This window comes from Endozoicomonas sp. SCSIO W0465, from assembly GCF_023716865.1.
Lineage (GTDB): Bacteria > Pseudomonadota > Gammaproteobacteria > Pseudomonadales > Endozoicomonadaceae > Endozoicomonas.
The window spans coordinates 4,356,899-4,414,569 of sequence record NZ_CP092417.1 but is presented as its reverse complement, the minus strand read 5'-3'; the positions used below and the strand labels follow the sequence as shown (position 1 = coordinate 4,414,569).

Sequence of the window (57,671 nt, the reverse complement as noted above, 5' to 3'; positions counted from 1 at the left end):
GCGGGATGAACAATGGACGCTCTACTACTTGTCTGAAAAGCGAGGTCGTGAGGCCATGGACACGATGGGCATACTGCTAACATTTGCAGGCGTTCTGGTTCATGATCATTGGAAATCCTATTTTGCATATGCGGCAACTCACGTACTTTGCAATGCCCATCACCTGAGGGAGCTTTTGGGTGTTGTTGATAGGGACAGCAATCAACTGGCGTTGCGATTGATGAAGCTACTGAGGCTTTCCTGGCATTACTGCAAGGGCTTTAAGACCATAGGTATGCTACAGATGCCAAGTGTTGTCTGTGAACGAATCGAGAAGATTTATGACCGGTTGCTTCAGCGGGCTCTAATGAAAGAAGTCGTCTATATGGAGAAGCAACGAGAGGAGCTTAAGCGCAAGAAAGTCAAGAATACTAAAGCTTACAATCTCTTCAAACGACTCACTGAGTTCAAGGCTGAGACACTGCGCTTCATGTCAGATTTTACCATTCCCTTCGATAACAATGGCAGTGAGCGGGATGTTCGAATGGCCAAGTTAAAGCAGAAAATCTCAGGCTGCTTCAGGAGTGCAGACGGTGGTTCTATGTTTGCACGGATTCGCAGCTATTTGTCGTCTGCCAGAAAACAGGGAATGGACATATATCAATCACTTCATAGAGCTGTTCGGAATTACTGTAATATGCCTTTGCTCAGTGCTGAATAGTTACGATTTTCTTTGAGCCCTGCCATCAAGGTGAATTCCACGCTGTCCGCTACCAGCGTCTGCAATGATGGCAGTGACGTGGTTGGACTAATAGCAGTGGTCGATGGCGATGTTATTACCGGGCTTGATGTGGCTATTGACTCCCTGGTCGTTATCGATGTTGATGCCGATGGTAGGGGAGCAGTAGTGGGCAGTTCAACATTGTTGATGCTGCCGTCCTTTGTTGTTGGGTCAGGGATTCCGGTATCTGATTTATTATTGTCCGTCGAATTAGTCGACATAGGATTGTTACTAATTTCACCAAAATTCTTCCTGATTACCACTGATCGTACGTCATGACACAGGGAAAGATAATTTAAGAATATACGTGCAGCTTTTCATTCTTTATGTCTATAACCCGGTAAAGAAATAAGGCTCTTTTCGGGTTACAGACTGCTCTGCAATGAAAATTGGCCAAAGGCCTTGATATACAATGCCTTCAGGAAACTGCTGGCTAAATATTGCCAAGCCCTGCCACAGGAGGATTCCAGCCTGATTTATGAAATCAGCAGTCTGCAATACGAAAAGAGCCAGAAATAATAGAACCTCTCCAGTATTACCGGTGGAGCAGGCATCATGACGGCTTGTTCTCCAGATTATCAACTAAATTCGGTTTCATAACCGCTCCGAACAAGCAAAGACCCACATCATCATTCGAAATAATGATATTAATACGTCAACTGACTTTCAATTATCGGTTGATGGCTAACCCGGTTTCCACTGGACGTCTGGCAGTTTGAGAAGTCGATCCGGCATCGGTGCTGTATTGACTGCAGCCCGACCTAGCCTTGAGATCATTGAAGGCATATCAAAACGCCGGTTAAACCGATAGTTGAACTCTGATAGATAACGGCCCAGATGCTTGGGGTCGAGCTTATGGTAAGTACCGGTAATCGCTGTTTTCACGTTTCCCAGCATGGTATTTACCCAGGTGAACAACTCATTCTCCATGGATGCATGCCCACCACCGGTAATGATGGCTGTGTGCTGGCATCCGGCATCTTCAATACCCCGGAAACAGGACAAGCCATCGCTGACGGCCCGGACACCCTTTTTCAGGGCATGTTCTGCCCACTCCTGAATGGTTTTTCGCCGGAAGTTATCAACGGCATTGAACTTCATGTAGATAGGGTGGTTATCAGCATCTGTCTGAACTGCGGCCACGAAGGGGGCTTTGTTCTCTGAGCCTCTGCCCCGGCGGCCTCTGTGGCGCTCTCCGCCCCAATAGGCGTCATCAATCTGAACAAAACCACTCAACTGCCAGCTGTTATCTCTTTCCATCATGACCTGCATGAGTTTGTGTTTCATGCGCAATGCGGCATTGTAGGAAATGCCAAGTTGTCGATGAAGCGTCAGGCAAGAAATCCCCGCTTTATTCTGGGTGACGAGATAGATACCCAGAAACCAGGTAGCTAGAGGCAGCTTTGTTGAGTCAAAGATAGTGTTACTGGTAAGCGAGGTTTGGCAACGGCAGCAATTGCACTGGAATTCAGCTTTCCGGTGAAGCTTGCAGAAACTGCGGGAGCCACACTTCGGGCATTGGAAGCCATCTGGCCAGCGCCAAGAGGACAGCGCGTTCTCACACTGCTCTTCACTGCCGTAATTAGCCAGAAATTGCATAATGCCAAGGCCTTTTTGGAACTGAATGGTGTTTTTACACATCAGTTTTACCTCCAAAACACATGACTATCGACGTTTATTATAGCAGCTGGCTCACGACGTAGGGTCGGTGGTAATCAGGAAATTCTTTACTGGCTGATTAGATGGAATCATTTTAAAGGTCACATTCCCATGAGGCTCTGTGGTCGTATCCGGAACATGACGTTCAGTGACTTCGGGATGTTTCGTTGTCCCGGCGGATGTATTGGTTTGATCAGCGGGTTCTGCATTACTGGTAGCGGCGTGTTCCGGGGGATTTGTTCTCGGTCCGGTGTTTTGAGGTTTTAGGGTATGCGGGGTTGAGATCTCGTTAGCAGGGCGACCTTCAGGAAAATGTTCTAAATATTGATGGATTTTTTTTAATTCTTTGGCAAATTCAATCACTCTGATTTCACCGTCAGATAATTTTTCCCCCTTTGATTTTCGTTCCATCAATTCTTTGAGTGTGTGAGAGAATCCATGCTTTTCAATATTGACTGGGCTTTCATGGTCTGGTGATGGTGACGTGTTAATCTTTTTAGTTGTTTTATCGTGCAAACTGATATCTACGCGGTGAAACTTGAAATTGCTCTTTGTTTCCTGGCTTTTTGGAGGCAGAGTTAATCGATCAGACGATTGAGCCTGGGTCGTGTTGTTGATCATGGGGGAAGGTATTGATGGATAGGATTGAGTGTCCATTGGGTTTTCCGTTGGTGCGGGTTAATAACGGTTAATGATGATTAAAGGGCATTAAGAGCAGCTGTGAACCACTATGATTGAGAGTATAATTGCCGGTCCCGGAATAACAGCCGAGCTGCTGCCTCAAAAACAGCATGTTGGTCTTCCGGGTCAGGTAGCTGGCCTCTTGCCTCCGTAAAATCAGCTGTATTGTTCATAAGGTAATGGGCAAGATTGTTATAGCCGTCATTCAGCACTCAATCTGAGAATTTCCCTACACCGGCTAAAATGTAAAAAATTCTCAGAATGAACATGTCCAATGCATCCTCATCAGTTCCACATTCAACGTATCGATCATATGGGTTTGGTTGCCGGTATGTGCAAAGAACTCGGTATCTCTAATCATCTGGATTCCCTGGTTCCTAACCAATCTGAACACCGGAATATTTCCTTTGGCGAAACCGTAGTATCAATGCTGCTTAACGGCCTTGGGTTCACTGCCCGCACGCTTCATATGTTCCCGGAGTTTCATGCTGATAAACCGCTGGATAAACTCATCAGGCCCGGTATTAAACCCGAACACATTAACGACAGTGTACTCGGCAGAGCCCTGGATCAGCTTTTTGAACTGGATGTAAGTGAGGTCTATTTATCGCTGGCTGTCAAGGCAGTGAATGTCTTAAAACTGCCGTGCAAGGCTCTGAACCTTGACTCAACAAGCTTGCATGTGGACGGCGTTTATAACAGCGAATCTGACGTCGACGAAGAAGATATGCACTGTATCAAACTCTGTCGTGGATACAGCAGGGATCATCGACCCGAGCTCAACCAGGCAATACTGCTGATGATGACGGAAAATCAGGCCGGTATTCCCGTTTTTATGAAAGCGTCCAGTGGCAACGTAAACGACAATAAAAACTTTAAAAAAGTCATCAGCAGCCATTTGAAATCCTACCGGGAAGCCCTGAATAATCGCTACCTGATTGGTGATGCAGCACTTTATACAACAGATAACGTACAGATACTTCATCAGCAGGGCCAGCAATTTATCACCCGGGTTCCGTCAAAAATCAAAGAAGCCAGAGAACTGATTGACAGTGTCGCTTCTTGTGAAATGACACCAGTGGAGGGTGCTGAGGGCTATGAGAGTCATGAAATGCTGTCAGATCATGCGGGTGTCTCCCAGCGCTGGATTCTGGTCCGCAGCGAGCAGGCTCGAAAGAGCGAACAAAAAACACTGCTGAAAAAAATGCTAAAGAAGTCTGAGAAAGAAGCAGAATCGCTGACCAGTAAACTGGCCAAAAAAGCCTTCAAGTGTGAAACCGACGCATTGCGTGCGTTCGATGAATGGCAGTCAAAAACTATTTATTGTCAGGCGGAACCTGTCATTACTGAGAAACCCTGCTATACCAAGGTAGGTCGTCCGGAGAAAGGCTCTAAACCGGACAGTATTGAATATGGCTCTTGTAGGATTTCAGACTGCTACTGGGTTGAACATTGCTGAAGCCCTTTATCTACAAAGGTTGTCAGCATATTGTCCGGTAATGTTGCCCAATCCTTGTTTTTCGTGACCTACAGTCAGTTTTCACTGTAGAGCAGTTCGTAATCAAAATAGAGCCTTGAATATTATGTGAGCGGATATCCTTGGGTATCCGTTGACTGTCGCAAAGATGCAGAGTGTTCTCTGGGTTGCTTTGTGCTGGCGACGAATGATCTGGACGACAGTCGGCTGAGTACAGCAGAAGTGCTAAGTACTTACAAATCACAACAGTCAGTAGAGCGTGGCTTTCGGTTTTTGAAGAGCCCGGAGTTTCTGGTTTCTTCGCTGTTTTTAAAGAAACCGGAACGAATAGAAGCCTTGCTGATGGTGATGACGCTGTGTCTGTTAGTGTATGCGGCGATTCAGCATCGAATTAGGCATGAGCTAAAACGACAGAGTCGGTTTTTCCCGGACATGAAGCGGAAACCCTGCCAAAACCCGACAGCGCGTTGGGTGTTTTTCTGCTTTCAGGGTATCAACGTGCTATTGGTCGATGGACATGAAAAGCATGTGGTTGGATTACAAGAAAGGCAGTTGACTATTATTTCAATTCTTGGGCGACCGTATCAGGAAATTTATTCCTGATACGGGTGCTGAATGACGGTTATAGAGTGTTTCTGTGTGGTTCTGTCTGAGCCATTGAAAAAATGGCAGCAAGCCCGGTGTTTCCTGAACCAGAGGAGCCTGCAGTGGTTTGGCCATTGTGTTGTCGGCTTTGTGGTCGGAGGCTACATAGTGGGCGACCGGCTTGTTGCTATCCTGATGGTGATGCGTGCCAGGGGCGCAGCATATATGCCTGATGGGTCTGGTTCTTTGAACAAAAACACCCTTCATTGGCGCCACTGTCGTCTCTGCCTTATTGGCTGGAGGTTGTATAACATCGTTTTTATTGACAAATGCTGGCGCGACGCTGGATGTTGTCGTGGCGTTCATAACCCTTCCCGGGGACTGATTGATTGCAAGGTATTATTATGATCATCTGTCAATACGGCCATAATCGGCATTTTCATTGAACGTTTCTTAGCAAACATTTATTCAGATAAAAAAGCTATCAAACGTCGATCAATGGGACTGCTCTGGTTTATTGCTTTGGTTAGAATAATGATCAAGTGGAACTTTAAGGTAGTCGCTTAAAAAGGGTTTCATAAAAGAATAATAATAATTTTTTTGTGTTAATTGCTCTGTACTTATAATCATTTTTTCGACCTTTCGGTTCTGTTTATCTATTTTTAAACAGGACTTAAATTTTAATCAGTTTTGCAGTTTGTTGGTGTCAATTGGCTGTTGCAAGAAATGCTGTAAATTCTCCGGGATGGTTAATTGTTGGATACAGGCAGATATCACCCGGTCAGGACAGTTTTTTTTGATGCTCTGTTTGACGGCTCTACCGGCTAATACTTGCAGGCTCTCAGGGGGGATAAAAGCAGAGTGCTTATTGATTGCTTGCCGACTCCTGGCCAGCTGATGAATCTCAGTCAGACGTATCAGGCTGTTAACATCGTTGTTTGAATATTGACTGCTCATCATCAGTGCACCAATGATTTTGTTTTTTTCAGTTAAGACACTGTACTTAACTGGTTTCATAGTGCCATTAAATACGGGATGGTTCAGTTCAAATTTGCCAAGTAGTTTTTCTTTGTTTTTTTTCACATTGAATTCGCGAATTGGTATTTTATTAATAACCTCGCTGAGCGCTTTCCTGAAGTTCATTCGGTGTGTCAGATCAGCATTTGATTGCACCAGTTCCGAAACTACATCAACGTGATCGTTGATGATGGCAAAGCCGATGGGTGAGAGGTGGTCGGGTTCAGGTCTTTGCTCATAACATGATGCTCGCACCCTGAATCCATTCGGATCAGCGCCGCCAGTTATCAACGCTTTGACGGATTGCAAACTGCCGACAGTGGCTGCCTTGTGCAGAGGTGAACGATGCTCATCGTAAGCTAAAACGTTCGGATTAGCTCCGGCATGAAGCAACAGGCGGATAAGGTCCGGGTCGTCATGCCTGACAGCATGGTGCAAGGGGCGACAGGCATCCCAGTCGAGCCTGTTAACATCAGCACCTGCCTGTACCAGGCACCGGGCTATCTGAATATTTCCCTCCAGGCATGCTGCGTGCAGTGGTCCGGGATTGCCCTCCCCATCATGATAAGCCTCGGGATTGGCGTTATGCTCCAATAGCACTTTTGCTGCCATGGTATGACCCTTCCTGGCAGCCAGATGTAATGGGGTACACTCATTGCAGGTAATTTCAGTGTTTGCTCCCAGCCAAATCAACCTGCGGATAGTTTCCGCATGTCCGCCAACGGTAGCAGCGTGCAGAGCGGTCCCGACTCTACTTCTCACTATATTCACAATTTGCGGCCGTCGTTTGATCAGGGCAGTGCAGGCTTCGGTATTGCCTGAGCTGGCAGCCTCATGCAGTTGAACCAAAAGAGGATCATTTTCTCTTGGATGTGGTGGTGGATAATGAGGGGCATAAGTCGTTTGGTAAAAGTTATACATGGCTATAAAAAATTCTGGCTCTTTTCGTATTGCAGACTGCTGATTTCATAAATCAGGCTGGAATCCTCCTGTGGCAGGGCTTGGCAATATTTAGCCAGCAGTTTCCTGAAGGCATTGTATATCAAGGCCTTTGGCCAATTTTCATTGCAGAGCAGTCTGTAACCCGAAAAGAGCCAAAATTCTATGAGATAAAAAATTTACGGATTCTTGGCTAACCGGATATGCATAAATCGAAGTATTATAGCGGAGAAAAATAATAGCCGAGAAGACGGTTTTGTCATTAGTGAATGTTCTGATTAATTCGACCCTCAGCGATTTACGATTACGATTTCCGATTAACAGATGCTTTGTATTTATATGATTTGTTAATCAATATGATCAATTGAAAAATGAATCTATACTGGCCTCTTAGGGTAGACATTAAGCTCAAAAAAGGGTAATTTCTCAAAAACTGCTGGCAGCACCACACGGAAGATGACGTGAAGCCTCCTCAATCAGGTTACTCAATCTCGGAAATAACCCATCGCCCATTAGTCGGCTTTTCAGATAATCCCAAAAAGAGAGACCATACAGGCGACACGTTTTTTTCAGGCTGGCAAAGGTGTCGCGACATTGCCGCCCCAAATCGCTTCGCGTCCCACTACTGATCTTTCGTCGTTTAACATATTCTCGTATCTGACTCTCGCTCAGGTTGTTGTGCAGCGGTAAGCTCGGGTCATCCAGAACCAGTAATAGCTCTTCCTTGATTACAGCCAACCCTGACAGAGCATCCTGAAGAAGCCCACTGCACGTTTGGGTTTGGATCAGCGCCTGGAACCCCTGTCGTACTTTTATTGCCTTTTTTTCAGTTGGCTCTGTCTTGAAGTCTTTAAGGTCATCGTAAATGGCCCAGAACATGTCCGAAGCCATTTCTGAGCCATGGCCTGCTGATCATTGACCGGATGAACTTTTGCCAGCCTCGCTCTGCATGTATCCAGCACTGGCTGTGTTTGAAAACGTCGAACTGCCTTGCCCCATCACTGAAGGTGGTAAGATGTCCTGCTCCATGCTGTATCAGGCTGCCATAAATCATGGCTTCACTGGCCTGCTGGCGCCGTCTACCAGTTAGTCTCAGGTCTTTCATACATTCTTCCCAGGCTTCATGGCTCAGGAAGGTGACGCCTCTGTATGGATTAAGAACGCGTAGCCACTTTTTGGGGTAATCCAGTTTTTCCAGATAGATCAAGGCATCGTCGGTGAACGTGTAAGTTGACCATGGGCGGTGCAGTAGGCTTACGAAATTTTCCCGGCTTTTGCTGTCTGTGCTCTCGAACCAGGCAAAGGACTCGTTATTGATGATGGTGCAGTAACCGTTCTTCCCCTTATGCCTTGTTCCCGTGTCGTCTGTCTGGATATAACTTGAACAGCGAATACCTGTAGTCAACAGCTCATCTTTCTCAGCATGGAACTGCTCGTGTCCTTTCGTCAGAAGCTGGCTGAGTTCCCCGCTGGAAATAGAGATTCCAATGTCCCATAGCCAGTCCAGCAGTTCTGGCTGGGTAACGGAGCAACCATGATACTGGTGCAGAACGTAGGCCTGCAGCATTGGCCCGTAATGATGTCCATGAAGGCTGGCTGGCGGTTTGGCCGTAATGGTTTGTCCATCGGGTGTCACCCATTGCTCTAAAAGATATTCAATACTGGATGTTTGTATTGTCAGTTCCTGAACATGAAAAGGGGTGGTTCCATTCCTGATTGATCCCTCCGGAACATCAGTGGCAGCAATGGGTATGGATTTTTCCGCCGATGGCTTTCGGGGCTGTTTACGCTGCTTTCTGGTTTTCTCGTTGGGCTTCTTAACCTTCTGCTTTGACGAGGTGTCTGGGCTGGCTCCATCGTTACCCTCAGGAGCGGATGGATCTCCATCAGGGCTGCCGGTGTCATCATCGGGAGGTTTGGTGTTTGGTTTGATGTCAGGCTTTGCGGGCAGTTTTTTTAGACGACGAATCTCTGCTTCAAGCAATTCTATCTGCTCTTTGAGCTGAATGATCTGCTCTTGCTGCTGAGTGATGAATCTCAGTAGATCTTCAGGTTGTAACTGCTGGTGTTCTAGAAAAGCCATGGTGAGAGGATAGACGACTGACCGAAATTATCCTGCTTCCAGCACTTTTTGAGAAATTACAAAAAAGGTTCGTTTCCGGCGGCAGAACCCACCTTGAACAGCCACAATAAAGCTTCGAAACCATTATCAATGGCTGAACAAGATGAGTACTGCAAATAGTAGATTAGTTGAAAAAAACTGTTGACCTGTTTCGACCGGTCAGAACTCCTAAGTATGGCGGAACAGCTTGGTTTTACTATACGACAGCGAGATATCCGTCCTTTGGATTTTATCCTCTCACTGATCGATGCCCTCGCTGGTGATGGAAACTGCGATACCCAGGCGGATCTACACCGTAAATTTAACGAGTTGACGGGGCTGAATGTCTCTTATCGTTCTTGGGCAAATCAAGCTAAAAAGGACGCGCTGCCTACTCTTATCCTGTGGCTATGGGTGCAGTGTCTGGAAATATTTTCCCGCAAAGTCATGGCGTTTGATGAAGACAGTCCATTTTCAGAGTTTGAGCACATTCTGATTCAGGACGGTTCGTCACAAGCTGTCTATGATGCCCTGAAAGAAGCATTTCCCGGCAGGTTCTCAACGGTCAGTCCTGCTGCCGTCGAGCTTCATACGACAATGGATCTTCTCACCAACAACCTGGTGCGGGTGCAGCTGACTGAAGATACCCGTTCAGAAAGAGACTGTCTGCCACCACTGCCAACATCCATGGCCTATATCCTGATGCTAATGGATGCCGGTTATTTTGAGCTGGAACTCTTTGCCGCTATTGATGACAGGGAGGGTTCTTTTATCTGCAAGGCACCTCAGAGTATCAACCCGACGATACTCAGCGCGGTACGGGAGGATGGCAAGAATCTCAATCGCTACAAAGGACAAAAACTGAAGGATGTACTGTCTGGCTTCCCCAAAGACCAGTGCCTCGACCTGGATGTAGAATGGCCGGGATTCAAAGCCTGGCCATTCCGCTTGGTTGTCCGCTGGAATGACAAAAAACAGAAGTGGGTTTTCGTTGTGACCAACCTGAACCGGGTGGAGTTCACCTTGAGTGATGTGCTCCAGGCCTATCGTCTACGGTGGCAGATAGAGCTGATTTTCAAAGAGATCAAATCCTATTCAGGGTGGCATCGTTTTAACACCAAATCAGCGACACTGGTGTTTAGCCTGATTCTGATGTCCTTTGTGGTTGTGACGTTGAAAAGGTACCTTGCCCATGCTGCACAGGCGAACCTCTGTGAAAGTGGGAGCATTGAGGAAATCTCGACGCACAAGGTGATGAAAAGTGGGACTCACCTGTTTGGTAATGTGATTTCATCGTTGATAAATGCAGGAAAGTCATTGGTCTCATGCATTAAAAAGCTACTGGACTTCTGGGGAAATAATGCGAAACGAGAACACCCTGCACGGGATGGTTGTTCAGGGCGTACAAGATTAGGCTTCTGTGCAGTGGGTGGAGCTTAATGTCTACCTTAAGATACTGGCCTTATCATGAATTTTTCGGTTTGTTGATATCAATTGGCTGTAGTAAAAAATGTTCTAAGTTATCGGGAAATAGCAATTTTTTGATTCTGGCATTCTGTTCAGGTTCAGGAAAGTTCTCTTTAATGATCTGTTTGACTGATCTGCCCGCCAATACTTGCAGGCTCTCAGGGGGAATAAAACAAGCGTACTCATTGATTGCTTGCCGACTTCTGGTCAACTCGTGAATTTCCGTCAGACGTATCAAATCATCGATATCATTGTTTGAGTATTTACTGCTCATCATGAGTCTGCCAATGATTTCGGTTTTCTCAGTGCAAACACTGTACTCGATAGGTTCCATAGTGTCATCGAATACAGGATGATTCAGTTCAAATTTGCCAAGAAGCTTTCTTCTATCGTCTGCTGTTTCCTCAATACGATCGAAAAATGATTTTTTACGATCTACCTCCTCTATAGCCTCCCTGATTTTTATCGGAGGTTTCAGATCGGCATTTGACTGTACCAGTTCCGAGACCACATCATTGTGATTATTGATGATGGCAAAACCGATGGGAGGGAAGTGATTGAATTCAGGCATCTGGGCACAGCATACTATTTTAACACGAAAGCCATCAGGGTCAGCGCCGCCAGTGAGTAACGCCTTGACGGCTCCTGAATTTCCAGCAGTTGCTGCCTTGTGCAGAGGCGTTCGATGTTCACTGTCAGCTAACCAGTTCGGTTCAGCTCCGGCATCAAGCAACAGTCGGATAAGGTCTGGGTCATTATGGCCAGCGGCGTGGTGCAAGGGGTGGAGGCCTTCATAGTCACGCCTGCCTACCTCTGCACCTGCCTGTATCAGGATTCGTGCTATCTCAATATTTCCATTTTCGCACGCTTGGTGGAGTGGTCCGGGGCAGTCCCCCCCATCTCGAAGCCCCTCGGGATTGCAGTTATTCTCCAGTAGTGCTTTTACTGCCATGGTATGTCCTCCACTGACAGCAATATTCAACGGGGTATTGCGAAAGCCGATTTCAGGGTCTGCTCCCAGTTCAATCAGTCTGTTGATCGTTTCAGCATGTCCGTTACTGGCAGCAGCATGCAGTGCAGTCCCGACGCAGGCTCTCTCGATATTGACAATTTTTTTTGGATGTCGTTCGAGTAGGGAAACGCAGGCTTCGGTATGACCAGAACTGGCCGCTTCGTGCAGTTCGGTCAGAATAGGGTCAAATGCTATTGGGTCTTCTTCCGGGGGAAGATCATCATCATATTCTTCATCTTCTTCTGGGGGGAATGGATAATAGAGGAAGGAACCAAACGAGCGAATGTTATCCATGGCAATAAAAAACCTGAGAGAAAATAGAATATGCCCTCAAATCCCTATTGAGGGTGCCCGGTCAATTGCACGACTTAAAGCTTTACAGCAACGTTAACAGCGACGTTGATAACGATGAGCCTTAACAATAGACGAGCTGACGGTTTTGACATTAGTGAATGTAATGATTTATTCGAAGCAATTGACGAATAACAGGCATCTATGGATTCAGACAAGCAGTTAATTAAATGAAGTTACATTCTCTGACTAAGTTGGCAGTCAATCTGCTGCGTTACAACCCATCTCCGGGATTTCTGTCGTATTCAGGTGGCTGGAAACATAAATTTACTTACCTTGTTGTCTATTTTTCCTATAATTGCCCCGGTTTTTTACTAAGGAAGGGTGGCCGGTTTCCGGGCAGACTGCATTAACCAGTACCGGACGGTTTGCTTTTATTCGATTGAATTTCAGGCTTTTTGGTAGAAAGAGAGCTGTGGTAAAGAGCGGGTTGACATGACGGATAAGCTTGCTTTTGTCTTTCCAGGACAAGGGTCTCAACAGGTTGGTATGCTGGCTGAATACCTTACTGAACCAGTGGTTCAGAAAACGTTTGCAGAAGCGGCAGAGGTGCTCGATTTTGACCTTTTAACCATGGTCAGTGAGGGGCCAGCCGGGCAGTTGAACCAGACTGAGAACACCCAGCCGGCATTGCTGGCTTCCAGTGTGGCTCTCTGGCGTCTCTGGTGCGATCGCCAGGGAGAAATGCCAGCCATGATGGCAGGCCACAGCCTGGGTGAATATTCTGCCCTGGTTTGTGCCGGAGTGATGAATTTTGCCGATGCCGTCCGGTTGGTTCGTCTTCGTGGCCTGTTTATGCAGGACGCAGTTGCCCCGGGTGAAGGTGCCATGGCGGCGATTATTGGCCTTGCTGATGCCGATGTGGTTGCTGCCTGTGAGAAGGCGTCAGGTGGTGAGGTCGTTGAGGCGGTCAATTTCAATGCCCCGGGACAGGTGGTGATTGCCGGTCAGGTTGCTGCGGTTAAACGTGCCATTGAGTGTGCAAAGGAAACAGGAGCCAAAAGAGCGATTGAGCTGCCCGTCAGCGTTCCTTCCCATTGTGCCTTGATGAAGCCTGCTGCAGAACGTCTTCAGAAAGAGCTGGATGGTATTGGCCTGATTGAGCCCGTGATTCCGGTGGTTCAGAATGTTTCTGCTGTCGTCTGTTCTGACCCGGTTCAGCTTAAAGCGAATCTGGTTGCTCAATTGTATAGTCCGGTACGTTGGGTTGAGTCTGTGGAAACCATGATAGCTGCTGGTGTTGGTCGGTTTGCTGAGTGTGGTCCCGGTAAGGTGCTGGCTGGACTGAATAAACGTATTGCACGACGTGCGCCCATTGCTACGCTGGAGTCTGCTGACACAATGGCTCAGATGCTGGCAGAAGCTAACCAATAAGGAACAGGCGTGAAATGACTGTTGAAAGAGAGCTGGAAGGGCTGTCTGTAGCAGGACAGGCTATTGCAGGACAGGGCCTGAAGGGGAAAGTGGCTCTGGTGACCGGTGCCAGTCGTGGTATTGGCAAGGCGATAGCGCTTTCTCTGGGTAAAGCCGGAGCGACGGTGATTGGCACGGCAACATCTGAGTCCGGTGCTGCTGCCATTACTGAAGCGTTGCAGGCGGCAGGTATTCATGGTCAGGGTATGGCGCTGAACGTGACCTCGGCGGATGAGTGCCAGGCGGTGGTCAAGGTTGTCAACACAGAATATGGCGCACCGCTGATTCTGATCAACAATGCCGGCATAACCCGTGATAATATCCTGATGCGCATGAAGGATGATGAGTGGGGTGATGTTATTGACACGAATCTCAGCTCCATCTTCCGTATGAGTAAGGCCGTCCTGCGTGGTATGACCAAAGCACGCTGGGGGCGGATAGTAAACATCAGCTCTGTTGTTGGTTCCATGGGTAACCAGGGACAGGCAAATTATGCGGCAGCAAAGTCCGGTATTGAAGGTTTCACCCGGGCAATGGCTCGTGAAGTTGGATCAAGAAGTATTACGGTGAACTCCGTTGCTCCCGGCTTCATCGCAACCGATATGACCAGGACGCTGCCTGAAGAACAGCAGGCCTTGCTGCTTGGCCAGATTCCTTTGGCCCGGTTGGGTCAGCCGGAAGAAATTGCAGCTGCTGTCGCTTTTCTTGTCAGTGAGCCTGCCGGTTATATCACTGGTGAGACTTTGCATGTCAATGGCGGCATGTACATGAATTAATCCTCCCTTGCCTGATCCTGCAGTGCTTTAACAGCAGTGAGCAGGGTGGAGAAACCCTGTGCTTATGGGTTGGGCTTTGGGGTTTTGTTAAATCTGTTGTCAATTTGCGTGGGCAGTTACTGGTTTTCCATGAACTGGCTTGAAATTCCCATAATTGACCATATACACTAGGTCACCTGTAGCCTCAGGCTGCACCGAATATCGATAGGAGCACAACAAGGTATGAGCACCATTGAAGAGCGCGTTAAGAAGATTGTTTGCGAACAGCTTGGCGTGAAAGAAGACGAAGTCACTAACAGTGCGTCATTCGTAGAGGATCTGGGCGCGGACTCTCTGGACACTGTTGAGTTGGTGATGGCGTTGGAAGAGGAATTCGAAACCGAGATTCCTGATGAAGAGGCTGAAAAGATCACCACTGTTCAGGAAGCCATTGACTACGTTGTTGCACACTCCTGATTCTGCCTTGCTTTGCACAACTGTTTTTTTGTGACACGCTTTTGTGATTCCTTTTCTTTTTTGTGGAAATATCTCAGGAGTGTGCCAATGGAAAGCCGCATGACGACTGTCAGCGGCTTTTGTTGTTTATGGTAACCTGCTGGGCTATATAAAGCTGGCTGCAGGGTGAACTTATCATCGTGTTGTTGTCGTTTTTCACAGGAACACCCCGGACAGCCTCCCGGTGCTCTGATGTGCGAATGACGGACCATTAAGTCTGTACGACAGGTCAGCAGGAGAGTCAGTCTTGTCGGAAGAAAAAATAACAGAACGATTGCAGCAGCGAGTCCGTAGAAGAGTTGTTGTAACCGGTATGGGGGCGATTACCCCGGTGGGCAATAATGTTAATGACAGCTGGTCAAGCCTGGTGGCAGGACGAAGCGGTATTGAGTCGATCTCACACCTTGACACAGAAGGCTTCAGTGTCTCTATCTGTGCCGCCGTTAAAGACTTTGACCTGACCGGTGTGGTTGATGCTGTTATTGATAAGAAGGATGCCCGCAAAATGGACGTCTTTATCCAGTACGGCGTTGCCGCTGCTGCTGAGGCAATTGCTGATTCAGGCATCATTATTGATGAAGACTGTGCTCATCGCTATGGTGTGGCGATAGGGTCGGGTATTGGTGGTTTGACGTCTATCGAACAGAACCATTCCACGCTGCTGAACAACGGCCCACGTCGTATATCCCCGTTTTTCATTCCCGCTGCGATTGTCAACATGGCGGCAGGTTGGGTGTCTATGAAATACAACCTCCAGGGACCCAACTTCGCGACGTCTACAGCCTGTGCTTCAGGAAGCCATGCCATTGCCCTGGCGGCGAGAACCATCGCTTATGGTGATGCCGATCTTATGGTGGCTGGCGGTGCTGAAAAAGGTTCGTCAGCGCTCGGTATGAGTGGTTTTGCGGCAGCTCGTGCGCTCTCTACCCGGAACCACGAACCTGAAAAAGCCAGTCGTCCCTGGGATGGGGCTCGTGATGGTTTTGTCTTGGGCGATGGCGCCGGTATTCTCGTGCTTGAAGCCTACGAGCATGCCGTTAAGCGTGGAGCCAGAATATACGCAGAGCTCAGTGGTGTCGGGATGAGCGGTGATGCCTGGCACATGACCTCGCCCCCGGAAGATGGTCGTGGTGCTGTCCGGGCCATGATTTCAGCCCTGGAGGATGCAGGACTGGAGCCTGAAGAGATCTCCTATATTAATGCCCACGGCACATCGACACCGGCAGGGGATGTGGCCGAAACCCGGGCTATTCATAGGGTGTTTGGCGCACACGCCCGGCGTCTGGCGGTCAGTTCTACGAAATCCATGACCGGCCATTTGCTTGGTGCTGCCGGGGCCGTGGAAGCGGTATTCAGTATCAAGTCACTGATTGAAGGGGTGGTTCCCCCGACTATCAATCTGGATGAGCCCGGTGAAGGCTGCGATCTTGATTATGTGCCGCATCATGCCAGAGAGATGCAGATGGACCATGTGTTGTCCAACTCATTTGGTTTTGGTGGTACCAATGTGACGTTGGCATTTTCCAAACTGGCTAAACCAGGGCGTTAGTGGCCGTTGCCAATGAGGGGTTCCGGGTGAGTGACTATCCAGTCTGGATTAACGGTGTGCCTGAAGGTTTTCTGCCGGTTTCCGATCGTGGACTGGCCTATGGCGATGGCCTGTTTGAAACCGTTCGGGTTTCATCGGGTAAGCCAACACTGGCGGACTATCACTGGCGTCGCCTGCTGCGTTCTTGTGAACAGCTGGGTATTGTGCTGGATATTGAGCGATTGCTTGAAGAGGTTGATGCCTTTCTGTTCGATAATCAGGTCGGTGCGGCTGTGCTGAAGGTGATTATCACCCGGGGTAGTGGTGGGCGGGGTTATAGTCCTGAAGATTGTCTCTCTCCGCGTCGGATTCTCTCACTCCACCCTCTGCCGTCAAGGTCCCGTGACCCTGGCCTGCATGGCGCGCGGGTAAAACTCTGTCGGATGCGCCTTGGGCGAAGTGTCCTGGCAGGACTGAAGCACCTGAACCGTCTTGAGCAGGTGCTGGCCAGCGGGGAGTGGCGGGGAGGTGCTTACGACGAAGGCCTGCTGTGCGATGTCGAAGGTAACCTGATTGAGGGTACTATGAGCAATCTGTTTATTGTGACTCATGACGGTGGGCTGGTGACACCGGATCTGTCATTCAGTGGGGTGGCGGGGGTTTGTCGCGATTTTATTATTGAATTTGCCCGTCATCGTGGGATTGCTGTCAGCGAACAGAGGGTGTCTCCCGATCTGGAAGGCTCTGAAATCTTTCTCTGTAACAGTGTAAACGGTGTCTGGCCTGTGATTGAATATGAAGGAAGGGAGTGGGGGGTTGGATCCCTGACTGCCCAAATTCGAGATTGTGTTCTGGAAGAATTAAATGCTTAGGAAGTTGCTGCTGACACTGTTCGGTGGTTTGTTGTTAGCCCTCTTGTTGGTCATGGCGGGTCTTGCAGCGGGATGGTACGGTCTGCGCTGGTACGGTGATCAGAAGGTTCCGGTGACCAGCGATGCCGGGTTTATTATTGTGACGGGTGACTCGCTGGGGCGTGTGGTACAGCGATTATCAGCAGATCAGCTGATTAACTATCCTGAAATTTTCAAGCTGTTTGCCAGGGTCAGGGGAGTGGCTGCTGACCTTCAGGCCGGTGAATACCTGATTGCTCCCGGTACGACCTATCGACAGCTGTTGAACCAGTTTGTTGAAGGTGATGTCCGTTACTTCAGTGTGACCCTGGTGGAAGGCTGGACATTAAGAGAGTTGCTTGTAGACTTGAATAGCCACCCGAAACTGAGTGCGCCTGTAGAGCTGACAAAGCTGACGGCGGTAGTGGGGGCGTTTATCAAAGATGCGCCGCAGACAGATAATCTGGAAGGGTTGTTTTATGCGGACACCTATAGCTTCGAGGCCGGAACCTCAGTGGTGTCAATTCTGAAAAGAGCCCATCAAAAGCTGCAGTCAGTCCTTGCCGAGGAATGGGATAAAAAGGCCGAAGACCTCCCGTATAAATCGCCTTATGAAGCCTTGATTATGGCTTCGATTATTGAGAAAGAGACCGGTGTGACCTCCGAGCGCCCTGATATTGCCGGTGTGTTTGTCAGGCGTCTGGAAAAAAGGATGCGACTGCAGACCGACCCGACCGTTATCTACGGCATGGGTGATCGCTATGAGGGCAAGTTGAATCGTCGTATGCTGCGTGAGCCAACAGCCTATAACACCTATGTTATTCATGGCCTGCCGCCAACCCCGATAGCGACGGTTGGGCGCGAGGCCATCCAGGCGGCCCTGAATCCCTCCGATGGGAAAACACTCTACTTCGTTGCCCGTGGCGATGGTACTCACCACTTTTCCAAAACACTGGCTGAGCATAACCGAGCCGTCAGGAAGTATCAGATTACGGAACGGCGGGAAGATTATCGCTCCACTGTGCAACCTTCCATGTAGAAAAGATGCACCGGAAATACTGATTACTGACAAAATTGAGAGATTGATGGGTTTTTTTCTGACGATTGAAGGCTGTGAAGGGGCCGGCAAAACGACCGCAAAAAAGGTTGTTTTGCAATGGCTGAGTGCTGTTGGCCGTGAGTTTATGGAAACCCGTGAGCCGGGTGGTACACCATTGGCTGAACAGCTGAGAAACCTCGTACTTTCGGAGCATGAAGAGTCGGTGACCGATACTGCCGAACTGCTAATGGTGTTTGCCGCGCGCAGCCAGAATCTCAGTCAACGGATTGAGCCTGCATTGGCTGAGGGTAAGGTGGTGGTGTGTGACCGCTTTACTGATGCAACTTATGCTTATCAGGGCGGTGGTCGTGGTATTGATGAACAGCGTATAGCGGTATTAGAGCAGCTGGTACAGGGTGATCGAAGGCCGGATATGACATTGCTTCTGGATGTTGAGCCAGAACTTGGTTTGGCAAGGGCCAAGGGGCGGGCGATTGAACAGGGAGGAGCTCTGGACCGGATTGAGCAGGAAGCGATCGAGTTTTTTCACCGGGTTCGTAATGTTTATCTGGAAAGGGCTGAGCGTTTTCCGAATCAGTACGTTGTTATTGATGGTAGTCAGCCGATTCCAGAGGTTGAGTCATGCATTATCAAGGCTTTGCAAACCCGGCTTGGGAGTCAATAGCCTCCTTGCTGTGCATAAACCACTATCGGCAAAAGTCTGAGGGTTTTTGCCTTTATTCTGGTGGCGGGCAATGTTCATTGACGAGGTTGAAGGTTGAATTAATTGAGTTCTGAATCAACTGATATGGTAAATCGTTTCGTGGCAGGGCCGCTTCAGGCAGGGCCGCTAACATGGCAGAAGGCTCAGTGGCAACCACTGATTCAGCGAATGCAGGCAGGACTGCTTTCCCATGCCCTGTTGTTGAAGGGGGTGCCCGGTGTTGGAAAAGATTATTTTGCCAGTGCTCTGGCCACCCGTGTGCTTTGTCATCAAAACAGTGGCGAGTTCGCTTGTGGTCATTGTAAGAGCTGTGAGCTGGTAAAGGCGGAAACTCATCCTGATCTGCTGTTGATTCAGCCTGAGGCGTCAGGAAAGCCGATCAAGATTGACCAGATTCGCCAGGTCAACGATTTTGCCCGTAAAACCGCTCAGCAGGGGGGGCGCAGGGTTATCGTTATCAACCCGGCCGAAGCGATGAACATTAATGCTGCCAATGCATTGCTGAAAAGTCTGGAAGAGCCGGGTGGCAACACCCTCTTTATTTTGGTCAGTGCCCGTTCCGGAGATATGTTGCCCACCATTCGCAGCCGCTGTCAGATGGTTTCTTTCACCGTGCCTGATCTTGCGCAGGCAAAAGCCTGGTTGTCTGATCATATTGCCGATCTGCTGGTTGTGGATCAGTTGTTGAGTCTTTCATCAGGCTCGCCCATGACGGCCAGGACGATGTTTGATAATGACACGCTGGCCGTTCGGGGGCGCTTGTTCAATGCCATGCCGGAACTGTTTCGGGGTAATCTCACCCCCGTAGAAATGGCAAAAGAGTGGCACACGAGTGACTTGATTGAGCTGCTGGCCTGGATGGGCAGCTGGCTGGATGATGCTGTAAAACTGAAGCTGACTGCCGATGAGAGCTGTATCATGAATCGTGATCTGATAAGAATGCTCGACTATATTGCTAAAAAAGTTGATGCTTCTGATCTGCTGGTATTGAGAGATAAAATCATGCTTCAGCGGCAGCAGTTGCTTGAGGGTGCGAACCTGAACCGTCAGATGTTGATGGAAGGGGTCTTCAGCGACTATCTTGAGCTGGTGATGTAGGTTGGTTTTTGAAGATTAGAGGTCGATTCATGACCTTTTTTATCGGTTGCTCCGGATCGTCCACTTTGGGAAGTCGGTCTGCGCTTAACCGGCGGTATTTGAATTCAGGAAAAAAGGAGAGGGTTGTCATGGGGAAAGGGATGCAGGGACTGATGTCTCTGACCATACGGGATACAGCATCACTCTATGAGGCGTATATGCCATTTATCAGCGGTGGTGGGCTGTTTGTGCCAACCCACAAACATTACAACCTTGGGGATGATGTATTTATCCGTCTGACGTTGATGGATGAGCCCGAGAAGATTCCTGTGCCGGGTAAGGTTGTATGGGTTACTCCAATGGGGGCTCAGGGTGGCCGTCAGGCGGGGATTGGTATTCAATTCAATGATCCGACTGACAGTGTACGCAGTAAAATTGAGAAGTATATCGCCGGGGCCTTGTCCTCGGACCGCCAAACCAACACAATGTGAGCGGTCTTACGCAGGCGGCCTATATGATCGCCCCCGTTTTACAAGAGCCTGTTTCGTTGAACCATTAATGCTTATGGCCGATTTACTCTCGGCCACACTTATGTATGAAAATAATTTCGGCTTTGGGATAGCATCACCAGCGAAATTAAGATAGCGACTCCTGGCAAAACCAGACCAAGATCCTGGACAATGCCAGCCAGCATCAAACCACTGCCGATGATTAGATAATACAGTAAGCCAAAAAGAGCTCCAGCGCTGCCGAGATTATCCTGATATTGCTGAAGTGCTGAGCTTATAACATTAGGCATGGCAATTCCAAAAGCCATGACGACCTGCAGCATCGGTATCAGGAACCAGATAGTGGTATTTAACAGATATACACCCAATGCACCGAATAGAAGAAAACCATTAGCCAGCCATAATAATTTATGCTGACTAATATCTCTCTCCAGCAGTCTTTTATTTAAATAGCTACCCATCAAGGTTCCAACACTCAGGATAAAACCACTGTTGCCAAATTCCTCAACACTGCGGCCAAGTTGATGAAACGTGAAGCTGCCAAGCTGGTAATAAGAAAACAGAGCAACATTGTATAGTGCTACCAGCAATGCTGAGTGCCATATATGTGAATCTGAATAGAGACGCTTGGCAAGCAACACAAGGTTTACCGATTTTATTCTTTCTGGTCGTGTTTCGGGAAGTTTCGCCCTATTCAGCACAAATAACAGGAATGCGGAGACAGACAAAGCAGCAAAAACGTACTGATAACCCCCCATTTGAGTAAGTTGCCCGCCAACCAGCATGCCGATAATCGGACTTAGTGCAATTCCCATACTGACAAGGCTGAAAACTTTACCCAGTTCGACTCCGGTGTAGAGATCCCGCAACATGGTTTGTGTGATCACCGAACCAACGGCAATGCCAAAAGCACTCATCGCTCTTGCAAACATTAATATGGTGAAGCTACCGGTTAACATTGCTGTGCAAGTTGCCAATCCATAAATCAATAGGCCGGCTAACATTGAAGGTCTTCTGCCCCATTTATCAGCAATGATACCCCAAACCGCAACACCTATTGCGAAAGAAGAAAAATAAACAGAGAGAGTCTGGGCGGCCTGGACCGTACTCACTGAAAAAGCATCGACAATAGATCCCAGCGCCGGGCTATAGATCGTTTCGACAATCTGTGGAAACATGATCATCAGCAGCAGAATCAATAATGTGGAGTTAACTTTCACAATTCAGTCTTGCCATTAAAAAACGTGGGAAAAGCAGAAGTGAGTTTATGATATTCTAATGCTCTGACGCTTTAACAGGAAAAAATGTATGCTGGGCCGTGAAGTTGCTTTTGTAATGGCTTCAGCATAGCCGCAGTCTTTTTTTGGTATTGACATAAGGCTTGACAAACTGAGGTGAATTGAAAAGTTCAAACTTGTCAGGGCTGAGCTTTCAGGAGAGAAGAATGTTTATTGACTCCCATTGTCATCTCGATCATCTCGATTTGAGTGCTTATGAAGGCAGCCTTGACCTGGCAGTAGCTGCGGCCAGGGAGGCGGGTGTGGATCGTATGCTCTGTATAGGCATCAATCTGGAAAACGGCCCGGAAGTCGTATCACTGGCGGAGCAGTATGAGGATGTCTATGCCTCGGTTGGCGTTCATCCGCTGGACTGTAAGGAGATCGTGCCGGATATTGACGTCGTGCGTTCCCTGGCCAGCCATAAAAAAGTGGTTGCTATCGGTGAGACAGGGCTTGATTACTGCTACGCCACCACCGAAGGGGCTCAGGCAGTTCAGCGGCAGTCTTTTATTAATCATCTTGAGCTTGCCGCTGAACTGGCGTTGCCGGTGGTGGTTCATACCCGCGATGCCCGGGAAGATACCCTGGATTTTCTCCGTGAATACGGCTCCAGGGAGTCTGCCGGGGTATTGCACTGCTTTACCGAGTCTCTGGCGATGGCAAAAGCTGCATTGGATCTGAATTACTATATCTCTATTTCCGGTATCGTTACTTTCAGGAATGCAGCCGCATTGAGAGAAGTGGTTGAATATCTGCCAATGGACCGGTTGTTGATTGAGACCGACTCTCCCTACCTGGCGCCGGTTCCCCATCGTGGAAAGTCGAATGAACCCCGGTTTGTTGCTGATGTGGCACGGTTTGCTGCTGGGCTAAAAGGAGTGACGGCTGAGGAGCTTGGTGCAAAAACCTCTGATAATTTCTATCGGCTTTTCCATCGGGCGGTCTGATTACTGAATAATCATCGTTTAATTTAACGTGATAAATAAAATGGCTCTTTTCGAATTCCGAACTGCTGAACTATCCTTGGTGGATATAATTAGCCATCGCCAGCATTGACCATGAATATAGGCCGAATCTCAGATCTCATCAGTAATGACACCTGCTTTGAGATGATCCGTGAGAACCGCTGGCCAGATGGCACTGTTCTCTGTCCGCACTGTGATTCTGAGAATGTCAAAAAGAATGGACACGACAATGTGCAGGTAGAGTGCCAGCACTATTACTGTAAGTCCTGTAAGCGCTACTTCGATGACCTGACAAATACGGTTTTCGCAGGACACCACCGACCACTCAAAGTCTGGATTGCCTGTCTCTATTTAATGGGGCTGAACGTCTCCAACAGCCAGATAGCTCAGGAACTTGATCTGTGTGTCAGTGATGCACACCATATGACCACAGTCTTACGAAATGGTGTTGTTGACCGAAAGCCTGAAGTGATTCTTGATGGCGAAGTTGAATTCGACGAGGTCTACATTGTAGCTGGTCACAAGGGACACCCTGAAGCATTAAAAAAATCTGGATCGTCCACCGAGAAAAAGAAGGCTTAAAGGCGCTCCGGGCCGTGGGACTCTTGAAAAAGACAAACCGCCGGTATTGGGAATGATTCAAAGGGGAGGTCAGGTCATTATCAACATGCTGTCGAACGTTAAGAAGGCGACAATCGAACCATTTATCAAGAAACACGTAGCCCCACAGAGCCAGATTTATACCGATGAATACAACATCTATGATGACCTTGAAAGCTGGGGCTTCAGACATAAAACGGTCTGTCACGGCAAAGGTGAGTATGCTCGTGATGATGACAAAGACGGTATTTACGAGGTGCATGTTAATACTATGGAGGGGTTTTGGTCACTTCTACGCTCGTGGCTAAGGCCTCACAGGGGAATATCCCACCTGATTACCACCGACCCTACGTCGTGAGCCAGCTGCTATAATAAACGTCGATAGTCATGTGTTTTGGAGGTAAAACTGATGTGTAAAAACACCATTCAGTTCCAAAAAGGCCTTGGCATTATGCAATTTCTGGCTAATTACGGCAGTGAAGAGCAGTGTGAGAACGCGCTGTCCTCTTGGCGCTGGCCAGATGGCTTCCAATGCCCGAAGTGTGGCTCCCGCAGTTTCTGCAAGCTTCACCGGAAAGCTGAATTCCAGTGCAATTGCTGCCGTTGCCAAACCTCGCTTACCAGTAACACTATCTTTGACTCAACAAAGCTGCCTCTAGCTACCTGGTTTCTGGGTATCTATCTCGTCACCCAGAATAAAGCGGGGATTTCTTGCCTGACGCTTCATCGACAACTTGGCATTTCCTACAATGCCGCATTGCGCATGAAACACAAACTCATGCAGGTCATGATGGAAAGAGATAACAGCTGGCAGTTGAGTGGTTTTGTTCAGATTGATGACGCCTATTGGGGCGGAGAGCGCCACGGAGGCCGCCGGGGCAGAGGCTCAGAGAACAAAGCCCCCTTCGTGGCCGCAGTTCAGACAGATGCTGATAACCACCCTATCTACATGAAGTTCAATGCCGTTGATAACTTCCGGCGAAAAACCATTCAGGAGTGGGCAGAACATGCCCTGAAAAAGGGTGTCCGGGCCGTCAGCGATGGCTTGTCCTGTTTCCGGGGTATTGAAGATGCCGGATGCCAGCACACAGCCATCATTACCGGTGGTGGGCATGCATCCATGGAGAATGAGTTGTTCACCTGGGTAAATACCATGCTGGGAAACGTGAAAACAGCGATTACCGGTACTTACCATAAGCTCGACCCCAAGCATCTGGGCCGTTATCTATCAGAGTTCAACTATCGGTTTAACCGGCGTTTTGATATGCCTTCAATGATCTCAAGGCTAGGTCGGGCTGCAGTCAATACAGCACCGATGCCGGATCGACTTCTCAAACTGCCAGACGTCCAGTGGAAACCGGGTTAGCCATCAACCGATAATTGAAAGTCAGTTGACGTATTAATATCATTATTTCGAATGATGATGTGGGTCTTTGCTTGTTCGGAGCGGTTATGAAACCGAATTTAGTTGATAATCTGGAGAACAAGCCGTCATGATGCCTGCTCCACCGGTAATACTGGAGAGGTTCTATTATTTCTTTACCGGGTTATAGACATAAAGAATGAAAAGCTGCACGTATATTCTTAAATTATCTTTCCCTGTGTCATGACGTACGATCAGTGGTAATCAGGATATCCCAAGAGGCTTTACCCCTTTACCTTGGCTTTTTTGAGTTTTTGCATAATATTGGCCGAAGAGGCAAAAGTCTTCTTCAGCCCTTAGTCAACTTGCTGGTTACATAGCAGTCTGGAATTGGAAAAGAGCCAATAAAATAATATGGCTCTTTTCGGGTTACAGACTGCTCTGCAATGAAAATTGGCCAAAGGCCTTGATATACAATGCCTTCAGGAAACTGCTGGCTAAATATTGCCAAGCCCTGCCACAGGAGGATTCCAGCCTGATTTATGAAATCAGCAGTCTGCAATACGAAAAGAGCCAATAATATTTGTCAGGTTTTGACTGTTTAAAGGGTGAGTTCACTACTGATTTTTCGCCTGGGGGAGGGGTGAAAAATACTCTGGCGATTAAGGTATTTGTTGGTTATTTCTAATAGATATTGATGAAAATATCCTGCCTGCCAGTATGGCATATCACCTCCAGTCTCTTTATAATTGCCCCACCATTTTCATCGGTGATGTTGCGGATTTAGGCTCAGATACGGAATTTCCGATCATGCTTCGGCTAAATATAAGGAACTTAATGTTCTCAAATTTCGACGCGTGTCTGTCTGGATGTCCTTCAGAATTTTGCTGATTTTCAGCGGAGCTTTTTCTGTGTCTGATCGGATTGCCAGACTGCTTTCCGGGGATATAACTGCGCAGCAGTAACCTTGAGAAAGGGTGTGCTACCAGCTTCTGCTGTTTGACTCTGATGCCTCTGGTTTCAGGGTTTTGCCTTGCCCGGCAGGTTTGTACCCCTTTTCAAGTTGTCTACTGACTCGAATGTGCAGTGCTCCCGGCCAGTGCTCTGGTCACCGGGCGCTTTGGCTTGTTGATTTATCAATAGAGAAAAATGTCAAGCTATAGCTTTCTTAATTCGTCAGACAGTTCCAGATCACCGGAGAGACGGGTTACTCCTGACCTCAACTTGATTGATTAGGCGAAAGGTATGATCAAAATCAAACAGGGGCTGGATCTCCCGATCTCAGGATCGCCTGAACAAAGTATATCGGAAGGTAGAGCAGCACGCTCTGTCGCCGTGATTGGCTTTGATTACGTAGGTATGAAGCCTACGATGGCGGTTGCTGTGGGAGATCGAGTTAAAAAAGGGCAACTGCTCTTTACCGATAAGAAAACACCGGGTATCCGGTACACAGCACTGGCTGGCGGTACAGTTTCAGCAATTAATCGTGGTGAAAAACGGGTTTTGCAATCCGTTGTGATTGATATTGAGTCCGATAACAGTGGCCAGGAAGAAGAAGAAACCTTCACTGCCTACCAGCCTGAAGAGCTGGCGGGTCTGACCGCTGATCAGGTTGAAGCGCAGCTGAATGAATCCGGTCTCTGGACTGCTCTGCGCACCCGTCCGTTCAGTAAGGTGCCCGCATTGGGAACCCGCCCGGCGTCAGTTTTTGTCACAGCGATTGATACTCATCCGCTGGCTGCAAATCCAGAGGTGGTGATCAGTGAGCAAGCCGAAGCGTTTGAACAGGGTATTAATATCCTGGGTAAACTCAGTGGCGGCAAAATTTTCCTGTGTAAAGCACCAGGAGCCAACATTCCTGCAGGCATTGCCAACAGTGAAGAGTTTGCTGGTCCTCATCCTGCAGGCCTGCCAAGTACCCACATTCATTTCCTGGATCCGGTTTCTGCCACCAAAACGGTTTGGCAGGTGAGTTACCAGGATGTGATTGCCGTCGGCAAGCTGTTCACTACCGGCAAGCTTTTCACCGATCGTGTTGTTGCCCTGGCAGGGCCTCAGGTTGACAAGCCTCGGCTGGTTCGTACCCGTCTGGGTGCCTCCACCGATGAAATCACGGCTGGTGAACTGAAGCCTGCGATCAATCGTATAATTTCTGGGTCGGTATTTGGTGGTCGCACTGCCTGTGGATCATTCGCATACCTTGGACGTTACCATAATCAGGTTTCCGTTCTGGAAGAGAGCGATGAACGTCTGTTCCTGGGCTGGGTTAACCCAACAGTGGACCGATTTTCCATACTGCGGGTAATGACCTCTGGCCTCAGCAAGAGCCGTCTGTTCAACTTCACCACAACGACTAACGGTGGTGAGCGTGCAATGGTTCCGGTCGGTAATTATGAGCGGATGATGCCCCTGGACATTCTGGCGACTCAGCTGCTCCGTGCCATTATTGTTGGCGATACCGATACTGCTCAGAAACTGGGTGCGCTTGAACTGGAAGAAGAAGACCTGGCTCTGTGCACATTTGTCTGCGCGGGTAAATATGAGTACGGCCCCTTGCTGCGTGACAACCTGACCCGTATTGAGCTGGAGGGGTAATCAGTGAAGCCATTAAGAAATCTCCTTGACTCGATGGAGCCCCATTTCGTCAAGGGCGGTAAATACGAAAAGTTCTATGCGCTGTATGAAGCAGCGGACACACTGTTCTATACACCGCTGGATAAAACCCATAACACCAGCCACGTTCGTGATGCCGTTGATCTGAAGCGAATGATGGGGCTGGTCTGGTTATGTACTTTTCCGGCCATGTTTTTCGGTATGTGGAACGTGGGTTATCAGGCGAACACGGCCATTGCCAATGGTTTGGGTACCCTCCCGACTGACTGGCACGGAATGCTGATTGCCATGCTGGCCGGTAACGATCCTGCCAGTATTCTGGATAACATCATCTATGGTGCCGTTTACTTCCTGCCCATCTACGCTGTGACCTTCTTTGTCGGTGGTTTCTGGGAAGTGCTGTTTGCCATCATCCGCAAGCATGAAGTGAATGAGGGTTTCTTCGTTACCTCGGTGCTGTTTGCCCTGATTGTTCCGCCATCCATCCCGCTGTGGCAGGTGGCTCTGGGTATTTCCTTCGGTGTGGTTATCGGTAAGGAAGTATTTGGTGGTACCGGCAAGAACTTCCTGAACCCGGCTCTTACTGGCCGTGCGTTCCTGTTCTTCGCTTATCCGGCGCAGATTTCCGGTGACCTGGTGTGGACGGCAGTTGACGGCTTCTCCGGTGCCACCATGTTGAGCGTTGCCCAGCAGGGCGGTATGGAAGCGCTGCAACAGTCCATCAGCTGGATGCAGGCGTTTGTTGGGGTGATGCAGGGATCTGTTGGTGAGACCTCCACACTGGCCATCTTCATCGGCGGTGCAATTCTGCTGTTCTCCGGCATTGCTTCCTGGAGAATTGTAGCCGGTACCATGATTGGTATGATTGCCCTGTCTACACTGTTCAACGTGATCGGTTCTGACACCAATTACATGTTCCAGGTGCCATGGTATTGGCATATGGTACTGGGTGGATTTGCCTTTGGTCTGATCTTTATGACCACGGATCCGGTATCCGCCTCCATGACCAACAACGGTCGCTGGTTCTACGGTGCACTGATTGGTTTCATGGTTGTCCTGATTCGAGTGGTGAACCCTGCGTATCCCGAAGGGATGATGCTGGCCATTCTGTTTGCCAACCTGTTTGCGCCGTTGATTGACCACTTTGTGGTAGAGGCCAATATCAAGCGTCGGGAGGCTCGGGCCTGATGGGAAACGATACGATTAAAAAGACGCTGCTGGTCACCGTGGTCCTGTCACTGATCTGCTCGGTGCTGGTATCCATGGCGGCAGTATTCCTGAAGCCGGTTCAGGATCAGAATATCAAGCTGGACGTTCAGCGAAACATTCTGGATATCGCCGGTCTGAGCAGTGATGCCAGGGCTTTGAATGCCTCTGAAGTTGCCGAGCTTTACAAGCAGATCCAGCCACGTCTGGTTGACCTGAAAACCGGTAAGTTTGTTGACGAAGCCAATGGCCAGACGGTTGACCAGTACGATCAGCGCACTGCAGCAAAAGATACCAAGGCATCCAGAGCCCTGGGCAGTGCTGATATCGCCGGTATTTCCCGTCAGGCTGATGTTGCCAAGGTTTATCTGGTTGAAGAAAATGGCGAAATGCAGACCTTGATCCTGCCTGTTCACGGCCGTGGCCTGTGGTCTACCATGTATGGCTTCCTGGCGCTGGAAAACAACCTGAACACCGTGAAAGGTTTTGGTTTCTTTGAGCAGGCGGAAACGCCCGGACTGGGTGGAGAAGTCAGCAATCCGGTATGGAAATCCCGCTGGGTTGGCAAGGAAATTTACGGTGTTGATGGCCAGGTGGCCCTGCACGTTATCAAAGGTGGCGTTGATCCAACCAGCCCGGGTGCCGTAAACCAGATTGATGGTCTGGCTGGAGCAACGTTGACGGCCAATGGGGTCAGTAATCTGATCAAGTTTTGGTTGTCTGATGCCGGCTTTAAACTGTTTCTGAATAATTTGCAAGCGGGGAATGCCTAATGTCTGTGAAGACCAAAGAGATCCTGCTGGAACCGGTTGTCAAGAATAACCCCATTACCCTGCAGATTCTCGGTATCTGTTCGGCACTGGCGGTAACGACCAGCATGCAGGTCAGCCTGGTAATGGCACTGGCGGTCATTGGTGTAACCGCCTGCTCCAACCTGGCGGTTGCCCTGATCCGTAACCAGATTCCCAACAGTATTCGTATTATCTGCCAGATGACGGTGATTGCCTCGCTGGTAATCGTGGTTGACCAGATCCTGAAAGCTTACGCTTACGACATCTCCAAGCAGCTGTCGGTATTCGTTGGCCTGATCATTACCAACTGTATCGTCATGGGTCGTGCGGAAGCCTTCGCTATGAAAAACGGTCCCATGTTGTCAGCCCTGGACGGTTTCGGTAACGGTCTGGGCTACGGCTGTGTATTGATGATTGTTGCTTTCTTCCGTGAACTCTTTGGTGCGGGCAACCTGTTTGGTGTGGAAATCTTCGCCACCGTAAACAACGGTGGCTGGTACGTTCCCAATGGTCTGATGCTGCTGGCTCCGAGTGCCTTCTTCCTGATCGGTCTGCTGATCTGGGCGATTCGCAGCTGGAAGACAGACCAGGTTGAAGCGGTGGAATTCAAGATTGCACCTAACACCCAATTCAGTGAGGCGCACTAAGTCATGGAACATTTTATTTCGCTATTTGTGAAAGCAGTGTTCGTGGAAAACATGGCGCTGGCTTTCTTCCTGGGGATGTGTACTTTCCTGGCGGTATCCAAGCAGGTGAAAACCGCACTGGGTCTGGGGGTTGCGGTGGTTGCCGTACTGACCATTACCGTGCCCATTAACAACATCATTTACCAGAACATCCTGAAAGACGGTGCCTTGGTTCCCGGTGTTGACCTGAGCTTTCTGGGCCTGATTACCTACATCGGGGTTATTGCCGCCCTGGTACAGATTCTGGAAATGTTTCTGGATAAGTTTGTACCCGCTCTTTACAACGCGCTGGGCGTATTTTTGCCACTGATCACCGTAAACTGTGCCATTATGGGTGCGTCACTGTTCATGGTTCAGCGTGACTACAATCTTGGTGAGTCCGTGGTTTATGGTTTCGGTGCTGGTGTGGGCTGGGCTCTGGCCATTGCTGCATTGGCGGGCATTCGTGAAAAGCTCAAGTACAGCGATGTACCTGCAGGACTCAGAGGTCTGGGCATTACCTTCATCACCGTTGGTTTGATGTCCCTGGGCTTCCTGTCGTTCTCTGGCGTTCAGCTGTAAGGGGGATTGGGACGATATGGATTTAAATATTATCTATGGCGTTGCCATGTTCACCATTATCGTACTGGCGCTGGTGTTGGTCATCCTCGCCGCCCGTTCGAAACTGGTCAGTATGGGTGACGTGACCATCGGGATTAACGAAGATCCTGAGAAGGCTGTAACAACGGCTGCCGGCGGCAAGCTGCTCAACACCTTGTCCAGTGCCGGTGTATTCCTGCCATCTGCCTGTGGCGGTGGTGGTACCTGTGCGCAGTGTAAGTGTAAGGTGTTGTCTGGTGGTGGCGAAATGCTGCCAACCGAGCGCTCCCACTTCACCAAGCGTGAAGAGAAGGAAGGCTGGCGTCTCTCCTGTCAGGTGGCGGTTAAGCAGGACATGGAAATTGAGGTTGAAGAAGAACTCTTCGGTGTCAAGAAGTGGGAGTGCGAAGTTGTTTCCAATGACAACGTAGCGACCTTCATTAAGGAGCTGGTTCTGAAACTGCCAGAAGGCGAAGACGTTAACTTCCGTGCCGGTGGTTACGTTCAGCTGGAATGTCCTCCTCATACTGTTGAATACAAAAATTTTGATGTGGCTGAAGAGTACCGTGGTGACTGGGACAAGTTTAACCAGTGGCAGTACGTTTCCAGGGTGGATGAAGAAACCATCCGCGCTTACTCCATGGCCAACTATCCGGAAGAGAAAGGTCTGCTGAAGTTTAATATCCGTATTGCTTCACCACCTCCGGGTACAGACTTCCCTCCCGGCAAGATGTCTTCCTTCGTCTTTAACCTGAAGCCCGGTGACAAGATGACCGTGTACGGGCCTTTTGGTGAGTTCTTTGCCAAAGAGACGGACAACGAGATGGTCTTTGTCGGTGGTGGTGCGGGTATGGCGCCCATGCGCTCGCACATCTTTGACCAGCTGAAGCGCCTGTCTTCCACGCGGAAGATCTCTTTCTGGTACGGAGCCCGCTCCCTGCGTGAAGCGTTCTATGTGGATGAGTTCGACAAGCTGGCCGAAGAGAATGAAAATTTCAGCTGGCATCTGGCGCTGTCCGATCCGTTGCCAGAAGATAACTGGACCGGCTACACCGGCTTTATCCACCAGGTTCTGTTTGATAACTATCTGAAGGATCACCCGGCGCCGGAAGACTGCGAGTTCTACATGTGTGGACCACCCATGATGAATGCTGCAGTCATCAAGATGCTGGAAGACCAGGGCGTAGAGCCTGAGAACATCCTGCTGGATGATTTTGGTGGCTGATTCTCTGGATTAGCAATGTGGTAAAAAACATTGTGGTAAAAAAGCCGGTTCATTGTCACCGGCTTTTTTTTGCAATTCTACGGTCTACTGCCGGTGCTTCTCGTCTAATCTCTGCTGGTGTTCTTTAGTTAATTTCTGATAAATCGTCTGTTGCATCGCTTTATTATTGACTAATCCTGCAAGGCGATAGTCGTTTATTCTAATGAAGGCTCCGGCTTTGATCAGCGACTCAAAGGCTGTCTGGTTTTGGTATAAAACAGCCAGTGTTATCGGCCTCATTCCCTTACCATCGCTCCTTTTTAAACATTTACAATAGTTGTCACGTTCAGAGGTTGCGGAAAATTTCGTCTCAAGTAGTTTTATGGATTCTGTAAGATCAACGACAGCTTCATCAACCAATGGTTTTTTCCCTTTTTTGTTAACGCGATACCGAGAGATGATATCTTCTGCAGACGTTCCCGCGATAATGGCTGTTGCCAACGGGTTATTAATTTCTGTGGCCTGAGCCTCCTGACTGTGTGAAGCACCAGAGGTACAGAGGAGTTGTTGTGATGGGGGAAATATGATTAATTCTCTAATTTCTTTTATTGCAGCAAGCTTTTGATCATTTCTGGTTGCTCTGGCCCCGGCATTAATAAGTAGTTGTGCAGTCCGTGGTTTTTTGCAAAAGATGGCTAAAGTTAGAGGTCTCATGCCTGAACTATCCTCACTTTTAAAGTGGGAATAATATTCCACAAACTCTGATCTCAGCTGGTTTTGGTCATTGCAGAACAGTTCTATTGATTGCTCCCCGGTAAAAACCGGTTGGTTAATCTTTCCCCTGTTTTGGCCGTCAATCAATACACTGACAACTTCTGAGGTGTAGTGCATAATGGCGTGGGCAAAAGGAGGTATCTTACCTCTGTCAATATGTGCTCCAGCTTGTACCAGAGTTTTGACTAGCTCCATGTCCACACTGATTCCACTTCTATAGGCTTCGAAACATGCCATTATTGGAGTTTCTTCCTCGTAAGCCAGATGAATATCGGTTCCAGGGTGCTTTGCTAATACCGTGGCTACCCGGTAGTGTCCATATTGTATGGTGGCCAGCAGCATAGAGAGGCCATTGTACACGGTGACATTGGTATCCGCACCATGCTTCAGTAACGGTTGGACAACATCTAAATGGCCATTAACAGCGGCAAAATACAGGGCTGTGTGTCCATTAGATCCCTTGGCATCCACGTCGGCACCATATTTCAGCAGTGCTTTGACATTGTCTGCTGTTCCTCTGCTGGCGCAGTCCCTGAGCGGGGAGATGTCTTTCGTAACACTGCCATTGATTACTCGATGAAAGTCATCCGGGGAGCGATTTTCCCTGAGTTTTTCTAATATCCGGATGAATGTTTCAGAGCTATTGGTTTGCCGGGCTGCGCGGTAAAGATCGCTGGGGACAACATTGATATGCCTGCTAAGGAGTAAGTCAGCTATCTCCAGATGCCCCTTGTCCAGTGCAATGGCTAGTGCATCTGTTTCAATCTTACAGCGAGGAATAATGGCGTTGGGGTGATAATCCAATAGCAAACGAACCACCTCAAGCTGCTTGCTTTCAGTGGCAATCACAATCAGGGGTACCTCTTCACTATGGGTATTTGAGCAGTAGCAACGGGTAATGTCGTCAGGACTTTTAGCATAGTGCGATCTGATAAAATCAACGTTGCCATAGCGACAGGCGGCTACCAGGGGAACTTCGGTCTCAGAGTTATTTATTAGGGGTATGGTTGAGACAGTGTCTACTTTGCGTACGCATAAAGGGCATGTTTTTTTAATGTTGAGCCATTCTAAAATGGTAACTATTCAGCACTGAGCAAAGGCATATTACAGTAATTCCGAACAGCTCTATGAAGTGATTGATATATGTCCATTCCCTGTTTTCTGGCAGACGACAAATAGCTGCGAATCCGTGCAAACATAGAACCACCGTCTGCACTCCTGAAGCAGCCTGAGATTTTCTGCTTTAACTTGGCCATTCGAACATCCCGTTCACTGCCATTGTTATCGAAGGGAATGGTAAAATCTGACATGAAGCGCAGTGTCTCAGCCTTGAACTCAGTGAGTCGTTTGAAGAGATTGTAAGCTTTAGTATTCTTGACTTTCTTGCGCTTAAGCTCCTCTCGTTGCTTCTCCATATAGACGACTTCTTTCATTAGAGCCCGCTGAAGCAACCGGTCATAAATCTTCTCGATTCGTTCACAGACAACACTTGGCATCTGTAGCATACCTATGGTCTTAAAGCCCTTGCAGTAATGCCAGGAAAGCCTCAGTAGCTTCATCAATCGCAACGCCAGTTGATTGCTGTCCCTATCAACAACACCCAAAAGCTCCCTCAGGTGATGGGCATTGCAAAGTACGTGAGTTGCCGCATATGCAAAATAGGATTTCCAATGATCATGAACCAGAACGCCTGCAAATGTTAGCAGTATGCCCATCGTGTCCATGGCCTCACGACCTCGCTTTTCAGACAAGTAGTAGAGCGTCCATTGTTCATCCCGCATAACGTGTAGCCAGTGCAAAGAGCCCTCGGCCCGCATACCCGTTTCATCGGCTCCGGCAACAGACGATTCCCGCAAGGCGTCACGAATAACCTCTTCAGTAGAAGCCAGATTTTCATAGGTTCTGGCCACAAAATTGGCGACAGAGCCTGCACTTACACTCATTTTATAGAGAGTATTAAAATACTCTGACACGCGCTTAAAAGGCAGGAAATGGTATTGGTTAAGATAGACGGCCATAGCCTGTGTGGCTGAGCCATATTGTGCGGCAGCGGTAACACCTTCCGGGAATTCAGCCTGATTCCGACAACCACAAGTGCAGATTTTTACTTCAGCTCTATGGGCCGTTACTTCAAATTCACCCGGTCTCCCTGGTTCAAACACCTGTCGTTCAATATATTTGACCGGCTCACTATCAAGAAGAGACGCCTGACATTTATTGCATTCTTTAACCGGAAGGTACTCAATATAGTCAGGGATATCGACCTGTTTAAGACAAGTGCCCTGATGCCCTTTCTTTCCACCGGCTTTATTACCAGAAGACTGTCTCAGACTTTTAGGATTGGGTTTTTCATCCGATGGATCGGTACCTTTATCTGCGGAAAGGTCGTCAGAATGATCTGGAGAATTACTGTTTTTACAAGGTTTTTGATAACCATCAGACGATGGCGGCTTGCTGCTGTTTTGACTGTTCTTGCCAACCTTTTCTTCCAATTCTCGACATCGCTCTTCCAGACAGGCAACTCTCATCCGCAGCTCTGCATTCTCTTTCAAGAGAATCTCAGCCGACATAGTTGCGGGTAGTTCTGGAATCATGCTGGCGAATATTGTGGAAAAATGGTGCTTAAGAGGATGGTATAAAAATCAGAAAATTCCAGATTTATGTGGGGGTGCTGAACAGTTACCTAAAATGCAAGCTGTGTGATAGATATGCTGACATTCGGTCTTCGATACAAAAGGGGTCTCCGAGGATAAAAACGGAGAAAAACAAATTCGGCAATCCTTTCCTTCCCTGGGAATTCCATAATCTGGCTGAGGATTGGTCGGTATCTTGTTGATTGGGTGCATTGGACTCTCCTGTCAAGCGCATTCATTTTTGGTTTTTTGAGCAGACCTGCCCCAAGACTGTTGCTTGTCAGGACGCCTGACACATCAGGCACGCAGCGATAAATCAACAGTGCATGGTATTATTGGCAACTTAATTATGCTCATCACGGTTGTATCCTTCTTATGTGTTAATTAGACACGAAAGAATTAAAAAAGTTCTCTTTAATGGGATTTAAAGCAGTAATTATTGTCATAAGATGCTTGTTTTGATGTGGCAAATGTGCGGGAAACCATCCAACAGGAGTAACATAACATGGGTTTTACCACCGTTTTAGTGACCGGAGCGACCTCCGGCTTTGGTTTGGCCAGTGCCAGACTGTTTGCAGAACATGGCTATTCACTGATCATCACCGGTCGCCGCAGTGAACGGCTTAAGGCATTGGCTGAAGAGTTGTCTGTCAAAGTGCCGGTTCATTGTGTCACGCTCGATGTCCGTGATGCCCGGGCCGTATCTGATATGGTTGATGCATTGCCCGAAAGCTTTCGGAATATTGAAGTTCTGGTCAATAATGCCGGGCTTGCGCTGGGAGCGGGTCCTGCCTGGGAAGCCAGTCTGGAAGACTGGCATACCATGATCGATACCAATGTGACCGGCCTGGTGAATGTGACCCATAAATTATTGCCTATTCTCCGTGCGCAACCGAAAGCTGCCATTATTAACCTGGCTTCGGTCGCGGCCAACTGGGCCTATCCGGGTAGCCATGTCTATGGTGGCAGCAAGGCTTTTGTGGCTCAGTTTTCCCGGAACCTGCGCTGTGATCTTGCCGGTAGTGGCGTTCGGGTGACCAGTCTTGAGCCCGGAATGTGTGAAACCGAGTTTTCACTGGTGCGTTTCAAGGGAGATCAGGCGAAAAGTGACAGCATTTATCAAGGGGTTAATCCGCTTCGTCCGGAAGACATAGCCGATATTATTCTCTGGATTGCCCAGCAGCCAGCGCATATCAATATTAACAGTCTTGAAGTGATGCCAACTTCTCAGGCGTGGGATAATTTCAAAGTGGTTCGAACAGCCGACTGACGGGATGTTTTGTTGAACCAGAGAGATCACCAAGGGTAAAAAGGATAAGACAGGATCTTCGTGGTTTTTGCGATCTCTCTGGTGCAGTTGGAATAAATTCCAGGTCTTATGGTCATGCTTCTTTACCCCAGAGCTGTACATTTGTTCGAAATCGATATTATAAAAAATTATTGAATGACAGAACTGAGGTACCCAAGGCAATTTTCAATGTTTTCAGGGCATCATCATCGGATGTAACCGTCTTCAGTTGTCCAAGCAGGTGCATCATGGCTTCCTGGGTGGTAGGGTGGGGCGAACGGGACATCAGGTTATCAATGAACATTCTGACGACATTCCGGAAATCGGGGTCACTGTTTAATGCCGTTTCCCAGGATGCGATAAACGACCGGTTGCTGCCTAAATCAAGAGGCTCTTGTAGGATTTCAGACTGCTACTGGGTTGAACATTGCTGAAGCCCTTTATCTACAAAGGTTGTCAGCATATTGTCCGGTAATGTTGCTCAATCCTTGTTTTTCGTGACCTACAGTCAGTTTTCACTGTAGAGCAGTTCGTAATCAAAATAGAGCCAATCAAGATTACGGGCAACGATTGGCATCACGTTACCCTCAAGGGCGCTGACAAAATGCATTCTGCTCGGGTAGTAACGCTGCAGTGTTGATTTACTGATGTCCAGCTCTCTGGACAGGCGGTCATAGGTGATCGCCTCCCAGCTTTCTGTCATGAAAATATTCAGAATAACTGCGTCGTACGATTGTTGACGGCGGGCTCGTTCTTCACTACTGATTTTAGCCATAGTCTGTTTCTGAGAGCTCTCTCTGACACTGCGTACCGTGTTATAAAAACATTGAGGTTAGTGAAACCACTTAAGGTAGACATTAAGCTCCACCCACTGCACAGAAGCCTAATCTTGTACGCCCTGAACAACCATCCCGTGCAGGGTGTTCTCGTTTCGCATTATTTCCCCAGAAGTCCAGTAGCTTTTTAATGCATGAGACCAATGACTTTCCTGCATTTATCAACGATGAAATCACATTACCAAACAGGTGAGTCCCACTTTTCATCACCTTGTGCGTCGAGATTTCCTCAATGCTCCCACTTTCACAGAGGTTCGCCTGTGCAGCATGGGCAAGGTACCTTTTCAACGTCACAACCACAAAGGACATCAGAATCAGGCTAAACACCAGTGTCGCTGATTTGGTGTTAAAACGATGCCACCCTGAATAGGATTTGATCTCTTTGAAAATCAGCTCTATCTGCCACCGTAGACGATAGGCCTGGAGCACATCACTCAAGGTGAACTCCACCCGGTTCAGGTTGGTCACAACGAAAACCCACTTCTGTTTTTTGTCATTCCAGCGGACAACCAAGCGGAATGGCCAGGCTTTGAATCCCGGCCATTCTACATCCAGGTCGAGGCACTGGTCTTTGGGGAAGCCAGACAGTACATCCTTCAGTTTTTGTCCTTTGTAGCGATTGAGATTCTTGCCATCCTCCCGTACCGCGCTGAGTATCGTCGGGTTGATACTCTGAGGTGCCTTGCAGATAAAAGAACCCTCCCTGTCATCAATAGCGGCAAAGAGTTCCAGCTCAAAATAACCGGCATCCATTAGCATCAGGATATAGGCCATGGATGTTGGCAGTGGTGGCAGACAGTCTCTTTCTGAACGGGTATCTTCAGTCAGCTGCACCCGCACCAGGTTGTTGGTGAGAAGATCCATTGTCGTATGAAGCTCGACGGCAGCAGGACTGACCGTTGAGAACCTGCCGGGAAATGCTTCTTTCAGGGCATCATAGACAGCTTGGTACGCCCGGCATGGGCATGAACTGATGGGGTGAAAGTCCCCTGTGGGAGAACCTACATCTGACTGGCGGTAAAGACGCCTGCTGATGACAACCACTAGCTTAAGGCAAGTGCAGTCCCGCGAGGGGCTGTGCGGAGGCAGTCTGAGTGCAAAGGTGCGAGCCGACGTACAGAAATCGCATATAAGGCTGAGTCTCTGGGCGAGTGAGCCAAGGATCACAAAGCCCTATGGTTCGTGAGACACGGTAAATGCGGCGGTTGTGCACTGAAAGTTCATGTCCTTATCCGGGGAGATCTGTTCAACATGCGATTGGTAATTCCCAGTTCTCAGCCACTGGTTACAACAGGCTCGGCGAACAGGTCTCATCATCCTGTTCGAGCAAACCCGATGGCAACCAATAGCGCCAGCAGAGGTAACTCCGCGTGGTGATTGGACAGAAGTCAGCAGAGGCCATAGTAGCTGTACGACAGAAGCCATTAACGGATGGGAAGTCGTTAGCGAAGGGCCGAACATCGACGACAAAGAGGAGACTGATTCCCTCAAGGCGATGCAGCCGTCCGGCGACTCACCGTACTTGGCGACAGAATCTTTAACCAGCTTTGAACCATGATCTACTAAATTGCGTACTTGAACCGGCTAATCTGGCAAGTGCATGGAAACAGGTCAAAAGCAACAAGGGTGCTCCGGGTATTGATGGAGTCACTATTGAAGCTTATCCAGACTTTGCCAAACAGCATTGGCCTTCAGTGCGTCAAGCCTTATTGGACGGAACCTACCAGCCATCACCCGTGCGCCGACATGTTATAGAAAAGCCGGACGGCGGTGAGCGTTTGCTGGGAATCCCTACCGTGATGGATAGGGTCATACAGCAGGCCATTGTGCAGGTGCTGACCCCTGTCTTTGATCCGGGTTTCTCTCCAAACAGCTTCGGCTACCGACCGGGACGGTCAGCACACGACGGAGTCCGTCAGGTTAAGCAGTTGATCAACCGGGGGCTTCATTACGCTGTTGACGTTGATCTGAGTAAATTCTTTGATACGGTTAATCACGACGTTTTGATGTCGAGGGTCTCCCGTAAGGTCCGCGACAAACGCCTTCTGAAACTGATTGGTAGCTACCTGCGCTCCGGTGTCATGATTGAGGGCAATGTCTACCCGACCAGGGTTGGCATGCCACAGGGTGGGCCTTTATCACCCTTGCTGTCTAATGTGGTCCTCGACGAACTCGACAAGGAGCTTGAATATCGGGGTCATTGCTTTGCAAGATACTGTGATGATTTTGTGATTCTCGTCAAAAGTCAGCGTGCAGGGGATCGGGTGATGCACAGCATTACCCAATTCATTGAACGCAAATTGAAACTGAAGATTAACTCCCGGAAAAGTAAAGTTGTGAAAGCAACAGAAAGCGAATTCCTGAGTTTCACCTTCACAGGGAAGAAAGTTCGCTGGGCCCAGAAGTGTCTGGACCGATTCAAATACCGGATACTCAAGTTGACCAGTCGTCGCTGGGGTGTCTCAATGCAACATCGGTTACGCAAATTGGCACAATATATCCGGGGTTGGATGGGGTATTTCCGGTTATCGGAATATCACCGACCAATTCCCCTGCTGGATCAATGGATACGTCGGCGAATCCGTTGCTGCTTTCTGAAGCAATGGCGCAAGCCGAAAACCCGTTTTAAGAATCTGGTCAGGTTAGGCGTTGATAAAATTAACGCCGCCAAGATCGCAGCCAGCAGCAAAGGGTATTACCGTCTGAGTAAAACCTATGCGGTACAACAGGCACTGAATAACAGTTACCTCGCGAAAATTGGGCTTGTTTCATTGAAAGACTTATGGATCAGGTTTCACCATCATCGTTGAACCGCCCGGTGCGGACCCGCATGCCGGGTGCTGTGGGGAGGGCTGGAGAAAGACCGGCCCTTACCCGATTGACGAACCGTCCTGAATCAGAATGTGCTCAAACTCTGAAAATGGACTGTCTTCATCAAACGCCATGACTTTGCGGGAAAATATTTCCAGACACTGCACCCATAGCCACAGGATAAGAGTAGGCAGCGCGTCCTTTTTAGCTTGATTTGCCCAAGAACGATAAGAGACATTCAGCCCCGTCAACTCGTTAAATTTACGGTGTAGATCCGCCTGGGTATCGCAGTTTCCATCACCAGCGAGGGCATCGATCAGTGAGAGGATAAAATCCAAAGGACGGATATCTCGCTGTCGTATAGTAAAACCAAGCTGTTCCGCCATACTTAGGAGTTCTGACCGGTCGAAACAGGTCAACAGTTTTTTTCAACTAATCTACTATTTGCAGTACTCATCTTGTTCAGCCATTGATAATGGTTTCGAAGCTTTATTGTGGCTGTTCAAGGTGGGTTCTGCCGCCGGAAACGAACCTTTTTTGAGCTTAATGTCTACCCTAAGAGTGAAACCAGCACTCCATACTATTGAGCATACAACACTTGTCAATTGGGTAATGGTTGTTGACCAAATTTGCCGTCCCTATATTTGCATGCTGGTACACAATAATGCCAGTATTTTTTCCCCTTAGCTTTTGGCCACTTCTTCAGCACGGATATCAATTTGCTGCCATCCCAGCTGTTTCAAATAGGGAATTGATGTTCCGAAATAAACGTTTTCAATGCCACACCACGCAATAGCGCTCTGGCGCATTGGGCAGGGCTCTGCTGTGGTGTAGAGCGAGAGAGCTGACCAGTCTCTGGAATGGTGTACCAATGCATATTGATTGATTGCATCAATTTCACCATGAAATATCGGGTTGTCAGCGATACGGTTGAAGCCAGTTGCAACAACATTGCCGGTGGTATTTTCCACAATGATGGTACCAAATGGATACTCAGGCACCTGTTTGGCAATCGTGATAGCTATTTTCATATAATCATCGTGACAGCAGCCTTTCAGGGTTGAATATTGGGATGTTTTCATGTTTTGTGCTGCTGCATTGAATAGTTTGTTCATAAAGAGTAGAAGCCCAAAGGCGGAGAGCGTTCAATTCAGAAAATGGCTGATGCGTGATCTGAAGAGGTAGAAGTTTATAAAACAATGAGCATGAAAAATGCGCGCATGGAATTACTGTATACCAAAATGACTGAAAACAGCTTGACCTATTTTTACGATCATCGGGTTTCTTTCCTCGGGGGTAGCTTGATTCAATTCAGACTCAATGCGGTCAAGGCGTGTAACGGAATCTCCGGTAGATTGCAGAAAGTCAGTCAGTCGCTGTGGTCCACCTATGGCGCTCAGTAGTATATTGGCCGCTGTGTTGTTGATGCCGAACTGTTTTTGTAGCCGTTAGTGGTGGGTTGCGGAATAAGTAAGGAACAGAGAGCCGACCTGCAAGGCAGGCTCCCGATCCATTAAATCAAGACTGGCTTTCGATGATTCTGGCGATATCTGCAGCAGGGCGATAACCCGGAATAACCTGGCCATTTTCCAGCACCATGGCAGGTGTGCCGTTAATGCCCATCTGGATACCCAGATTATAGTGCTCATCAATGACAGCACTGCAGGCTGCCTTATCACCTTTACTATCCACACTGACGGGTTTGCCGGTTTTCAGGTCGGTCAATGCCTGCTTACGGTCTACGGAACACCAGGCATCAGTCATCTTGCCGTGCACCGGGGATTGCTGGCCACCGCGGGGGAAGGCGAGATAACGCAGTTCAATGCCCAGCTCGTTTAACTGGTTAACTTCCCGGTGCAGTTTGCGGCAGTAGCCACAGTCGACATCGGTGAAGGCATAAACCACGCCTTTGGTTTCACCTTTCGGTGCAAAGATCACCATACTTTCCTTTTTCAGAAATTTGAGTAGCCTGGCATTTTGCTGACTTTTAATCGCTTCTGTCAGGTTAACCAGCTGGGTACCACGAACTTCCATCAAATCGCCTTTAATAAAAAACTGGCCGTTTTCGCTGCTGTAGAGAACAAAGCCTCCTTTGAGCATTACCTGGTAGATGCCAGGCATCGGGCTTTTGCTGATCGACTCTATGGGGATGCTGGCATCGAGTTTTTTTAGCTGACTTTCAATAAGGGTTTCGGGACTCTGGACGGTGCCGTCCTTGCCGTCTACCTCTGCATTGACCGTCATAGACCAGCCAGCGCTGGTAGTCATCATGGCCGTTAACAGAAGAGCGGAGAATTTAGACATACTGATTCCTTAATTGATCCACAAAGACAAGCCTGGCTGCCAGCAGGGCAGTATAGCAATGGGGCTCCAGACTTCAGGGGCTATCGGCAAGCCGTTATGGCATTGGAGAGAAGTACCGGATAAAAGCGGCGAAGTTTAACCTTATTTCTCCCTGTTGTATCACTTGAACATTGTTATTAAGTAAAGAGTTCTAAAAAAGTGTATAAACGGATAGCTTATCCCCTGGGATGATGCTCCCGGTGAAGTTCTGACAGTCGATGGTTGGCGATATGGGTATATATCTGTGTGGTGGACAGATCGCTATGGCCAAGCAGCAGCTGGACTACCCGAAGATCTGCCCCATTGTTGAGAAGATGCGTTGCAAATGCATGTCGTAGGACATGGGGAGAAACTTCAGTATTGATACCGGCAACCGTATTGTAGTGCTTGATCCGATGCCAGAATGTCTGTCGGGTCATTGGACGACCCTGGCGACCCGGAAACAGAGTTCGGCTTTCATACTGATTCAACAGATCACCTCTTGCCTGTTTGATATAGTGTTCCAGCCACTCAATGGCACTCTGGCCCATGGGGACCAGCCGCTCCTTTTTGCCTTTACCAATAATGCGGATCACCCCCTGTCGTAAATTAACATTGTCCATATTCAGGTTGACCAGCTCTGAGATTCTGAGGCCACAGGCATACAGGATCTCAAGCATGGCGCGGTCACGCAGGCCAATGGCAGTATGGGCGTCGGGACTGCCCAGCAGAGCATCAACATCGTCTTCTGACAATGTTTTTGGTAACGCCTTACACTGACGGGGCATGTCAATATTAGCCGTAATATCAGCGGGGATCTGCTCTGATTGTAAAAGGTAACGGTAAAAGGCTCTCAGGCTGGAGATCTGCCGGGCAGTTGATCGTGGATGATAACCCTGCTCGTAACGCCAGCCCAGAAAACAGCGAAGATCATCCTCACTGGCTGTAAGCAGGAGATTACCCGTGTTCTGAGTATGCACTTTCAGCCACTCAGAGAATAGCAGCAGATCCCGCTGGTAGGCTTCACGGGTATTTTTGCTGAGGCCTCGTTCAAGCCAGAGGTGTTGTAAAAATGTCTGTGTTTCTGAAGAAGCGGGGCTTGGCATGACAATCGGTAAATCCAATACTGTACGATAGCGGAGATCATATCAGTTCCCTGCAGAGAGGCTAAGGGGGGAAGCCTCCGGCCACAGGAAGTAGATTCAAGATTCACGTAGATCGTAATTTCTCAAAAAGTGCTGGAAGCAGGATAATTTCGGTCAGTCGTCTATCCTCTCACCATGGCTTTTCTAGAACACCAGCAGTTACAACCTGAAGATCTACTGAGATTCATCACTCAGCAGCAAGAGCAGATCATTCAGCTCAAAGAGCAGATAGAATTGCTTGAAGCAGAGATTCGTCGTCTAAAAAAACTGCCCGCAAAGCCTGACATCAAACCAAACACCAAACCTCCCGATGATGACACCGGCAGCCCTGATGGAGATCCATCCGCTCCTGAGGGTAACGATGGAGCCAGCCCAGACACCTCGTCAAAGCAGAAGGTTAAGAAGCCCAACGAGAAAACCAGAAAGCAGCGTAAACAGCCCCGAAAGCCATCGGCGGAAAAATCCATACCCATTGCTGCCACTGATGTTCCGGAGGGATCAATCAGGAATGGAACCACCCCTTTTCATGTTCAGGAACTGACAATACAAACATCCAGTATTGAATATCTTTTAGAGCAATGGGTGACACCCGATGGACAAACCATTACGGCCAAACCGCCAGCCAGCCTTCATGGACATCATTACGGGCCAATGCTGCAGGCCTACGTTCTGCACCAGTATCATGGTTGCTCCGTTACCCAGCCAGAACTGCTGGACTGGCTATGGGACATTGGAATCTCTATTTCCAGCGGGGAACTCAGCCAGCTTCTGACGAAAGGACACGAGCAGTTCCATGCTGAGAAAGATGAGCTGTTGACTACAGGTATTCGCTGTTCAAGTTATATCCAGACAGACGACACGGGAACAAGGCATAAGGGGAAGAACGGTTACTGCACCATCATCAATAACGAGTCCTTTGCCTGGTTCGAGAGCACAGACAGCAAAAGCCGGGAAAATTTCGTAAGCCTACTGCACCGCCCATGGTCAACTTACACGTTCACCGACGATGCCTTGATCTATCTGGAAAAACTGGATTACCCCAAAAAGTGGCTACGCGTTCTTAATCCATACAGAGGCGTCACCTTCCTGAGCCATGAAGCCTGGGAAGAATGTATGAAAGACCTGAGACTAACTGGTAGACGGCGCCAGCAGGCCAGTGAAGCCATGATTTATGGCAGCCTGATACAGCATGGAGCAGGACATCTTACCACCTTCAGTGATGGGGCAAGGCAGTTCGACGTTTTCAAACACAGCCAGTGCTGGATACATGCAGAGCGAGGGCTGGCAAAAGTTCATCCGGTCAATGATCAGCAGGCCATGGCTCAGAAATGGCTTCGGACATGGTTCTGGGCCATTTACGATGACCTTAAAGACTTCAAGACAGAGCCAACTGAAAAAAAGGCAATAAAAGTACGACAGGGGTTCCAGGCGCTGATCCAAACCCAAACGTGCAGTGGGCTTCTTCAGGATGCTCTGTCAGGGTTGGCTGTAATCAAGGAAGAGCTATTACTGGTTCTGGATGACCCGAGCTTACCGCTGCACAACAACCTGAGCGAGAGTCAGATACGAGAATATGTTAAACGACGAAAGATCAGTAGTGGGACGCGAAGCGATTTGGGGCGGCAATGTCGCGACACCTTTGCCAGCCTGAAAAAAACGTGTCGCCTGTATGGTCTCTCTTTTTGGGATTATCTGAAAAGCCGACTAATGGGCGATGGGTTATTTCCGAGATTGAGTAACCTGATTGAGGAGGCTTCACGTCATCTTCCGTGTGGTGCTGCCAGCAGTTTTTGAGAAATTACCGTAGATCCAATGAACGCCATACCTGAAGATGCATTAGAAGGTTAAAAAGGAGGGGTGAACATTATGACTTTTCCGGGTATGTAATGGTCCTTTTTGTGGTCTTGTGTAAGCTGGTGTGGCGGCTCCGGGTTGATCCGGTATATCAATGAACGCTTTAGTAAGATGCTTCATTTGGGCTATGTAGAGATCATTAAAATTCAATACATCCGGGATCAGGTATTTTTTATAATCCCGGGAGCATGGGAAGAAGCAAGCTGAATTTTTCAGGTAATGTTTTGTGTATTCATCAATAACAGCCTCCGTTTCTAATACCCGGTTCTTTTTATCCATTAGTGTGAGCGAATTTTTTAATCCAATACCAATGATTTTTTTGCAAAGTGAAGTGTGGATCAAGTCAATTGAGTTTGGGTCCCTTAAAACAGGCGGTGGAAAGCCAAATTTCATAAAAATATATTGTATTAACATATAATTTGTTCTGCATGCACCATCCTTGGGCGGGTGGATCTGCTCCAGTCTGGGCCAGTATTTGGCCAGTATTTTTATCAGTTTTACCAGCAGTTCAGGCTTGGTCATTTTGCTATATTGCAGTGATTTCAGCTTTTTGTTGAGCGGGGTTATTATTTCTTTCTCAAGGAGAACCAGTAGTTGGTATTTAAACAACATATCATTACCTGCCGTGCTTTCCGGTCCTGAATCATTAGGACCTACTGCCCTGAAATGAATGGTTATGCCTTCCAGGTTGATATAATTTGTAATTAAATTTCTATCAGGAATTATGTTGCCGTTCGGGCAAACAGCAATTGTAGCGTTTCTGGTACCACGACAAAACTCGTAGTTTTCTTCCAGTTGTTGCTTGTATATCAGGGCCTGGATAATGCCTTTGTGGGTATGGTCCTGGCTGGCATAAAGAATGCGGCTTTTTCGTATCGTTCCGGGGGTGTGGCTGGAAAGCATATTTTCTACACCCTCTGTCAGTAAGGCATTGATCTGCAGATAGCGTTGTCGAGAAATCAGGGGTGCACTTATGGGGTCATGCTGGATCCAGTCCATAACCTGTCTCATGCAACGGCACCAGGCAGCAGTGCATCCGGGCTCTCTGGCTTCATATTCCTGTGGTGAGCATTCGGTAATAATGGCATCCGTGTCGGCAAATAATAGAAAAAGATGTTCCTCGGGAAAGCACAGGAGAAATCCCGGTCCTTCAGGTATCGTGGTCACATCCTGAGCTTTGGTTGATGTCGGCAGTGCGTGGGAGCTGGCGGTATTAACAGATACGCGTCGGTGACTTACCAGGGTGGAATTAAAATCGCCAATATTACTTGCTTTTGTGGGTCTGGTTGAGGGTGAGTCTGTCTCAGTAAAGCGTGGGGCAGTGCTGTCTCTGGACTTTGCCGTTTTTTTCTCGATTGAAAATGTGGTTTGTACTATCGAGTTAGCATGGCAGGGCTGAATAAAATCCGGCATAAATATTATGGTATTTATAACTGCTGATATTAGTTAGTGAGACAGCAAAAGATACTATTTGTTCAAACAAGAAGTTCAAACAAAAAGTTCAGACAAAAAAAAGCGGCTTTCGCCGCTTTTTCCGGATCAGGTATTTCACTAATCCCCTCTTCTGGGAAACCCGTTAAAAACTCGTATAAAAAACAGTTGCCGGAAAATTAAACTGAATCTTAGTTGAGCTTTTCCTTGATACGAGCAGCCTTACCACTCAGCTCACGGAGGTAGTACAGCTTGGCCTGACGAACGTCACCACGACGCTTCACAGTCACAGAAGCGATCAGCGGAGAGTAAGTCTGGAAAGTACGCTCAACGCCAACACCGCTGGAAATTTTACGAACGGTGAAAGCAGAGTTCAGGCCACGGTTACGCTTACCGATGACAACACCTTCGAACGCCTGCAGACGCTCACGGTTGCCTTCTTTTACCTTAACCTGTACGACGACAGTGTCACCCTGGCCAAAGCCAGGGATCTCTTTGTTCATTTGTTCAGCTTCAAGCTGCGCAATGATTTTGTTTTTGCTCATTGATAATTGCTCCCAGTTAGTCAGCATTCCGCGTTTCAATAAAAGACCGCTCGGCTTTGAACTCTGACAGTAACTTCTCTTCCTCGCTGGTCAGGATCCTGTTTGCTAACAAATCAGGCCGTCTCAACCAGGTTCTGCCCAGGGACTGCTTCAGTCGCCAGCGCTCAATCTGCGCATGGTTACCGGATAGCAGTACCGGTGGCACTTCCTGTCCTTCAAACATCTCCGGACGAGTGTAGTGCGGGCAATCAAGAAGACCATCTGCAAACGAGTCTTCTGCGGCGGAATCCTTATGACCCAGGGTGCCCGGTACAAAGCGTGATACTGCATCAATCAGAGTCATGGCAGCGAGTTCGCCACCACTTAACACGTAATCACCAATAGACCATTCTTCATCGATTTCGGTCTGGATTACCCGCTCGTCAATACCTTCATATCGCCCCGCGACCAGGATCAGTTGCTTGCTGTGGGCAAGCTCCTCCACGCCTTTCTGGTCGAGCATTCGACCCTGGGGCGAGAGGTAAATCACTTTGGCCTCGGTTCCTGCAGCTTTGCGGGCTGCATGGATGGCGTCACGCAGAGGTTGAATTTTCATCAACATGCCGGGACCACCGCCATAAGGTCGGTCATCCACAGTTCGGTGCCGGTCATGGGTAAAGTCCCTGGGATTCCAGGTCTGTACCTCAATCAGCCCTTCCTTAACCGCGCGCCCGGTAATACCGTGCCCGGTTATGGCCCGGAACATCTCCGGAAAGAGGCTGACGACACCGAACCACATTCCGGTGTCCATGGCGCTCGTTTCTGCGTCCTGATGAGTTTCTGCACGTTGTTCAACGGCTGGCTCATCGGTTGAGTGCAAAGTCGTCATGGCCACTTAAAACTCCGGGTCCCAATCTACCCGGATAAATCCTTTCTCAGGATTTACGTCTACTACCACCGATCCGGTAAGCCAGGGCACCAGACGCTCACGGCGGTCAATGCTGCCTTTTGAGGGGCGAATGACCAGAACATCGTTGGCACCGGTTTCCATCAGGTGGCTGACTTTGCCCAGCAGAAGATTGTCTCCCTCAGCGTTGCGGGAGAATACATCCAGCGATTCCAGTTGATGCCAGTAAATCTCGTCATCTTCCGGTTCGGGCATCTCATCGGCGTTGATGGTGATCTGGTAACCACAGTAACTGCGGGCCCGCTCACGATCGTCACAACCGACGATATGGGCAATCAGACCTTTACCGTGAGGACGGGCCTGATCGATTTCAACGGTTTTCATTTCACCGTTGCGGATAAGAATCCAGCGTGGGTAGTTGAGGATGTTTTCCATCGGGCTGGTGTTGGAGTGAATCTTCAGCCAGCCTTTGACCCCGAATACCGAGGAAATATGGCCTAACGCAATGCGCTTCACAGCGCCCTCTACTGCCGTTGTCACTGAGTCATTAACCTCAACTTTCTATTGGCTCAAGCTGCTATTGGCTCAGGCTGCTATTGGCTCAGGCTGCCTTTTTAGCTTCTTTCAGAAGCTGGGCAACGCGGTCAGATGCAGTAGCGCCCTGGCCCAGCCAGAATTCTACACGCTCGTTATCAACACGCAGACGCTCTTCCTGGCCACGAGCGGTAGGGTTGAAGAAACCTACACGCTCAATGAAACGACCGCCGTTAGCGTTACGGCTGTCAGCCACGGTCAGGTGGTAAAATGGACGCTTTTTAGAGCCGCCACGAGCAAGACGAATGGTTACCATGGAATAGGGTTTCCTATAGTTGTTTCCGGCAACTGGCTTTCTGTGTTTACGTTGCCAAACGCACAAGACGTTTGACTATAACCCAGAAGAGTTTGGACAGATTTGAGCGAGGAAAAATTCCTTTTTCATCATCCGTCAGCTAATCCATGATCGGACTAAGGCCAATCATAAAGGGCGAATATTGTAGGGAAAATATCAGGAGGTAGCAATATGCTGCAGTAAGTATGTGCCCTTGGCTGGCACTGAGTTTTACCTGCCTTGTCAGTGCCGTTATCCGGATGGCACGGATGCAGAGTAACATCTGCCTGTGAGAATCGTTCATGACCGGGGCTTTTTTTTCAGAATAACCAGTGCTGCTGATTGTCCCAGTTTGGCAACCCTTCGCACTGCCGAGCAATAGGCATCGAATTTATTTTCACTGTCATTCCTGGCGGCCCTTAACGCCGTTTCAGCGCCGGTCAACGGCATTTTGACCACCAGGGGGATTGTCTCAGCGTTTTCGGAGTCTCCCATGGAGTCAGCATAATTAAGGACGTTGCCTTCTATACTCCAGGCCAGATAGTGGCCGCTTTCAATACTGATCAGGGCACTGACTTCGTAATCACTCTTTTCTCCTTCGGCAGTGGGAATAGCAACATCTTTCCACCACTCCAGGTCGGCTCTGACCTTGGTTCCGAAGTTGGGGAAGGTGACAAATAGTATTTCAGGGTATCGATCCGCATCGGGTAGTAGCTGTTTAAACGCGTAATCATCAAGATGAAGTTGATTCTTGGTATCATTGAGCGAATTATTGATAAGCTCTTCAACAGTTGTTGCCATTCGGGCAATGGTTGTGGTGACTTTTCCACTGTATGGTTCATCCCGGTTAAAACCGCTGAGCACTTGATCAACGAACATTGTCTGTCCCCTCGGATTAATAAATTTTGCTGCAGTGGAACGTACGAAGGGGATGCCACTGAGAAAGTGCTCTTCTAGCTCAACCTCAATTGTCTTCGCTTGATTCAGCTCATCATCAAGATATTCAAATTTTTGATGGGTGATTTTACCAGTTGCGTTATCAAGCCTATCCGTAAATTTTAAGGCAAGCTCACTGCCCCGCCTGTATTCGCTGTATCTCTCGGTAAAATTTTGAATCGTTTTTGAGTTTTCCTGATCTTTGATCAGGTCTTGCGGAACCTTATGTTGTTGAATATTGATATTAACAGGGCTTTTGGCGTTTTCGGTTGATTGATTTAAAATGGTGCGTCCATTTGCGGCATCAATCCATGATGTTTTGTGTTTGAGAGATAAATCACTGTCTTTAAGATTGGGGGTGTTTTGGGATGGATCTCCTTCAGCTTCTGGATAATCATAGATATGCTTCAGCATTGCTGAGATAATATCTGTCAAATCCAGTGGCGTGGCCAGTTCTCCATTGTTGATATTGTAAATCTTTCTCAGGTTGTCCAAGCCTTTATCAGCAATGTATCCGTGAGTCTCTTCATCAAAGTAAAAGTTCTGACATGTTGATAGCAGCGTTGACAGGGATTCGGCCCGTTCCTTTTTGCCCTCAGTTGATAATCTGTTAATTCCATCCTGAATCCCGTTAATCAATGTATCCAATAGCCTGCTGTTTGATATGGCCATAAAAAAAGAGGCCAGTGCACAATTGTTGTTTTTTGCCTGTATGCCTAGATGACGTATCAATGAAACCTGGTTGTGTGTGTGTATTAACATCGGTATCGGTATCGGGGCGGGGCTGGGACTACAGGCTGCGTACTCCAATCCCTCATTTTCTTCTTGCTTTATCAGCATTTGCATTGCTTCTTTTTCTTGTTGCTTCTGCAATTGCAGCTGTTCATCGCGCTGTCTTTGCAAATCCCGCTGTTTATTGTGCTGTCTCTGCAACTCCCGCTGTTCATCGTGCTGTTTCTGCAATTGCTGCCTTGCATTTTGCTCTCTCCGCAATTGCTCTATTACTTGCTGCACTTTTTTTTCCTGCTCCAGTTCTTCCTGCTCCAGTTCTTCCTGCTCCAGTTTGTACCTATCGCTTTGTGAATTGGTCGGCGGTTTTTCACCCTGCAGCATGCTGTAGTTAAAGAATGTAATATTTAAAAGGTTATTGCTCGTTTCTTGTTGAGTAAGACCCGGTGGAATATCTGATTGAGTGGATAGTGGAGATGAATCACCCTGGCTGGTGATAACGGATGCCTCTTCTAATACGATATTTGTTTTTTCAACAGGGCAGTGATTTGTTGTTAGACAATCATGTTTGTTGATCGTTCGTTCTGGAATAGCAGTATTAACAAAATCACCCTCACTGGGGCAATTAGCACTAACTCTTTTAGTGCTGAATTCACCCAGACAAATGCTGTTTCTGCGTTGAGGGACCGGTGATAAGCTTTGAGTAGCCCGGTTGTATTGCTTTTCTGTCCAGCTTGAATATGGACGGTTGGGTAAAGTAAGGCTATCCACTTCGAATACTCCATTCTGCCGATGGTACAACGTAAGCAGGTAGAGACAGCAATAAGTCGTAAATGTTCGGAGTAGGCGTTTTCTTTGTGATGAGGCTGTCAGCCTGATCAATAACGCCATCGGTTATGCTTTCATAACCTGTGAGTCCTGAACCAGTATACCACCCGGCCTTCATTTCTTCCCCTGCTACCGATGCTTGTGAACCATTACCGGACAACAACATAAAACGCCATTTCTCCGGAGGTAGGTACAACTTATTGATAGGAAAAACAGGCAAACTCAAGAAGATTTCTGAGTGCAGTTTTTGGATTTGATTACATCATTTCTTTAGATATCATGGGTGCAATAAATCGGGTGGTTCTTTCGAACTGATGCCACCAGTAGCTGTCTGATGGATCATTCTTCATTTCACCTGAGTTTATAAGTGTATTCTTTTCACCTTCAAACATTTTAGTTAATTCACTGTGTTTCTCTGAAGTATTTTCCAGGCTGCAGTCAGAACTAATCATGGGTAATACAATTCGACCGGTTAATTCAGCAGTCATACCACTCAAAAGCTCTCGTCCCTTTTTTCCTTGGTATCGATTTAAATGGGTCAGGATATTGCCTAGATGAAAGTAAAATGTGCTAACTTCTTTGTACCTATCCTGAGCATGGGTTGAATTACCCATTTCTAAATCATACAAATAAAATTTCAATTGCCCTGTTGCCTTTCTTGCCTTGCTGAGATATGTCATTAACTTGTAAGCTTTGTAAAAGTCGTTTTCAACCTTCGTCAAGACTTTTTTCTTTTTTGTTGGTAGCAAAGTATTAGTCGTTTTTATAATATGTTCGTATGATTTAAGTACTTTCTTGCATTTTGATTTTACTATAGTTAGCGATTCATCATATCGGTTTCTTTGTGTTTGTAATTCATCACCAATTGCTATGTATAAATCTATGTCTTTGTTTTTTAACAGGCTGACGCGTATTAAATGATAAAAATCATGCTGCTGAAAATCAGCAATGGTTGGAGCAGGTAAATAATCAGCAGTTGTTGGTAATGGATTTTCAGGGAATGGCAGTGCAAAATCTCTGTAGCGCCCTAAGCCACCCAGCCTCACGTCATCAGTACTACTAACCCCTATTACCGGATTAATTTGATGTGCCTCTTCTCCAAATGCAGAGTCCACTAATGCTTGCCGCATGGTTATACTTGGTAACATTTCCTGGTCATCATACCTGGATAAAGTCCAGGAACCTGCTTCCCTTATAACATCAGCGATAGTCGATTTTTCAGAGGCATCTGGTATGTCATAATGCCAATACCCAGCTTCAAGAGGGCGAGCCGATTTAAGTCTTCCTTGCATCTCTTTTACCGTATTTTCAATATCGTAAATGAAAATCGTTCGTTCTTGCTTGTTGGATTTTTCCAGTGTTTTTTCTACTGCTTTCCAGGATTTATGGTTAGGATTGCCATTTTGATCAAATAATGCTTCATACGTTATTTTAAAGGCAGATGAGTTTTCAATATTTTCTTTATAGATGCCATGTAAAGAAATTAGTGTAGAAAATTCATTACAATTTATTTTGCCATCTCTGAATGCCCTGAGAGCAACGTAGGGGAAATCTTCAGATTGAAAAACAGGGAGGTAATCCTTGGTAATAAGTGATGGATTGTCACAGCACTGAATAATCCTATCAATTTGTTCACTTGTAACTTTTGATAGTTGCCTTATAATAAACGTCTGTTTATCTAATTTAATTCTGCGTACCACTTCATTGAAACTTTTTGATTGGCCGTCTTGAGTATCCATAATTAAAGTATCAGGCTGTACATTTTTAGCTAATCGATCCGATATTTTTGTTGAGGGCAATTGATGATGATTATTATCATTTTTTGAGTATGTAATTACTTCAGCTTTTTTAATGCTAAGGCCATTATGAACGCTCTTTTCAAGATCCTTGCTGATATCAGTGAGAGTGTTTGTATGTGTAGTTTGATTTCCAATAAGTCCTGTGACTTCCATTATAATCATACTCCTTAATAAATCATCATATAACCTAATTAATAAGAAAGACCGTTAAGATTGTATTAAGCATTATGCTTGTTCACATTTCATAGTTCATAACAAGATTGTCTGAAATCCTAACTATCATTGATTAGTCAGGATAGTAGCGAAGTTGCTGGGCTGTACCTTGGTTGGCACCAGTACTATCTCGTACCGTGGATTGCCATCTTTACCGTAGCCTCTGAGGCGTTTATTTTTCACTACCTCCAGGCCTCTTCCTTGCAGTTTTCTTATTGCCCCATCTGACCTCAACGTTTCCTGAGTTAATGTACCCGTATTCATGAGTATTCCCCGGGATTTCAGTCGCTGCACCTCTGCGGTAATCGCCTGTCGTGTTTCTTCACTCAGCACATCCATATCATCATACTCACACTGCATTTTTTCCAAACGGGTCATACAGGCCGGAACCTCAATCTGTTGAAGGTCATACCAACTATTATGGATGCCCCGGGTTATGCCCTGCTGACCATCGGTGCCACAGGTTTTGTGATCCGGGTCTGAGCAGGTGTGAATACCGGCAAGACGGGCAATTTTTCGCCGGACGTTGTTGTTGATGAAATCCTCCATTTTTCCCACCGGCATAGGGGTGAGTTCAAATTGCGCTGTGATTTGTTTAGCTTCAGGTGTTAACTGGTAAATGTGAGCATAAGGATTAGGACGGTGGTCGTGGCTCAGGTGGCCAGTGACCAGGGCCAGATCAGCGGCTCCGTGCATGGCGGCTTCAAGATTTCGTTGGAATAGGGATTTTGTTTCCGGGTCGGCAGTAAACTTGCCCGATTCCGGCGGCAGGTCCAGCATGCCTCCGTTAAACTCTGACCGGTCACGGTCACGGTCAGTGAGCCCCGGGAAATTTTTCTCGACACCGGTGCAGCGAATAATGTCCATGCGGTCGGCAAAGCGCAATACGCGCAGGTAGCCACGAACCGTTGCCGACAGGGCGTCATCATCCCTGCCATGAACATCGTTTTCCTTGCTTTCAAGGGCCAGGGCGATATCATCCAGCAGTCCCTGTGGGTATTGCTCTGCCAGATCGCGTCTGAAGTACTCTGCTGATCGCTTTTCTTCACAATCTTTGCCAACATCTTCTGCTGCCGCATCATGGTATATGGCCGCTAGCGCCAGGAGGGTCTTCTCATCTTTTGTGCAATTCAATAACTGGAATTTCTCCAGCAGCTCTATATACCAGAGTACGTTATTCCTGGCTCGCAATACATGGCTGCAAGCGTGCAGAGGCTTCCATATCGTCGGTAATGATGAAAGGCCGAGCGCACTGAGCACCCGCTCTGGACCAGGGCGACGGTAATAATGCTGTAATATCTTCAGGATGGTTTCTTCATTGTCCCGCGCATTGGCAAGCGTTGGTGGTTTACTGAACGCGTCCATCACAAACTGTAACTCTGCATCCCCGTATTCTGTCGAAAGGGGCGTTAGCAGCTCAGCCTGCCAAGGCAGGGACGCTCTGAGCTTGGCTATCTCCTGTTTTGCCTCTTCAACCTGTGCTGGCCAGGATTGATAAAAAGGGTCTTGCTCCCGCTGCCGGTATAGTTCCTGAACCCATTTGATGTAGTCATCTGTGGAACAATTACCCAAAGTTATTTGTTTACAATTGGCTATGATAGTGCTGAGTTTCCTTATTTCTTGCCTGGTTGTTTGCAATATCGCCTCATCGGGGACTGCGCCATAATAAAACAGAGCTAACAAATGATGCTTGAAAAAAGCAAAGTTTTTAAAATGAGTAAATGGTCTTTGCAGTGCATATTCCAAATAGCTATCCAGCTTATTAGAGTTTCTTTGGCATATTCGATCGATTTCCACCTTAATGGCAGGGAAATTAACGGGGTGAGTCATGAACTCCCAAAAATCGTAGTTATTGTCTACAGGTGCTAGTACTGCCAAGAGGTAGTTACACAGATAAGGGGGAGTGAAACATATTTCTATAGACCTCGTCTCGATGACCGGTGCGCTATTATTGGCTAAGTAATGAAATAATAACTCTGCTTTCCTTTTTGAAGTTGATTTAATGTCATCTAAAAATCTGGTCTCATGATTTTCATTATGAAACCTTTCTCGTTCCATTTTTATAAAAAGATCAATAATTGTTATAAATTGTTGTTGGAAGAAAAAATGCGTGTTAAGTGGAAATCCACTGTCCTTGATTAAGTCTAGATGTTCAGGATTGTAACAAGCTGGATTGGATACCATTTCTCTCAGTTCATTTATAGCATTTTTCCTATACGGTTTAGGCTCTAATGCTGTTTTATTCAACGATTCAGATTTTAACGTCATTGGCAGCATGTTAAGTATCCTTCTGAATATCTGCGGTTCTATGCTATGGGATAGGGCAAAATCATCCAGACAGGCTTCCTTATCGGCCAGCTGACTCACCTCCAGTTCCTCTTCAAAATAGACTTCCAGAGAACCGCTGTGCTGGCAGTAGACGGCCAGAGGCAATGGACCAATCCCCAAGGTATTTTCCAAAGTGTGTTTCTCTTCAAGGATATCGGTAATATTTCTTGTGGCATCTGCCTTTGTAATGCAATAGCATTTGATCTGTGATTTCTCGTAACCAGTGGTGAGAAATTCAGGATAAGGTATCAGTCCTGGATCAAGATCTTTCAGATGGGGCTTAAATTTGGGGGGAGAATATGTACCATCGGGTTGCAAATGCCCCGAGGTAAAAACGGGATAAACATCCCATCGACGTTCCACCTGCTCCTTCATTTTTTTCTTTATTTCATGGTGATCGGCAAGGCATTTCACTCTGAGTTGATCAACTGCTTTCCTGTTATTGACCAATTCACCGGTTCCCGCATTAGTCTTATAAACCGCTAGCATCTCCGGATTCACAATACCCAGCCTATATTTGCCAGATTGCCTGATTTGAACAGATGCACCTAACTGGACATGGCAGACCGGTCGTGGGGCTTTTTGTGGCTGATCCAGATAGTTTCGTTCTTCCTCTGGACTGACTACCCGAATACCCAGGTTTGCTTGCTTCATTGCCAGCTGTATTTCCTCGCGCTGAGTCTCCCTGCATTGATCTCTGGGTATCAAGAGCTCTGAGTTCTCATGCTTTGACCATTTGCCTGTAGGATCCAGGTTCTTTGATTGATCTGGCAAATGGTGCATCACGACCGACGCTTTTTTATGAATGATGGGGTCCATACACCCACTCCTTAGGTAATGTTAATGGCTTCCCTGTTAATTTCCGGTCATTGAGTGTAGGTGCTGTTTCGATGGCGCTTTGTCTGACATAAAAATCGCAAGGAATGTTTATTAGGACCTTTGTTTTATTAAAAAGTTTCATTGCTATCTTGTAACTGTTCAGCACCCCCACATAAATCTGGAATTTTCTGATTTTTATACCATCCTCTTAAGCACCATTTTTCCACAATATTCGCCAGCATGATTCCAGAACTACCCGCAACTATGTCGGCTGAGATTCTCTTGAAAGAGAATGCAGAGCTGCGGATGAGAGTTGCCTGTCTGGAAGAGCGATGTCGAGAATTGGAAGAAAAGGTTGGCAAGAACAGTCAAAACAGCAGCAAGCCGCCATCGTCTGATGGTTATCAAAAACCTTGTAAAAACAGTAATTCTCCAGATCATTCTGACGACCTTTCCGCAGATAAAGGTACCGATCCATCGGATGAAAAACCCAATCCTAAAAGTCTGAGACAGTCTTCTGGTAATAAAGCCGGTGGAAAGAAAGGGCATCAGGGCACTTGTCTTAAACAGGTCGATATCCCTGACTATATTGAGTACCTTCCGGTTAAAGAATGCAATAAATGTCAGGCGTCTCTTCTTGATAGTGAGCCGGTCAAATATATTGAACGACAGGTGTTTGAACCAGGGAGACCGGGTGAATTTGAAGTAACGGCCCATAGAGCTGAAGTAAAAATCTGCACTTGTGGTTGTCGGAATCAGGCTGAATTCCCGGAAGGTGTTACCGCTGCCGCACAATATGGCTCAGCCACACAGGCTATGGCCGTCTATCTTAACCAATA

53 protein-coding genes and 1 pseudogene (2 of these 54 running past the window's edge) are annotated in these 57,671 nt (G+C 47.8%); 29 read left to right on the top strand and 25 right to left on the bottom strand.

The window, feature by feature from the left end:
• Window positions 1-700, top strand: the end of a protein-coding gene (locus MJO57_RS19880; RefSeq protein ID WP_252018143.1) for an IS66 family transposase. The gene continues 815 nt to the left of window position 1, outside the view; only the last 700 of its 1,515 coding nucleotides appear in the window; its start codon lies off the left edge, out of view; it ends in the stop codon at window positions 698-700.
• Window positions 701-730: 30 nt separating this feature from the next.
• Window positions 731-1,039: a hypothetical protein gene (locus MJO57_RS19875; protein ID WP_252018142.1), complete on the top strand. Its 309-nt coding sequence runs from the start codon at window positions 731-733 to the stop codon at window positions 1,037-1,039.
• A gap of 405 nt (window positions 1,040-1,444) precedes the next feature.
• Here the strand turns inward: MJO57_RS19875 and MJO57_RS19870 are convergent, their stop codons facing one another.
• Window positions 1,445-2,401, bottom strand: coding sequence for an IS1595 family transposase (locus MJO57_RS19870; RefSeq protein WP_252018141.1), 957 nt, complete (start codon window positions 2,399-2,401; stop codon window positions 1,445-1,447).
• Window positions 2,402-2,452: 51 nt separating this feature from the next.
• Entirely contained in the window at window positions 2,453-3,040 is a 588-nt protein-coding gene (locus MJO57_RS19865; protein WP_252018140.1) for a hypothetical protein, read from the bottom strand.
• Window positions 3,041-3,374: 334 nt separating this feature from the next.
• On the opposite strand from MJO57_RS19865, the gene MJO57_RS19860 reads away from it, so the two are divergent.
• The 3 genes from MJO57_RS19860 (at window position 3,375) to MJO57_RS19850 (ending at window position 5,570) form a co-directional block, all read left to right on the top strand.
• Window positions 3,375-4,559: an IS1634 family transposase gene (locus MJO57_RS19860; RefSeq protein ID WP_252018139.1), complete on the top strand. Its 1,185-nt coding sequence runs from the start codon at window positions 3,375-3,377 to the stop codon at window positions 4,557-4,559.
• A gap of 126 nt (window positions 4,560-4,685) precedes the next feature.
• A complete protein-coding gene (locus MJO57_RS19855; RefSeq protein WP_256491752.1) occupies window positions 4,686-5,180 on the top strand; it encodes an IS1634 family transposase in 495 nt (164 codons plus the stop codon).
• A gap of 12 nt (window positions 5,181-5,192) precedes the next feature.
• A complete protein-coding gene (locus MJO57_RS19850) occupies window positions 5,193-5,570 on the top strand; it encodes a hypothetical protein (protein ID WP_252018138.1) in 378 nt (125 codons plus the stop codon).
• A gap of 276 nt (window positions 5,571-5,846) precedes the next feature.
• Here the strand turns inward: MJO57_RS19850 and MJO57_RS19845 are convergent, their stop codons facing one another.
• From MJO57_RS19845 to MJO57_RS19835, 3 genes are all read right to left on the bottom strand, one after another.
• Window positions 5,847-7,100, bottom strand: coding sequence for an ankyrin repeat domain-containing protein (locus tag MJO57_RS19845; RefSeq protein ID WP_256491750.1), 1,254 nt, complete (start codon window positions 7,098-7,100; stop codon window positions 5,847-5,849).
• A 444-nt stretch (window positions 7,101-7,544) separates the two neighbouring features.
• On the bottom strand, window positions 7,545-7,997 hold the full coding sequence (locus MJO57_RS19840; RefSeq protein WP_252018135.1) for a transposase: 453 nt from the start codon (window positions 7,995-7,997) through the stop codon (window positions 7,545-7,547).
• Window positions 7,975-9,201, bottom strand: coding sequence for a transposase (locus MJO57_RS19835; protein ID WP_252018133.1), 1,227 nt, complete (start codon window positions 9,199-9,201; stop codon window positions 7,975-7,977). The genes MJO57_RS19840 and MJO57_RS19835 overlap by 23 nt, the downstream gene beginning before the upstream one ends.
• Before the next feature lie 180 nt (window positions 9,202-9,381).
• Between MJO57_RS19835 and MJO57_RS19830 the strand changes: the two genes are divergently transcribed.
• On the top strand, window positions 9,382-10,659 hold the full coding sequence (locus MJO57_RS19830) for an IS4 family transposase (RefSeq protein ID WP_256491593.1): 1,278 nt from the start codon (window positions 9,382-9,384) through the stop codon (window positions 10,657-10,659).
• 25 nt (window positions 10,660-10,684) lie between these two features.
• Here the strand turns inward: MJO57_RS19830 and MJO57_RS19825 are convergent, their stop codons facing one another.
• Window positions 10,685-11,992 carry an ankyrin repeat domain-containing protein gene (locus MJO57_RS19825; RefSeq protein WP_252018131.1) on the bottom strand — a complete coding sequence of 436 codons (1,308 nt, stop codon included), beginning with the start codon at window positions 11,990-11,992 and terminating at the stop codon, window positions 10,685-10,687.
• 492 nt (window positions 11,993-12,484) lie between these two features.
• Here MJO57_RS19825 and fabD point away from each other — a divergent pair, with 492 nt between their 5' ends.
• The 9 genes from fabD (at window position 12,485) to MJO57_RS19780 (ending at window position 20,482) form a co-directional block, all read left to right on the top strand.
• Window positions 12,485-13,423, top strand: coding sequence for an ACP S-malonyltransferase (gene fabD / locus MJO57_RS19820; RefSeq protein ID WP_252018130.1), 939 nt, complete (start codon window positions 12,485-12,487; stop codon window positions 13,421-13,423).
• A 14-nt stretch (window positions 13,424-13,437) separates the two neighbouring features.
• Entirely contained in the window at window positions 13,438-14,238 is an 801-nt protein-coding gene (fabG, locus tag MJO57_RS19815) for a 3-oxoacyl-ACP reductase FabG (RefSeq protein WP_252018129.1), read from the top strand.
• A 222-nt stretch (window positions 14,239-14,460) separates the two neighbouring features.
• Window positions 14,461-14,694, top strand: a complete 234-nt coding sequence (acpP, locus tag MJO57_RS19810) for an acyl carrier protein (RefSeq protein ID WP_020582918.1) — start codon at window positions 14,461-14,463, stop codon at window positions 14,692-14,694.
• A gap of 286 nt (window positions 14,695-14,980) precedes the next feature.
• The gene (fabF, locus tag MJO57_RS19805; RefSeq protein ID WP_256491748.1) at window positions 14,981-16,282 is read left to right on the top strand and encodes a beta-ketoacyl-ACP synthase II; all 1,302 of its coding nucleotides are present in this window, start codon (window positions 14,981-14,983) and stop codon (window positions 16,280-16,282) included.
• 26 nt (window positions 16,283-16,308) lie between these two features.
• Window positions 16,309-17,133: an aminodeoxychorismate lyase gene (pabC, locus tag MJO57_RS19800; protein WP_252018127.1), complete on the top strand. Its 825-nt coding sequence runs from the start codon at window positions 16,309-16,311 to the stop codon at window positions 17,131-17,133.
• Window positions 17,126-18,190, top strand: a complete 1,065-nt coding sequence (gene mltG / locus MJO57_RS19795; RefSeq protein WP_252018126.1) for an endolytic transglycosylase MltG — start codon at window positions 17,126-17,128, stop codon at window positions 18,188-18,190. Before pabC ends, mltG begins: the two co-directional genes overlap by 8 nt.
• A gap of 43 nt (window positions 18,191-18,233) precedes the next feature.
• Complete coding sequence (tmk, locus tag MJO57_RS19790) at window positions 18,234-18,875, top strand: dTMP kinase (protein WP_371924649.1); 642 nt, start codon at window positions 18,234-18,236, stop codon at window positions 18,873-18,875.
• A 123-nt stretch (window positions 18,876-18,998) separates the two neighbouring features.
• Entirely contained in the window at window positions 18,999-20,012 is a 1,014-nt protein-coding gene (locus MJO57_RS19785) for a DNA polymerase III subunit delta' (RefSeq protein WP_252018124.1), read from the top strand.
• Between the two features lie 128 nt (window positions 20,013-20,140).
• Window positions 20,141-20,482: a PilZ domain-containing protein gene (locus MJO57_RS19780; protein ID WP_066016801.1), complete on the top strand. Its 342-nt coding sequence runs from the start codon at window positions 20,141-20,143 to the stop codon at window positions 20,480-20,482.
• Window positions 20,483-20,580: 98 nt separating this feature from the next.
• Here MJO57_RS19780 and MJO57_RS19775 read toward each other — a convergent pair whose 3' ends face one another.
• Window positions 20,581-21,678, bottom strand: a complete 1,098-nt coding sequence (locus tag MJO57_RS19775; RefSeq protein WP_305881890.1) for a multidrug effflux MFS transporter — start codon at window positions 21,676-21,678, stop codon at window positions 20,581-20,583.
• A 266-nt stretch (window positions 21,679-21,944) separates the two neighbouring features.
• Here MJO57_RS19775 and MJO57_RS19770 point away from each other — a divergent pair, with 266 nt between their 5' ends.
• The 10 genes from MJO57_RS19770 to nqrF all read left to right on the top strand — a co-directional run bounded on the left by MJO57_RS19770 (window position 21,945) and on the right by nqrF (window position 31,808).
• Window positions 21,945-22,727, top strand: coding sequence for a TatD family hydrolase (locus MJO57_RS19770; protein WP_252018122.1), 783 nt, complete (start codon window positions 21,945-21,947; stop codon window positions 22,725-22,727).
• A gap of 111 nt (window positions 22,728-22,838) precedes the next feature.
• Window positions 22,839-23,327, top strand: coding sequence for a transposase (locus tag MJO57_RS19765; RefSeq protein ID WP_252018121.1), 489 nt, complete (start codon window positions 22,839-22,841; stop codon window positions 23,325-23,327).
• Window positions 23,296-23,703, top strand: coding sequence for an IS1595 family transposase (locus tag MJO57_RS19760; RefSeq protein ID WP_252027071.1), 408 nt, complete (start codon window positions 23,296-23,298; stop codon window positions 23,701-23,703). The genes MJO57_RS19765 and MJO57_RS19760 overlap by 32 nt, the downstream gene beginning before the upstream one ends.
• A 51-nt stretch (window positions 23,704-23,754) precedes the next feature.
• Complete coding sequence (locus MJO57_RS19755) at window positions 23,755-24,711, top strand: IS1595 family transposase (RefSeq protein WP_252017306.1); 957 nt, start codon at window positions 23,755-23,757, stop codon at window positions 24,709-24,711.
• 1,242 nt (window positions 24,712-25,953) lie between these two features.
• Window positions 25,954-27,303: a Na(+)-translocating NADH-quinone reductase subunit A gene (locus MJO57_RS19750; RefSeq protein WP_252018120.1), complete on the top strand. Its 1,350-nt coding sequence runs from the start codon at window positions 25,954-25,956 to the stop codon at window positions 27,301-27,303.
• A 33-nt stretch (window positions 27,304-27,336) separates the two neighbouring features.
• On the top strand, window positions 27,337-28,509 hold the full coding sequence (locus MJO57_RS19745) for an NADH:ubiquinone reductase (Na(+)-transporting) subunit B (RefSeq protein ID WP_252027070.1): 1,173 nt from the start codon (window positions 27,337-27,339) through the stop codon (window positions 28,507-28,509).
• Window positions 28,509-29,300 carry a Na(+)-translocating NADH-quinone reductase subunit C gene (locus MJO57_RS19740; RefSeq protein ID WP_252018119.1) on the top strand — a complete coding sequence of 264 codons (792 nt, stop codon included), beginning with the start codon at window positions 28,509-28,511 and terminating at the stop codon, window positions 29,298-29,300. The genes MJO57_RS19745 and MJO57_RS19740 overlap by 1 nt, the downstream gene beginning before the upstream one ends.
• Entirely contained in the window at window positions 29,300-29,965 is a 666-nt protein-coding gene (locus MJO57_RS19735) for an NADH:ubiquinone reductase (Na(+)-transporting) subunit D (protein WP_252018118.1), read from the top strand. The genes MJO57_RS19740 and MJO57_RS19735 overlap by 1 nt, the downstream gene beginning before the upstream one ends.
• Window positions 29,966-29,968: 3 nt before the next feature.
• Window positions 29,969-30,565 carry an NADH:ubiquinone reductase (Na(+)-transporting) subunit E gene (gene nqrE, locus MJO57_RS19730; protein WP_252018116.1) on the top strand — a complete coding sequence of 199 codons (597 nt, stop codon included), beginning with the start codon at window positions 29,969-29,971 and terminating at the stop codon, window positions 30,563-30,565.
• A gap of 16 nt (window positions 30,566-30,581) precedes the next feature.
• Window positions 30,582-31,808, top strand: a complete 1,227-nt coding sequence (gene nqrF / locus MJO57_RS19725; protein ID WP_252018115.1) for an NADH:ubiquinone reductase (Na(+)-transporting) subunit F — start codon at window positions 30,582-30,584, stop codon at window positions 31,806-31,808.
• An 84-nt stretch (window positions 31,809-31,892) separates the two neighbouring features.
• On the opposite strand, the gene MJO57_RS19720 is transcribed toward nqrF, so the two are convergent.
• Together MJO57_RS19720 and MJO57_RS19715 are read right to left on the bottom strand one after the other, a co-directional pair.
• A complete protein-coding gene (locus MJO57_RS19720) occupies window positions 31,893-33,530 on the bottom strand; it encodes an ankyrin repeat domain-containing protein (RefSeq protein ID WP_371924894.1) in 1,638 nt (545 codons plus the stop codon).
• Between the two features lie 110 nt (window positions 33,531-33,640).
• Window positions 33,641-35,155, bottom strand: coding sequence for an IS66 family transposase (locus MJO57_RS19715; RefSeq protein ID WP_252018111.1), 1,515 nt, complete (start codon window positions 35,153-35,155; stop codon window positions 33,641-33,643).
• A gap of 544 nt (window positions 35,156-35,699) precedes the next feature.
• Here MJO57_RS19715 and MJO57_RS19710 point away from each other — a divergent pair.
• The gene (locus tag MJO57_RS19710; protein WP_252018109.1) at window positions 35,700-36,464 is read left to right on the top strand and encodes an SDR family oxidoreductase; all 765 of its coding nucleotides are present in this window, start codon (window positions 35,700-35,702) and stop codon (window positions 36,462-36,464) included.
• A gap of 157 nt (window positions 36,465-36,621) precedes the next feature.
• On the opposite strand, the gene MJO57_RS19705 is transcribed toward MJO57_RS19710, so the two are convergent.
• From MJO57_RS19705 to MJO57_RS19695, 3 genes are all read right to left on the bottom strand, one after another.
• Entirely contained in the window at window positions 36,622-36,885 is a 264-nt protein-coding gene (locus tag MJO57_RS19705) for a hypothetical protein (protein ID WP_256493358.1), read from the bottom strand.
• Between the two features lie 105 nt (window positions 36,886-36,990).
• Window positions 36,991-37,257, bottom strand: coding sequence for a TetR/AcrR family transcriptional regulator (locus MJO57_RS19700; protein WP_252018107.1), 267 nt, complete (start codon window positions 37,255-37,257; stop codon window positions 36,991-36,993).
• A gap of 82 nt (window positions 37,258-37,339) precedes the next feature.
• Complete coding sequence (locus MJO57_RS19695) at window positions 37,340-38,362, bottom strand: IS4 family transposase (RefSeq protein ID WP_252018105.1); 1,023 nt, start codon at window positions 38,360-38,362, stop codon at window positions 37,340-37,342.
• A 503-nt stretch (window positions 38,363-38,865) separates the two neighbouring features.
• On the opposite strand from MJO57_RS19695, the gene ltrA reads away from it, so the two are divergent.
• Window positions 38,866-40,128 (top strand): group II intron reverse transcriptase/maturase, encoded by a 1,263-nt coding sequence (gene ltrA / locus MJO57_RS19690; RefSeq protein ID WP_252017357.1) that lies wholly within the window; start codon window positions 38,866-38,868, stop codon window positions 40,126-40,128.
• 60 nt (window positions 40,129-40,188) lie between these two features.
• Here the strand turns inward: ltrA and MJO57_RS19685 are convergent, their stop codons facing one another.
• The 5 genes and pseudogenes from MJO57_RS19685 to xerD all read right to left on the bottom strand — a co-directional run bounded on the left by MJO57_RS19685 (window position 40,189) and on the right by xerD (window position 43,557).
• A complete protein-coding gene (locus tag MJO57_RS19685; protein ID WP_252018103.1) occupies window positions 40,189-40,515 on the bottom strand; it encodes a hypothetical protein in 327 nt (108 codons plus the stop codon).
• Between the two features lie 297 nt (window positions 40,516-40,812).
• Window positions 40,813-41,244: a nucleoside deaminase gene (locus tag MJO57_RS19680; protein ID WP_252018101.1), complete on the bottom strand. Its 432-nt coding sequence runs from the start codon at window positions 41,242-41,244 to the stop codon at window positions 40,813-40,815.
• Between the two features lie 177 nt (window positions 41,245-41,421).
• Window positions 41,422-41,553, bottom strand: a pseudogene (locus tag MJO57_RS19675) (class A beta-lactamase LEN-27); the annotation flags it as partial.
• Window positions 41,554-41,647: 94 nt separating this feature from the next.
• On the bottom strand, window positions 41,648-42,433 hold the full coding sequence (locus tag MJO57_RS19670) for a thioredoxin fold domain-containing protein (RefSeq protein ID WP_252018099.1): 786 nt from the start codon (window positions 42,431-42,433) through the stop codon (window positions 41,648-41,650).
• Window positions 42,434-42,648: 215 nt separating this feature from the next.
• Window positions 42,649-43,557, bottom strand: coding sequence for a site-specific tyrosine recombinase XerD (gene xerD, locus MJO57_RS19665; protein WP_252018097.1), 909 nt, complete (start codon window positions 43,555-43,557; stop codon window positions 42,649-42,651).
• 174 nt (window positions 43,558-43,731) lie between these two features.
• Between xerD and MJO57_RS19660 the strand changes: the two genes are divergently transcribed.
• Window positions 43,732-45,390 carry a transposase gene (locus MJO57_RS19660; RefSeq protein WP_252017470.1) on the top strand — a complete coding sequence of 553 codons (1,659 nt, stop codon included), beginning with the start codon at window positions 43,732-43,734 and terminating at the stop codon, window positions 45,388-45,390.
• A gap of 42 nt (window positions 45,391-45,432) precedes the next feature.
• On the opposite strand, the gene MJO57_RS19655 is transcribed toward MJO57_RS19660, so the two are convergent.
• From MJO57_RS19655 to MJO57_RS19620, 8 genes are all read right to left on the bottom strand, one after another.
• Complete coding sequence (locus MJO57_RS19655; RefSeq protein ID WP_252018095.1) at window positions 45,433-46,863, bottom strand: hypothetical protein; 1,431 nt, start codon at window positions 46,861-46,863, stop codon at window positions 45,433-45,435.
• 209 nt (window positions 46,864-47,072) lie between these two features.
• On the bottom strand, window positions 47,073-47,426 hold the full coding sequence (gene rplS / locus MJO57_RS19650) for a 50S ribosomal protein L19 (protein ID WP_252018093.1): 354 nt from the start codon (window positions 47,424-47,426) through the stop codon (window positions 47,073-47,075).
• Window positions 47,427-47,442: 16 nt separating this feature from the next.
• On the bottom strand, window positions 47,443-48,204 hold the full coding sequence (gene trmD, locus MJO57_RS19645; RefSeq protein ID WP_252027068.1) for a tRNA (guanosine(37)-N1)-methyltransferase TrmD: 762 nt from the start codon (window positions 48,202-48,204) through the stop codon (window positions 47,443-47,445).
• Between the two features lie 96 nt (window positions 48,205-48,300).
• A complete protein-coding gene (gene rimM / locus MJO57_RS19640; protein ID WP_252018091.1) occupies window positions 48,301-48,852 on the bottom strand; it encodes a ribosome maturation factor RimM in 552 nt (183 codons plus the stop codon).
• 61 nt (window positions 48,853-48,913) lie between these two features.
• Complete coding sequence (rpsP, locus tag MJO57_RS19635; RefSeq protein ID WP_252018089.1) at window positions 48,914-49,162, bottom strand: 30S ribosomal protein S16; 249 nt, start codon at window positions 49,160-49,162, stop codon at window positions 48,914-48,916.
• A 318-nt stretch (window positions 49,163-49,480) separates the two neighbouring features.
• Window positions 49,481-51,616, bottom strand: coding sequence for a hypothetical protein (locus tag MJO57_RS19630; RefSeq protein ID WP_252018088.1), 2,136 nt, complete (start codon window positions 51,614-51,616; stop codon window positions 49,481-49,483).
• A 314-nt stretch (window positions 51,617-51,930) separates the two neighbouring features.
• Entirely contained in the window at window positions 51,931-53,625 is a 1,695-nt protein-coding gene (locus tag MJO57_RS19625) for a hypothetical protein (protein WP_252018086.1), read from the bottom strand.
• A gap of 126 nt (window positions 53,626-53,751) precedes the next feature.
• Complete coding sequence (locus MJO57_RS19620; RefSeq protein ID WP_252018084.1) at window positions 53,752-56,832, bottom strand: hypothetical protein; 3,081 nt, start codon at window positions 56,830-56,832, stop codon at window positions 53,752-53,754.
• A gap of 240 nt (window positions 56,833-57,072) precedes the next feature.
• Between MJO57_RS19620 and MJO57_RS19615 the strand changes: the two genes are divergently transcribed.
• Window positions 57,073-57,671, top strand: the beginning of a protein-coding gene (locus tag MJO57_RS19615) for an IS66 family transposase (protein ID WP_252017330.1). 916 nt of this gene lie beyond the right edge of the window; only the first 599 of its 1,515 coding nucleotides appear in the window; the start codon lies at window positions 57,073-57,075; the stop codon falls past the right edge of the window.

Excerpts from the sequence above, each read along its gene's own strand:
- rplS (WP_252018093.1), bottom strand. The coding sequence starts at position 47,426 with ATGAGCAAAAACAAAATCATTGCGCAGCTTGAAGCTGAACAAATGAAC.
- MJO57_RS19750 (WP_252018120.1), top strand. The coding sequence starts at position 25,954 with ATGATCAAAATCAAACAGGGGCTGGATCTCCCGATCTCAGGATCGCCT.
- MJO57_RS19625 (WP_252018086.1), bottom strand. The coding sequence starts at position 53,625 with ATGGAAGTCACAGGACTTATTGGAAATCAAACTACACATACAAACACT.
- MJO57_RS19735 (WP_252018118.1), top strand. The coding sequence starts at position 29,300 with ATGTCTGTGAAGACCAAAGAGATCCTGCTGGAACCGGTTGTCAAGAAT.
- MJO57_RS19670 (WP_252018099.1), bottom strand. The coding sequence starts at position 42,433 with ATGTCTAAATTCTCCGCTCTTCTGTTAACGGCCATGATGACTACCAGC.
- MJO57_RS19680 (WP_252018101.1), bottom strand. The coding sequence starts at position 41,244 with ATGAACAAACTATTCAATGCAGCAGCACAAAACATGAAAACATCCCAA.
- MJO57_RS19860 (WP_252018139.1), top strand. The coding sequence starts at position 3,375 with ATGCATCCTCATCAGTTCCACATTCAACGTATCGATCATATGGGTTTG.
- MJO57_RS19785 (WP_252018124.1), top strand. The coding sequence starts at position 18,999 with ATGGTAAATCGTTTCGTGGCAGGGCCGCTTCAGGCAGGGCCGCTAACA.
- rpsP (WP_252018089.1), bottom strand. The coding sequence starts at position 49,162 with ATGGTAACCATTCGTCTTGCTCGTGGCGGCTCTAAAAAGCGTCCATTT.
- MJO57_RS19740 (WP_252018119.1), top strand. The coding sequence starts at position 28,509 with ATGGGAAACGATACGATTAAAAAGACGCTGCTGGTCACCGTGGTCCTG.
- MJO57_RS19870 (WP_252018141.1), bottom strand. The coding sequence starts at position 2,401 with ATGTGTAAAAACACCATTCAGTTCCAAAAAGGCCTTGGCATTATGCAA.
- nqrF (WP_252018115.1), top strand. The coding sequence starts at position 30,582 with ATGGATTTAAATATTATCTATGGCGTTGCCATGTTCACCATTATCGTA.
- MJO57_RS19700 (WP_252018107.1), bottom strand. The coding sequence starts at position 37,257 with ATGGCTAAAATCAGTAGTGAAGAACGAGCCCGCCGTCAACAATCGTAC.
- MJO57_RS19755 (WP_252017306.1), top strand. The coding sequence starts at position 23,755 with ATGTGTAAAAACACCATTCAGTTCCAAAAAGGCCTTGGCATTATGCAA.
- acpP (WP_020582918.1), top strand. The coding sequence starts at position 14,461 with ATGAGCACCATTGAAGAGCGCGTTAAGAAGATTGTTTGCGAACAGCTT.
- MJO57_RS19775 (WP_305881890.1), bottom strand. The coding sequence starts at position 21,678 with ATGTTTCCACAGATTGTCGAAACGATCTATAGCCCGGCGCTGGGATCT.
- MJO57_RS19840 (WP_252018135.1), bottom strand. The coding sequence starts at position 7,997 with ATGTTCTGGGCCATTTACGATGACCTTAAAGACTTCAAGACAGAGCCA.
- MJO57_RS19825 (WP_252018131.1), bottom strand. The coding sequence starts at position 11,992 with ATGGATAACATTCGCTCGTTTGGTTCCTTCCTCTATTATCCATTCCCC.
- trmD (WP_252027068.1), bottom strand. The coding sequence starts at position 48,204 with ATGTGGTTCGGTGTCGTCAGCCTCTTTCCGGAGATGTTCCGGGCCATA.
- MJO57_RS19770 (WP_252018122.1), top strand. The coding sequence starts at position 21,945 with ATGTTTATTGACTCCCATTGTCATCTCGATCATCTCGATTTGAGTGCT.
- MJO57_RS19745 (WP_252027070.1), top strand. The coding sequence starts at position 27,337 with ATGGAGCCCCATTTCGTCAAGGGCGGTAAATACGAAAAGTTCTATGCG.
- MJO57_RS19660 (WP_252017470.1), top strand. The coding sequence starts at position 43,732 with ATGGCTTTTCTAGAACACCAGCAGTTACAACCTGAAGATCTACTGAGA.
- MJO57_RS19780 (WP_066016801.1), top strand. The coding sequence starts at position 20,141 with ATGGGGAAAGGGATGCAGGGACTGATGTCTCTGACCATACGGGATACA.
- MJO57_RS19715 (WP_252018111.1), bottom strand. The coding sequence starts at position 35,155 with ATGATTCCAGAACTACCCGCAACTATGTCGGCTGAGATTCTCTTGAAA.
- MJO57_RS19845 (WP_256491750.1), bottom strand. The coding sequence starts at position 7,100 with ATGTATAACTTTTACCAAACGACTTATGCCCCTCATTATCCACCACCA.
- nqrE (WP_252018116.1), top strand. The coding sequence starts at position 29,969 with ATGGAACATTTTATTTCGCTATTTGTGAAAGCAGTGTTCGTGGAAAAC.
- xerD (WP_252018097.1), bottom strand. The coding sequence starts at position 43,557 with ATGCCAAGCCCCGCTTCTTCAGAAACACAGACATTTTTACAACACCTC.
- MJO57_RS19685 (WP_252018103.1), bottom strand. The coding sequence starts at position 40,515 with ATGGCGGAACAGCTTGGTTTTACTATACGACAGCGAGATATCCGTCCT.
- MJO57_RS19865 (WP_252018140.1), bottom strand. The coding sequence starts at position 3,040 with ATGATCAACAACACGACCCAGGCTCAATCGTCTGATCGATTAACTCTG.
- MJO57_RS19765 (WP_252018121.1), top strand. The coding sequence starts at position 22,839 with ATGAATATAGGCCGAATCTCAGATCTCATCAGTAATGACACCTGCTTT.
- mltG (WP_252018126.1), top strand. The coding sequence starts at position 17,126 with ATGCTTAGGAAGTTGCTGCTGACACTGTTCGGTGGTTTGTTGTTAGCC.
- fabD (WP_252018130.1), top strand. The coding sequence starts at position 12,485 with ATGACGGATAAGCTTGCTTTTGTCTTTCCAGGACAAGGGTCTCAACAG.
- fabG (WP_252018129.1), top strand. The coding sequence starts at position 13,438 with ATGACTGTTGAAAGAGAGCTGGAAGGGCTGTCTGTAGCAGGACAGGCT.
- MJO57_RS19620 (WP_252018084.1), bottom strand. The coding sequence starts at position 56,832 with ATGGACCCCATCATTCATAAAAAAGCGTCGGTCGTGATGCACCATTTG.
- MJO57_RS19655 (WP_252018095.1), bottom strand. The coding sequence starts at position 46,863 with ATGCCGGATTTTATTCAGCCCTGCCATGCTAACTCGATAGTACAAACC.
- MJO57_RS19710 (WP_252018109.1), top strand. The coding sequence starts at position 35,700 with ATGGGTTTTACCACCGTTTTAGTGACCGGAGCGACCTCCGGCTTTGGT.
- MJO57_RS19835 (WP_252018133.1), bottom strand. The coding sequence starts at position 9,201 with ATGGCTTTTCTAGAACACCAGCAGTTACAACCTGAAGATCTACTGAGA.
- MJO57_RS19850 (WP_252018138.1), top strand. The coding sequence starts at position 5,193 with ATGACGGTTATAGAGTGTTTCTGTGTGGTTCTGTCTGAGCCATTGAAA.